We start from the raw sequence: 57,671 nt of genomic DNA on the forward strand, positions 1-57,671 counted from the left end.
AGCGTAGTTGGCGCCGATGGCGTAGTTCACGGCGGCGATCACGGCATACCAGGCCACGGAGAAGGTCATGATGCGCAGCACGGCCCCAGGGCGCGGGCGAACCTTCATGGCGGTGACGACGTAGATCGCTGTGATCGGCACTCCGGCGTGCATGATGAAAAACAAAAAGAAACGCGGGTCTGGAAACTCATAGATCAGGGCGGGGGTCAGCAGTCCCTGAAGGGTGCCTGCGATGCCAAAGAAATACACCACCTCACAAAAAAACGGACGGCGCGTCCATAGGGCGATGCCACCTGCCAGAGTGGCGACATCGCAGTACTGCAGGGGCAGCGCCGTGTACACACTGAGCGAGCCGTAAGTGGCGTGCACTGCCAGTCCCAGAGGATACAAGGCCAGCAGCATGGTACCAAGCACGCGCTGTGAAAGCAAGGCCCAGCGGGTGCGGGAAAGCAGCAGCATCACGATGAACAGTACCAGCGTGATGGCGAGCACCGCCTTGTGGGATGGGCCGTAAGGATGAAAGGCGGGAGGCATGGGCTCCATCATACGCGGAAGTTGCGGAAGTCAGTCGGTTTGTGGCATGTTGCGGGCATGTTACGCTCCAATCGTTCTGCGGCCCGCTCCACGAAACAGCTCACCGGAGGTTGTGCTGTGCTGTTTGGTCTGCCCTTCATCCTGGCCGGCTTAGCCGTCGGTGTGTTTCTCTATTTTCCGGCGATCAGTTCATGGTGGGCCTCGCGCAGCTGGGTGGAAGTGCCGTGCTGGATTGAGACTGCGGAACTCAAGACCTCGTCTGGTAACAAAGGTGGTACGACTTACCGTGTTGAGGCCAGTTATCGCTATGAGTTCGGCCGGCGCAGCTACCATGGCGATGAGGTGAGCTTCTTCGGTGGTTCCGACAACATGGGGGATTTTCAGAAGCAGGCGTTCCAGCAGCTTCAGTCGGCGAAGGGCAAAAAGCGGCCGTTTCGCTGCTTTGTGAATCCATCCAACCCGGAGCAGACCGTGCTGTTTCGCGATCTCCGCTGGGGACTGCTGCTCTTGATGTCGATTTTTCCGACGCTCTTCCCACTGGCAGGCTGCCTGGTTTCTATCGGTGGCTGGCGACAGTCGCGCAGGACGGCGCAGATTGCGCGGCTCAGAGAACAGTATCCCGGTGCTCCGTGGTGCTGGCGTCCCGAGTGGCTGAGGGAGAATATTTATCCAGAGCCGAACCCTCTGCCGTTTATTCTGGGAGTCGCCGGCTGGATTCTCCTAGTGCAGCTGCCGCTGGCCCTTGCGGTGATTCTGGGAGGGGAAATCGTCAAATCGGCGCTGGCGCTGCTGACGCTGATTCCCGTCGCGCTTGCTTTGATTCCGCTTCTCTTTGCCTGGAGACGGATCAAGTCACAGATGGTCTTTGGCCGCCCTGTGTTGCAGCTCAAGCAGGTTCCAGTTTCTCCAGGACATCCACTGGTGGGCGAGCTGCGGTTTTCCAAGGCGCTTTCTCCTCTCAGCACCCTTTCCGTGCGCGTGCTCTGCCAGAGGCACATCACGCGCAACAGTGGTGACTCCCACGCCACCGCGAAGGAAACCATCTGGGAGCACACCACAACGCTGTCTGCTGCGGAGGCGCGGCGGGATGTGGATGGCGTGGCGCTGCCGCTGCGCATTGACATTCCCCGCGGACTGCCATGTGCTGCCGTGAACGAGGCTTCCATCGTTTCGACAGAGGGAGAGCAACATGTATGGACGCTGGAAATCAGCTCCAGCCAGGGGGGCAGGCCGGTGGTGCTGCCGCTGCCGGTGTTTATTTCGGCGACTGCAGCCGCTGACGCTGAAGGTGAGGAGGGAGCCGCCTTCGCGCAGCCGGAGCCGGCTCCGCTGCTGAGCACGGATGATCTTCTCCTGCGCTTGAAGGCCAGAGGCATTGAGATGGAGATGGATGCCGGCGGCATGCCCACATTCATCGACTGTCCTGCAGGGCGGAATCTGTATGTGGGCCTGTTTTTGCTGCTGTTTGGCCTGATTTGGTCTGCGGGCTTTCTGTTCATGCAGGCGAAGGGGGCACCGCTGATCTTCCGGCTGTTCTGGGGTATCACCTCGCCGCTCATTCTCGTGGGCAGCGCATGGACGCTGCTGCACAGCCTCCGCCTGGAGATCAATGCACGCGAGCTGCGCATCTTGAACCGTATGGGGCCCTTTTATTCCTGGCAGGAGATTTTCGAGCCCCGCCACATCACCGGCTTCACCCACGACTCCAACACGCAGGCAGGCAACAAGTTCTACTACCGCGTGCGTGCGGAGACGATCTTCGGCAAAACCAAAACCCTTGTTGATGGCATCACCGAATCCGTTACTGCGGAGACGCTGGCGCGGCGGCTTGATGAATGGCGAAAGCAGAATGATCTTCCGCGCCGAGCCTAACCACCGTCCCGCAATGCCACGGCAGGGTCCACACGTGCTGCGAACCATGAAGGAACCAGCGCGGCCATGAGGCAGAGGGCGATGGCGGTGGCACAGATGGCAAGAATCTTCTCTGGATCGATGTGAGAGGGGATGCTGGAGAGGAAATAAATGTCCTGCGGAAAGATGTCGCGGCCGGTGATGTTGGAGATCTGATCGCGCAGCCAGTTGCGGATGCTGAGGAAGAAGAAGCCTCCTGCGAGCCCGGCCACCGCACCGACGAGTGCCACGATGCCCGCCTGGGCGACAAAGATGGCAATGATCTGCCACGCACGCGTGCCCAGAGCGGTGAGAATGCCGATCTCGCGGCGCTTTTTCACGGTGACGGTGATGGTGGTGTTCATCACGCATATGGCGGCCACGAGCATGATGAACAGCAGCAAAAACCACATCATCGTCTCCTGGTTTTTCACGGATTCCAGCATCATGCCGTGCTCCTGCTCCCAGGTGTGGTAATCCCAGTTTTCCGGCAGTGCGCCGGACTGGTACATCTTGATCATGACATGATCGGCGTTGTCCGGATCCTTCAGTTCCAGCTCGATGCCGCTGATGTCACTGTCGAGGTTGAAGAACTCCTGCGCGACATGCAGCGGCACGTAGCCACGCTTTCCAGCGGTATCTTCACGCAGCGTGGCGATGAGTTTGAGGTCCTTTGACAGGATGGTGACGTCGTCGAGAGCTGCGGCGCGCTTTTTCTTGTCTTCATTTTCGGGGATCTCGCGGTACTTTTGGATGAACTGGTTCACGCTTTCTGCGGCGTGCACAACGAGCGTATCACCCACCTTTGCACCGATCTCCTTCGCGAACTTGTCGCTGAGGACAATGGTGTCGTCCCTGAGATCGAATTTCCCCTGCCGGTACACGGCCTCACCTTTTTCGTTGATGGTTTTGGTGTCACCCAACGCGTCCGTCTTGATGTGCTTCTTGAGCTTTTGCAACAGCGCGTTGTCTTGGTCATCGGTCATGCCGATGACGCTGACACCTTGAAGATTGGCGTCATTTTCAACGACGAGTATGCCGAGGCGGCCCTCCTTTGTTCTGTCCGCCACCGGCACGGCAGAAACGACTTCAGGACGCTTGGCGAGGTTTTTCTGAAGCTCGCGCCAATCAACCGGTTTCGGGCCGCCAAGTTCACCTTCCATCGGACCCAAAGGCTCCACCATGGCATGCGGCTCAAAGCCGATGAGCATCTGCCGGTACTCAAGCTGCCAGCCGCTGAACACGGACATCACAAAGACCAGCACACCCACGCCGAGCATGACACCGAGCATCGAGATCACGGTGATGACCGAGATGAACGAGCGCGTGGGCCGCAGGTAGCGCAGGGCGAGGAAGATGGGGGCGCTGGTCATTGGGGGGCTTTAAATCGTGAAGGTTGAGGACAATTCCGATCAGTCCCGCAGCGCCACCGCAGGGTCCACGCGTGAGGCCAGCCAGGCGGGGGGCAAGGCGGCCAGCAGGCAGAATGTGATGGAACCGATGCAGGTGACCATAATGAACCACGGTTCGATCTGTGCCGGAATGGTGGCGAGGAACATGCCGGAGTCGGCGTTGGCGCTGCCACCGCTTAGGACTGCGATGCCCATGCGGATTTCATCACGGTACTGCAGCACGAGTCCGCTGAGTATGAGGCCCGCCAGCGTTCCGAGGATGCCGACGAAGGCGGCCTGCGAGACAAAGATGCCAATGATCTGGCTCTGCCGCGAACCGAGCGCGGTCAGCACGCCAATCTCGCGCCGCTTCTGGGTCGTGACGGTGATGGTCGTGTTCATGACCGAGAATGCCGCGACGACGGCGATGATCAGGAGGACGATCCACATCATCACGCGTTCGTTGCTCATCGCGGCCAGGCGCGCATCCCCAGCATCGGTCCAAAGTGAGGCGCCCCATGTGGCGGGAACGACTCCCGCAGCGGTGAAGCGTTTGATCACCTCCTTGACCTCGCCCGGCTGCTTCAGTTCGATGAGCACCCCGCTGACCTTCTCGCCAAAGCCAAAGATCTTCTGCGCCGTTTCCAGAGTGACGTAGCCGTAGGTGCCGGCGGATTCCATTCGCGTGGTGCCCAGCAGCTTGATCTCCATGGGATTCAGCTTGATCTCCTCATAGGCGGCGTGGCGTTTCGTCTCGTCCTGCTCATCCGAGGCGATGCGGAAACGCTTCACTGCGCTGGTGACATTTTTGGAAGCATAGACGCTGATGGCGTCTCCCGGATGGGCATTGAGTCCGCCCGCCACATAATCGGCACAGACCACACCGCCCGGAGTGAGCTCCAGCACGCCTTCGGCCTTGTGCTTGGCGACCTTGGCCATGTAAAACTTCGCGCCATCTTCCGGCAGGCCGAGAACATCCATTCCTGACTGCTGGCCATCGTGCTCGGCAAACATCGCGCTGCCGATGTAACTGCTGGCGGCGAGCACGTCCGGCTGCTGGCGCACTTTTGCGAGCACGTCGGCTGCTGACTTGGCATCCGTGGGCTTTTTGTCCTCCGGTTGCAGCAGGATGTGAGGCTCTGAACCGATGAGTGTTTTGCGGAACTCACCTTCAAACCCCTTCATGACCGAACTGACCACAATCATCATCAGCACACCGACCGCGACACCGAGGATCGAGATGACGGTGATGACCGAGACAAACGAACGCTTCGCACGCAGATAGCGGCGGGCGAGAAAGAAGGTGACGTTCGAGAGCATGTGGGGCGCAACAAAGCGATGCCCGCGCTACTTCGCAACTGCCGTGATGCCAAACAGAGGCAACGATTTCTGCACGGACTGATACACGCCCCAGCCGAGCGGCACGGCGATCCAGGTCCAGGCGAGAAGGAGAGTGAGAGCTTTCATGGCGAATCAGGCTTGAGCGTTTTCAGCAAGGTGGTGCTTGGGATCGACAGGGCGGACGAGCAGGTTGGAGATCAAACCGACGACGAGCAGTCCGACCATGAGGTGAAAGATCGAGTTGTAGGCCTGTTCGGGCGGCATGACTTTTTTGTTCACCACGGAAAGGCGGTCCATGAGCTGGGGGCCAAGAATCGCCGCAACCGACCAGGCGGTGATAAGACGGCCATGGATCGCGCCGACCTGATAGCTGCCAAAGAGATCGCGCAGGTAGGCCGGGATCGTGGCAAAACCACCGCCGTACATCGTGAGGATCAGCCCGGTGGCCACGACGAAGAGCGTCACGCTGCCCTGGCCCTGAATCCACGGTACGCTGGCATACAAGGCGGCCCCGAGAATGAAGTAGATGCAGTAGATGCCCTTTCGCCCAATCAGATCGGACATGGAGGACCAGAAAAACCGGCCGCCGAGATTGCAGAGCGATAGCAGGCCGACGTATCCGGCTGCAGCCGCAGGCGTGACTTTGAACATGTCCTGAATCATCGGCGAGGCCTGGCCGAGGATGCCAATGCCAGCGCTCACGTTCATGCAGAGCACCACCCAGAGCATCCAGAACTGCGGTGTCTTCCAGGCGGTGTCCACGGCGACGTTTGCCGTCGTGACCAGTTTTGACCCATGTTCCGTCGGCACCCAGCCAGCAGGCTTCCAGCCTTCCGGCGGCACTCGGACGATCAAAGCCCCAAATGACATCGAGATGGCATAAAGACCCGCCATCACCAGCAGCGTCTCTGCGGCCCCGACAGAGCTGGCCGTGGCAAAGCGCTTCATCAGTTCCTCCGCCAGCGGGCCGCCGATGAGCGCACCGCCGCCAAATCCCATGATTGCCATGCCGGTGGCCATGCCCGGACGGTCAGGGAACCATTTCATCAAGGTGGAAACCGGAGCAATGTACCCCAGTCCCAGTCCGATGCCGCCGACCAACCCATACCCTGCATACAGCAGCCAGAGCTGGTGCCACCGCACGGCAAGCGCCGTGAGAACCAGACCGCTGCAAAAGCAAAGCATGCTGGCGAGCATGGTTTTACGCGGACCGCTGCGCTCGACCCACTTGCCAAAGAACGCCGCAGACAGACCGAGCAGGGCAAGCGCGATCGAGTAAGCCACACCGACATCGGCTTCGCTCCAATCACCAGCGCTGGGAGCTGTGATGCCCAGTGCTTTGGCGAGCGGCTTCTTGAAAACGCTGAATCCATACACCTGCCCGATGCACATGTGAACAGCGATGGCGGCAGGCGGAACGAGCCAGCGGCTGAATCCAGGGCTGGCGACGGTGGCTTCACGGGAGAGGAAAGACATGGTTGTAGGTAGTAGGAGGCCGCAGGTGGTTTCCTGGCGGGTCGGACAAGGAAAGCTCAAAGATCGACAAGAAACGCCCGGTTTCATACGTTTCGAGCACTGGCCGGTCATTTCACCGGCCGCACCCATACCAACATACCTCGATGAAAACACTGCTCACCATCTGCGCCCTCTCCTTCACTTCGGTCGCCATGGCCGCCGACAAATGCCCCATCAGCGGCAAGCCTGCTGACTCCAGCATCACCAGCACCGGCAAAGACGGCAAAACCGTCGCCTTCTGCTGCGAAAAGTGCAAAGCCAAGTTCGACGCCAAGAACAAGTAGTCACTACGGCGCTGAGACGATCAGCGTTTGAAAGCGGAACCGGGAAACTGGTTCCGCTTTTTAATGCTTCAGCGGCGTCGCCCGTCTCGCTCACGCATCTTGCGTTCATAGCCGGCAAGAACGAAATCTTTGTCACGTGCGCGCAGAAGAGCATCATCGAGGGAAATGAAGCCATGGATGGCAAGATGGGTCACACTGTCATCAATGGTATGCATGCCGTCGTTGGCACCGATTTGAATCAGGCTGGGAAGCTGCTGGAGCCGGCGGGAGCGGATGCAGGAGGCGATGCCCGGATTGTTGACCATGATTTCAGAGGCCATCACCCGGCCGTCCTGATCAAGCCGTGGCATCAGGTTCTGACAGATCACGCCTTTCAGGCAGTTGGCCAGCTGCGATGCCACGAAATCCTGCTGGTCTTCCGGGAAGGCATCCATCACACGCATGACGGTCGAAGGGGCGTCCTGGGTGTGCAGGGTGCTGATGACGAGGTGACCGGTCTCGGCGGCGGTCAGGGCGGTGCTGATGGTCTCCAGATCGCGCAGCTCACTGATGACGATGACGTTCGCATCCTGACGCAGCGCGCTGCGCAGGGCCTGCGCAAAGGAGTGTGTGTCGCTGCCCAGCTGGCGCTGGCGTATGAGGCTGTGCGAATGTTTGAAAACGTACTCAATGGGGTCTTCGATGCTGACAATGTTGACCCGACGTGATCTTGAGATGTGCTGCGTCATTGAGCTCAGGGTCGTTGTCTTGCCGGCATTGCTGGTGCCGGTGACAAGGATCATGCCGCTGCTCAGGGTGCAGAAGCTCTCCACCGTTGGACCGTGACCCAGATCGCGCAGCTCAGGGATCACCTCGGGAATAAAGCGGAAGGAGGCTTCGATACGCCCAAGCACGTAGCAGGCATTGCCACGGAAACGTCCCAGATTCGCCACCTGAATGGCGAAATCCAGTTCCCAGTCTTGTTCTAGTTTAACACGCTGAGTTTCTTTCAAGACGCCAAAAACCAGGTCGCGAATGTCGCCGATGTCGAGGAGTTCATCCGTCAGTGGCTGGAGCTGGCCGCTGATGCGTCCTGTGGGCGCGGCACCCACGCTAAGGTGCAAATCCGAGCCGCCTTGGTCCGTGACCATGACAAGATATTCAATGAGATCGTGGGCGCGCATGGATGAGGGAAGAGTGGTCAGGAGATGCCGCGCGCGGCGCGGCGGAATTCAGCCTCGTTGCCTATGGAGGCGATGGCTTCAGATTCTGAGATGATGCCCCCCTGGTAGGCTGCAATAATGGACTGCAGGAAGGTACGCGTATTGGGATCGGTGCCGCGGCTCATGTAGTCTGTGATGTCCGCGACGCTTCGTTTCGCGATCCAGTCACGCACGGCTCCACCGTTTTCCAGGCATTCTGTCAGCATGGAGAGCTTGCCTTGGACGTTCGGGACGAGTTTCTGGCACAAGACTCCGATCAGCTGATGTGAAAGCAGGTGCAAACCGATGCCGACTTGATCCGGTGGGAACATGTTTACAAAACGCTCCATTGTGTCGGAGACGGTGGCGGAATGCATTGATGCGAGCACGAGATGGCCGGTTTCACAAGCCTGGAGCGCGGTGAAAGCTGTTTCGTGGTCGCGAATTTCTCCCACAAAAATCACATCCGGCGCCTGACGCATGGCACTGCGCAGGCCACGGGAAAACGTGGGTGTGTCGCGGCCTACCTCACGCTGGGTGAAGAGGCAGCGGTTGTTGGTAAAGATGTACTCCACTGGATCCTCGATCGTCACCACGTGACGGGCGATGTTTTCATTCATCCACTGCAGCAGCGCCGCCAGTGTGGTTGATTTCCCCTGACCCGTGGCACCGGTGACGAGTATCATGCCGTTTTTTTTCTGCGCCCAGCGCTGCAACAGCCATTCCGGCGCGCCCAGGGTTTGCATGGCAGGAATATCTGTGCGGATGCGGCGCAGTACGGCAGCCATGCGGCCCAGCACCTTGTGCAGGTTGACACGGAAGCGTGTGTGCGTGCGGGAGAGCAGTCCAGAGTCACGGTCTGTGTCATTCAGCGTGTCACCGCCACAGGCCTGCCAGAGCCCGGCCATCTGCGGCAGCAGCAGCGGATCATCGCCAAAAATCATGAGCTGTTCGGCGATCTTCATTCGCGGCACTTCGCCTTCCTGCAGGAAAATATCACTCGCCTGATGCTCTTCAGCGGCTTGGAGGATGTCGTCGATGGTAATTGCCATGGTTGTGATCAAGCTAGCGGGCGCCGCTCAGGTGCTCAACCTCGCTCTCAGGGTTTTGTTACAAGGAATCTGATGGGATGCCGTGTTCTTCGAGCAACTGCCCGCAGTACCACAGCATGCGCGGCAGATGGAACGGCCCCTTCCACATGCTGCCCTTCAGCTGGGAGGATGGGGAGCCATCCCGGTGCAGGTAGCCAAACCACTCACCGTAGGCCGCATCGGGAAAGTGCGCAAAACTCCAGTCATGCACCTGCTGGTGCCACTGTGCGTATTTGGCATCCCCAGTGATGTGCCAGGCCAGATGCGTGGCGATGATGGCCTCGTTGTGCGGCCACCAGAATTTCATGTCGTGCCAGTATTCCTGCACCGGTTTGCCCTTCACATCTCGGAAATGGAAAATGCCGCCGTGCTCCTCGTCCCAGCCGCGCTGCCACATGCAGTCGAGGATCTCCAGACCGAGCTTGATGTAGCTGTTCTCACCACGCTTACGGCCTTCATGCAGAATGAACCACGCACACTCCAGCGCATGGCCCGGGTTCAGCGTGCGGCCGTCGAAATGGTCGATGATCGATCCATCCGGTGAAACGATCTCCATCAATGCCCCGATGGCCGGTTTGAAGAAGAACTGCTGGATCTCCAAAATGAAGCGGTCCGCCCACTCGGAGCAGCTATGTCCTGAAATCTTCACATCACCCAGGTTGGCGCGAAGTTCCTGCGCTGTGGCGATGCCGATCATCAAGGCTCCGATGCTCATCATGGGCCGCGTGTTCGGCTCGATCTTCGGGTGCATCAGACCTTTCTCGAAGGAGAATTTCAAATAGGTCGCGAAATCCCTCTTGGCGCGCTCAGCATAGCTTTCATCGCCCGTGGCCTTTGCATAGGCTGCATGGGCAATCGACGCAAAGGCCTCGCTGAACACATAACGCCGCATGCGCAGCGGTTTGCCCTCACGTGTGACCGTGAAGAACAGTTTTCCATCCGTGGAATAGCCGTGCTTCTCCAGAAACGCCAGGCATGATCCCGCCGCCTCGATCCAGTCACTGCGCTTTTCCACATTGTTGTAAAGCGTTGAGAGCATCCAAGCTGCCCGCCCTTGGAACCAGATGCTCTTGTCCGTGTCCAGGATCGATCCATCGCGGTCCAGCGAGGTGATGATGCCGTCAAACTCACGATCCATGCCGTGCTTCATCCAGAAGGGCATCACGTCTTTGAGCAACGTGTCCCGGTAGAGCGCCTTCAGGTTCTGGCGATAAAGTGGGTCGGCAAGAGTGAGGTTCATTTCGCCCACTCTGGCGGCTCTGCCTCAAACGTCACGCGTTCCTTCGTCAAAGGATGCGTGAAGGTGATGCGCAGGGCGTGCAGGCAGAGCGGGGGATCTCCCACGGCCAGGGTCTGTGTCTCCCCGACTTCGCCATCGGCCAGATAGGCGGCATCACCGACGATCGGGAAGCCGAGATGCCAGAGATGGATGCGGATCTGATTCGTGCGTCCGGTGAGCGGGCGGGCCTCAAGGAGTGCCGTGCCACCGGCATCGCGCCGCAGCACGCGGAACTCGGTTCGGGCCTCCTGTCCTTCGGCATCGATGGAGCGTCCTCCCAGCTTGCCGGCTTCGCCACTGATGGGCGCATCGCAGACAAAGGCATCCTGCGGCGGGTGCCCTTTCACGCGGGCGAGATAAAGCTTCTCGACCTCTCCACGCTCAAACTGCGGCTGTACGAAGCTGGCAAAGTGGCGTGTCTTGCACAGCACGGTCACACCGGTCGTGTTGGCATCCAAGCGGTGGACGCTGCGCGGCTTCAACGGATGCCAGACAGTGTTGAGGATGTATTGCAGCGTGTTGCGATTGAACCTGCCGCCCACATGCACCGGCAGCGGCGCGGGTTTGTTGAGCACGATGATTGCCTCATCCTCAAACAGCACCCGGATGTCCGCATTCACATCCGGCTCACGCTGTGCAGGCTTCAGGTGCAGGTAGCGCTCTCCGGCACGCACGATATGATGTGCCGGCACGATCACCTGATCATCCGTCACGATGCGTCCTTCTTCACAGACCGCGAGCCATTGATCACGCGGGATGTGCGGCATCACGTGGCAGAGGCAGTCCAGAATGGTGGCGTGATCACAGGCCTCCGGCACATTCAGCGGCCGCGTTTGATCATAAGGCATGCTGCCCGGCAGCGGCGACACCGCCTGGAGGATCGCCGCATGTCGCTGCGCCAGATTTTCGCGCTGCTGTTCCTCGGAGGTTTTGAAGCAGTACGGGCAGGAGACATGCTCCACGTAGCGCGGATCGGCCTGTTCTTCTGCAGTGAGCGGAGTCTGGCAGGCGAAGCACTGCGAGGAGGCGGTCTCATGCAGGCCGGGATCGACCCCCACGCGTTGATCGAAGACGAAACACTCGCCGTCGTAATGCGCGCTGCCGCATTCTTCGAAGTACTTCAAAATGCCGCCCTCAAGCTGCCACACATGCTCAAAGCCCTCGCGCTCCATGAATGGGGCGGCTTTTTCGCAGCGGATGCCGCCGGTGCAGAAAGACACGATCTCCGCCTTCTTCATTTCTTGCGGCAGGCGGCGCACGGCCTCGGGGAATTCGCGGAAGGAATCGACCCCCGCCACGACGGCGCCTTTGAAAGTGCCGAGCTTCACTTCGTAGTCGTTGCGTGTGTCATACAGAATGACCGGGCGGCCTTCATCCAGCCACTGCTTCAGGACCTTGGGCTCCAGGCGTGGCGAGGTGTACTTCGCCGGTTCGATGCCCTCGACTCCGAAGGCGATGATCTCCTGCTTGATGCGCACCAGCATGCGGCGGAACGGCTGCTCCGCGCTCTCGCTGTATTTCGGCTTCAGTCCTGCCAGCCCAGGAATGGCGCGCAGTTCATCCACGAGTGCGTCCACATTCTCCCGCACGCCGGCCACGAACATGTTGATTCCTTCCGTGCTCAGCAAAATCGTGCCCTTCAGCCCCCAGCCTTTGCAACGTTCCAGCAACTGGGCGCGCATCTCCTTCAATCCGGAGAGTTCGGCGAATTGATAGCAGGAGATGTTGGTGATCGTGGCGGTGGCTGGCATGGGGCAGGTGAAAAAGCACAAGAACAGGCGGACGGCGAGTGCAAACCGCACTTGCCGCGCAGGAATGGAACAGTGGGGCGCAATCGAGATCAAGCTTGCCATTTCAGGCCGTTCCCGCTCCATTCCGGGGGTATGAAATCCACGCTCCTTTTCCTTCTTGCCGCCGCCACCCTGCAAGCCGCCGACTGGCCGATCTGGCGCGGGCCCAATCATGACGGCATTTCGAGTGAAAAACTGTCTGAAACGGCGGTCAAAAAGGTCTGGGAAGCGCAGATCGGCATCGGCTTTGCCTCCTTCACCGTGGCTGCCGGTCGTGTGTACACCACGGGGCATGCGGACGGCAAGGACACGGTCTTCTGCTTCGATGCCACGAGTGGCAAGGAAGTATGGAAGCACTCCTATGCCGCCGATCTCGGCGACAAGTATTACGAGGGGGGCACCTCGGCCACGCCGACAATTGAAGACAGCAAGGCATATCATCTGAGCCGCTGGGGCGATCTGTTTTGTTTCGATGCCGCCACGGGCAAGATCGTGTGGCAGAAAAACATCCAGAAGGAAACCGAGGCCGACATTCCGGACTGGGGTTTCGCAGGTTCGCCGCTGGTCGCTGGCAAGCTCCTCATTGTGAACGTTGGCAAAGCCGGTACTGCGGTTGAAAAAGCCACGGGGAAGACCGTGTGGACCAGCGACAAGGCCAACTCCGGCTACTGCACGCCGTATCCCATCACAGTGAATGGCAAGGGGCAGGTCGTGCTGAGTTCCGGCCGCGCCTACAAAGGTGTTGATCCAAGCAACGGCAGCGTGCTGTGGGAGCACACCTGGTCTACCAGCTACGGCGTGAACGCGGCGGATCCGATTCTCAGCGGCACCCAGCTCTTCATCTCCACCGGTTACAACAAAGGCTGCGCCTTGCTCGATCTCGCCTCCGCCGAACCCAAGGAGATCTGGCGCAGCCGGGTGATGAAAAATCAATTCAACTCCAGCGTGCTGATCGACGGCCATCTGTATGGTAGCGATGGCGATTCCGACAAATCCGCCAGCCTGAAGTGCATCGATTTCGCCACCGGCACGGAGAAATGGAGCGCGGCAGACGTCGGTTTCTGCTCTCTCGTGGCTGCCGATGGCAAGCTCATCGTCCTGACGGCCAAGGGTGAGCTGATCATCGCCAAAGCCAGCGCCGCCAAATTTGAGCCCATCTCCCGCACCCCGGTGCTCACCGGGCGCTGCTGGAGCGCTCCGGTGCTGGCCAACGGACATGTCTACGTGCGCAATGCCGCCGGTGACATGGTCTGCCTGAGCGTCCAGTAGGCCGGGTGCCGGGGGCATGCATTTTCTCAATACAAGCTCACAGACGGTCGATTGGCCAGAGTGAGCCGATGGTTGGATGCTCCCCTTGCATGAACATCAGTTCTCACCCCACCCAGGCCATCCCGCTCTGGCTCAAGCTCGCCTACACCGCCTTCATGGTGGTTTTGATTCCCGTTTACTGGTACCACTACGGCCCGACGAACTTTCTCTATTTTTGCGACATCGCCCTGCTGTTCGCGCTGGTCGGGATATGGCGGGAAAGCCCGCTGCTCCTGTCACTGCCGGCGGTGGGAATTCTGCTGCCGCAGGCATTGTGGTGCGTGGATTTTGCCGTGCAGCTCTGCGGCTTCAAGATGACAGGCATGACGGCCTACATGTTTGATGGCACCAAGCCGTTGTTTCTGCGCGGCTTGTCGTTCTTTCATGGCTGGCTGCCCTTCCTGCTGGCCTTTCTCGTGTTCAGACTGGGCTATGACAAGCGTGCGCTCAAAGGCTGGACGGTTTTGGCCTCGGCCTCCTGCCTCGTGGCCTATTTTTGGCTGCCGAAGGCCGGTGCTGTTCTTTCGGACCCCAATCTGCCGCGCAACGTGAACTACGTTTTCGGCATGGACGATGCGCATCCTCAGACTTGGATGAGCCCCGAACTTTATCTCGTCACATGGCTTGCGCTGCTCATCTTCGTGGTCTTTGTGCCGACGCATTTTGTGCTGAAGAAAATCTGCCCCACGCCCGAACAAGCCGCCGCCCAACGCGCATGAACGTTTCTTCCCCTCCAACTCCTGAATCCAAATGGCAGCGTGGCTTTTGGAACCTGATGGGCACGCAGTTTCAAGGCGCGTTCTCTGACAACGTGCTCAAGTGGCTGGTCATCTATCTGGTGATCGCGCAAAAGCTGCCCAAGGAGCAGCTCGACGCGCTGGTGTCGGACTCGGGAATGTATTTTGCCATTCCGTTTCTGCTGCTCTCCATGTTTGGCGGCTGGATGGCCGACCGCTTCAGCAAACGGCATGTGATGATCGGCGTGAAGGCAATGGAGATCGCCATCATGATCTTCGCCACCTATGCGCTGGCTTCCGGCAGGATGGGGCTGCAGCTCGTGAGCATCTGCCTCATGGGAGTGCACAGCGCGTTCTTTGCGGCATCCAAGTATGGCTCGCTGCCAGAAGTGGTGCCTCCTGCCAAGCTCTCATGGGCTAATGGCGTGATCGAGATGCTCACCTTTCTGGCCGCGATCTTCGGCACGCTGGCAGCCGCTTGGCTGGCGGAGAGCTTCGCGGGCAAGCCGGCGTGGTCGGGCGGCATTCTGCTGGCGCTGGCCATGATCGGCTGGTTCATGAGCCTTGGCATCACACGCGTGCCTGCCGCGAGCCCAGACAAGCCGCTGCGCCTCAACTTTCTCGGCGACCTGTGGCGCGAATTTAAATGGATGCGTACGGACCGTGACCTGTGGCGGGCCAATCTCGGCAACACGGGCTTCTTTTTCATCGCCGTGCTCATCCAGATGAACCTGGTGCTCTATGCGGAGCAGGTGCTGCACATCAAACCGATGGAAAACAGCGCCTTGCAGGTCGCCCTCGCCGTCGGCATGGCGGCGGGCAGTTTGCTTGCCGGAAAATTGAGCGGGGACCATGTGGAGTATGGCCTCATTCCGCTTGGGGCCTTCCTCATGGCCACCATGGGTTTCGCGCTCGGGCTGGCGGACATCTCCAGATCGGCATTCACCGTCTGCCTCACCCTGCTGGGCATCGGCGGTGGCATGTTCATCGTGCCGCTGGCGGCGGTGCTGCAGCATCGGCCGCCGGCAGATCGCAAAGGCTCGGTGCAGGGGGCCGCCTCGTGGCTCTCGTGGGTGGGTATCAGTGCCGCCGCCTTGCTGCAAAAGGAGCTGAACACCCGCCTGGGCTGGACTCCGGGAGACATCTTCTGGTTCTGCGGAGCCAGTGCGGTGATCGGTGGCATCTATGTGACGATGTCACGCCCGCAGGCCCTGCCTGCATTGCTCAAACGCTGGACGCATGGCTGAGATCCTTCTGCTTCCATTCGGCAGTGCCGGCGATGTGTTTCCCTTCATCTGGCTGGGGCGGCAGCTCATGGCGCGCGGGCATCGCGTGAGAATGATCACGGCATGCCTGTTTGAAGAGCAGGCGCGCAAAGCCGGGCTTGAATTCATTTCGCTGGGGGAAAGGGACGAATTCGAGGCCATGATCCGAGATCCCCGCATCTGGAAGTCGGGCATCGGCACGAAGGTGGTGTTTGAGTTCGCCGCCAAATCCGTCGAGCCCTATCTCGCGGCCATCGAAAGCTGTGGAAAGGTCGATCTTATGCTGGCTCCCGTCACCGCATTTGCCGGGCGTCTGGCCCGTGAAAAGCATGGCATCCCGCTGATCACCGTGCACCTGCAGCCGGCTGTGTTTTTGAGCGTGCATGAGACGCCGCTGCTGCATCCCATGATGCGCCTTTTCAACAAGCTGCCGGTGTGGTGCAAAAAGATGATCTTCTCACTGCCGAATCCTGTTGATCTCTTTGCGCTGCCCAAAGTGCGCCGCATCTGCGAAGCGAACGGCGTCAAACCACCGCGCAGTCTGTGGCGTGAGTGGTGGGACTCACCGGATGGCGTGCTCGCCTTGTTTCCCGCATGGTTTGCACCGCCACAGCCGGACTGGCCGGCCAATCTGCTGCAATGGACTTTTCCGCTCGAAGATCTGGCGACGGAGCAGACGCTGCAACCGGGGTTGCAGGCGTTTCTCGCAAATGGAGAGCGCCCGGTCATCTTCACCCCTGGCAGTGCGAATGTGCAGGCCTCACGCTTTTTTGCCGTCGCTGCGGAAGCCGTCAAGCGCATCGGCTGCCGAGCGGTCTTTGTCACGCGTGAGCCGAAACAGGTGCCGCCGAATCTGCCTGCGAGCATTCTCACGGTCGAATACGCCCCTTTTAGCACGCTGCTGAAGCATGCAGCAGTGTTTGTGCACCACGGGGGCATCGGCACCATGTCGCAGGGCTTTTCCGCCGGTGTGCCTCAGCTCATCATGGCAATGGCCCATGACCAGCCTGACAACGCCGACCGCCTGGAGCGCCTGGGTGCTGGCATCGGTCTCAGCGTGGGGCAGTTCACACCCGGGCGTGTGGTCGGCTGTTTGAAGAGGTTGCTTGAGGATGTGGCGATTCGACAGACTTCGCTGGCTTGTGCGACAAAGCTGCGGCAGGACAATGGTTCGGCAGCACTGCTGTCCTGGATTGAAACCCGAATTGCCCCCCTCTGATTCCTGCATGAGCCACGTCCTGCTGCTACCCTATGGCACCTCGGGCAGTACCTATCCTTTCATCTGGCTGGGCCGCCAGTTGATGGCGAGGGGACATCGCGTGACGCTGGTCACCGCGCCGAGGTATGAATCAATTGCCAGACAGGCAGGATTGAACTTTGTGGCCACGGACGGCGATGAGCTGGAGCAAATGCTCAAAGCCCCGAGTCTCTGGAAGCTGGGAATCGGGCTGGCCACTGCCTACAAGCATGGTGGTCGTGCAGCCAGGGATTACGTGGCGGCTGCAGAAGCGGCCATTGCGCAACACGGTCCCGCCGATCTGTTGATGGCACCGATGATCTGTTTCGGAGCACGAGTGCTGCGTGAGAAGCTGCGGATCCCTCTGGTGACAGTGCATCTCTACCCAATGATGATCATCAAGGCGCATCTGCCTCCCATCGTCATTCCGCCGTTCCTTTGGCTGCGTCAGCTTCCTCTGCTGCTACGCCGGTTCATTCTGTGGTTCCCGAATCCGCTGGACCTTTTTGCCTATCCGGCGGTGAGGCGCTGCTGCGCTGAACATGGTGTCACACCGCGCAGCTTGTGGAAGAAGTGGTGGGACTCGCCCGATGGCGTGCTGACCTTGTTTCCAGACTGGTTCGCGCCGCCGCAGCCGGACTGGCCGAAGAACCTGCTGCAGTGGGATTTCCCACTGGAGGACATGGCGGCAGAACGCCCCCTGGACGATGCGCTGGCCAAGTTTCTGGCCGAAGGAGAGAAGCCGGTGCTCTTCACCGCAGGGACCGGGCACTTTCATGCCGAGGCCTTTTTCGCGACGGCTGCAAAGCTGGTCCGTGAGCTGGGATGTCGTGCCATTTTCATCACGCCGAAGACAGACCAAGTCCCCAGCGGTCTGCCCGCAGGAGTGTTCGTCTCGGCTTATGCGCCGTTCAGTCAGCTCCTGCCACGAGCACGTGCGTTTGTTCATCACGGTGGCATCGGCACGACTTCGCAGTGCCTCGCGGCCGGACTGCCGCAGCTCGTGGTGCCTATGTCGCTGGACCAGCCGGACAACGCAGATCGCGTGAAGCGTTTCGGCGTGGGTTTGAGCATCAGCCAGGGCCGTTTCACCGTCGAACGTGCACTGCCGCTGCTGCGGCGCTGCCTGGAGGATGACACCCTTCGTGAGAAAGCCAGTGCCTATGCCATGCGAATGCGCGAGCGGCGGGCTCCGGACGTGCTGATGGAGTGGCTGGAAAAACGCATGCAAGCCCTATGAGCCGCATCGTTCTTATGCCGCACGGCACGACAGGTGATGTGCTGCCACTGATCTGGATCGGGCGGCAAATGCAGGCGCGTGGGCATAGCGTGCTGCTGGTCTGGCTGGAGACTTATCGAGAAGCCGCATTGCAGGCGGGATTGGAATTCGCGCCGCTGAAGAATGACGGCTACGAGGAGCTGGTGCGCAATCCTGCCTTCTGGCGGCCGCATCAGAGCCTGAAGCTGACTCATGCCTATGCCGGGCGCTGTGTTCCCAAATATGTGGAGGCCGTCATGGAGGACCTCAGCCGCAACGGCAGGCCGGATCTGATGCTGGCGCCGATCATGAACTTCGCCGCGCCACTGCTGCGGGCCAAGCTGGGCACACCGCTGATTTCCACGCATCTGAGCACGCTGCAGTTCGTCAGCGCGCATGCCGTGCCGCTGAGCGTGCCGTTCGCGCGACTGCTGCGACTGCTGCCAGTGCCACTGCGTCGATTCTTCCTCACGAATATCGCGCCTTACGATCATCACGCCTTTCCGCATGTGCGTCAGTGCTGCGCTGATCAAGGCGTCAAACCGCCACGGCGATTGCGTGACTGGTGGCACTCGCCGGATGGTTCCCTGGCCTTGTTTCCCGAATGGTTTGCCCCACCCCAGCCTGACTGGCCGCCGAACACCTTTCAATGGGACTTCCCATTGGAAGATCTGGCTGAGGCAAGGCCGCTGGAGCCGGATCTTTCCACGTTTCTCACTGCGGGAGACAAGCCCGTCGTCTTCACACTGGGCAGTCATCATCTGCATTCCCGCCGCTATTTTGAAATGGCGGCGGAAATCACGGCCCGTCTCGGCTGCCGGGCGGTGTTTGCCACGCGCGATGTCCATCAGGCTCCCACCGGCCTGCCCCAGTCTGTCTTCGTGACAAGCTACGCGCCATTCAGCGTCCTGCTGCCCCACGCGGCGGCGTTCGTGCATCACGGTGGGATGGGGACGCTCTCGCAGTGCTTCAAGGCGGGAATCCCACAACTCGTCACACCGATGGCGTATGATCAGCCAGACAACGCCGCCATCGTGGAGCGGCTCGGCGCAGGGCTGGCGCTGAGCCTGGACCAGTTCACCGTCGAACGTGCGCTGCCATTGTTGCGGCGCTGCCTGGAACAAGACTCCCTGCGCCATCAAGCCGGAGAATGTGCCCGCCGGATGCCTCAAGGGCCGCCTGTCACCACTCTCGCTTCCTGGCTGGAGGCCCGATGCGCTGAAGGCTTTCTTCATTCTCCATCCCCGCCATGAAAAAAATTCTAATCATGACTTACGGCAGTTGTGGCGACATCCTGCCTCTAAACTGGCTGGGCAAGCTGCTTCGTGCACGCGGCCACGACGTGACGTTGATCACCACGCCAGACTACGCCTCCTATGCCGCACAAAGTGGACTGAAGTTCGTGGCGACGAAAAATCTTTTGGGAAGGGAGATGGTCGAAAACCCGGACATGTCCAAAAAGCTCGAAGGTACACGGCTGGCTTACCACTACTCCGGACTGGCCGCTGGTGAGTTTGTCGAAGCCGTCGAGACTTGGATGTCCACGCATGGCAGGCCCGATCTCATGCTCGGCCTAAAGTCCTGCTATGGCGCACGATTGCTGCGTGAAAAACTCGGTTTGCCCTTGGTGACGGTGCATCATTATCCTCTGATGATGCAAAGCGCCTATGAGCCCTCCTTGCTCACGCCTGCATTTCGCTGGCTGCGCATGCTTCCTTTGTGGATGAGGAAGTTGATTTTTGCCGCGCCCAACCCTTTTGATCGCCACGCGCTGGCCGCTTTGAGACCCCTGTGCGCCACGCACGGTGTTGCCGTGCCGCGTGACTTGGAGCGCGAGTGGGGGCACTCTCAGGATGGCGTGCTGGCCCTGTTCCCCGACTGGTTTGCCAAACGCCAGCCCGACTGGCCGCAGAACCTGCTGCAATGGCACTTTTCCTTGGAAGACTTGGGCGATGTGCCTCTGGCGCCGGATCTCGTCTCGTTTTTGAAGTCGGGCGACAAGCCGGTGCTGTTCACTCCCGGCAGCGGGCCGATGCATGCCCATCGCTTTTTCGAGGTCGCGGTCAAGCTGGTTGAGAAACTGCAGTGCCGCGCGGTCTTCGTCACCCGTCATCTTCAGCAGCTGCCTTCGGCACTGCCTCCCTCCATTCACGCCGTCGAATACGCGCCTTTCAGCACGCTGCTGCCTCATGCCAAGGCCTTTGTGCATCACGGCGGCCAGGGCACGGTGGCCCAGTGCTTCGCCGCAGGCATTCCCCAGCTCATCATGCCGATGGCCCATGATCAGTTCGACAATGCTGACCGGGTGGAGCGTCTGGGCGCGGGGCTGACCATCAGTGTGGACCGTTTTGATGTGCCCCACGCCATGCCCCTGCTGAAGCGCTGTCTCACCGATGAGACCATCCGCCGCCGCGCCGCCCTCTGCGCTGAACGCATGCGCCAGCAGCCGCCTGCCGACCAACTCATCGCATGGCTGGAGGCCCGAATGAGCTCATGAAGAAGATTCTCCTGCTGCCCCACGGCACCTCGGGAGATGTCTTCCCCTTCATCTGGCTGGGCAGGCTCCTCAAGCAGCACAACCACAGAGTGACGCTCATCGCAGCGCGTGCCTTTGAACGCGCCAGCCTGCGGGCTGGGGTCGATTTCATGCCGCTGGCCCGGGATGACTTTGATGAAATGCTCGCCCATCCAGGCCTGTTCAAAATCATCGAAGGCACCCAAGTAGCACACGGTTATGCAGGACGCGCCACGGGTGACTACGCCGCCGCAATCGAGCTTTGGATGGCCCGCAATGGCCGGCCCGACCTCATGCTCGCGCCCATGACTTGCTTTGGAGCTCGCTTGATCCGCGAAAAACACGGCATTCCACTGGTGACCGTACACGCTTACCCTCTGCTGGTGAACAGCGCGCACGCACCGCCGCTGTTCATCCCCGCGTTTCGCTGGCTGCGCAGGCTGCCTCTGGCCCTGCGCAGGCTGGTGCTTTCAGGACCCAATCCGTTCGACCACTATGCGCATCAGCACGTCCGGAAAGCTTGCGATGATCACGGTGTTCCTGCCCCCCAAAGTTTGCGCTGGGAGTGGTGGGACTCCCCGGATGGCGTGCTGGCGCTTTTCCCCGACTGGTATGGTCCGCCGCAACCGGACTGGCCGCGCAACCTGCTGCAATGGGATTTCCCCCTCGAAGATTTATCCCATGAAGAGACGCTGTCTCCAGCATTGAAAACCTTCATGGAGGCCGGTGGCAAGCCCGTGCTCTTTACCGCAGGCACCGGGCACAGACATGCGCGAGACTTCTTCGAAACAGCACTGCGACTCGTCACGCAGATTCAATGCCGCGCTGTTTTTGTGACGCGTGACATCACCCAGCTTCCGGCCTCGTTGCCAGCATCGGTTCACGCCGTGGAGTACGCTCCTTTCAGCCAGTTGCTGCCTCATGCTGCCACGTTTGTGCATCACGGCGGCATGGGAACCGTCGCACAGTGCCTCGCCGCAGGCGTGCCACAGCTCATCGTGCCCATGGCGCACGATCAGTTCGACAATGCTGATCGTGTTGTGCGCCTTGGGGTCGGGCTGGCCCTTGGCACACGCGGATTCAACCTTAAGCGCGCCCTGCCGCTGTTAAGGAGATGCCTGGAGGACTCCGGAATACGTCAGCGTGCCGCAGCCTGTGCTAAGCGCATGCGCCAGCGTCCAGACACGGAAAAGCTCGAGCGCTGGCTCGCGCAAATATTCAAAGGCACACAAACTTAAAGCACTTCCACAAGGGAGTAGATTCAGATGATTCCACGCATCATTCACCAAACTTGGGGCCGGCAGGAGATGCCACGCGACCTGCGCGAGTTTCAGCATTCATGGCGCGTGCATCACCCTGGCTGGGAATACCGGCTGTGGAGTGATGCTGACAACCTTGACCTGGTTCGGCAGCACTACCCGGAGTTTGCAGACTTTTTCACCAAGCTGACCCCGAATATCTTGAAGGTGGACTTTGCACGCGTGGCATATATGCACCGCCACGGCGGCATCTATTCAGACCTGGATGTCGAGGTGCTCAAGCCCTTCGACCCGCTTTTGGAGGGTTCAAACATCCTGTCTGGTCGGGAGTTTCACGGCATTGGCCAGCGGATGCGTGGCAGCGACTTTATCTGCAATGCGCTGATCGCCTCGCCCGCAGGTCATCCGGTTTGGCTGGAAATCATGCATCTGATGGCATCCCGCTACCGCTTTAAGAGAAGACTGGAGCCTTATTCTGACTATGTGATCGAAATGGCAATGAGGGTGCTCAGTGAAAAACTGGAGGAACGCAGCCAGTCCGTCGGGGACGTCACCATTCATTCTCACGAGTTGTTTTTTCCGGCCCCGCCGACAGAGCGTCTTGTGGAGAACCGCCGCAGGCAGGCTGCGAAGCTGGGTTCCTATGCCATCCATCATTACGAGGGCAGCTGGATTTCTCCCTGGGCCAGGCTGATCTATGCGGTGATCCGTCTGCGTCAGCATTGGGAATCTCGCCGCGCGCTTGGTGGTGATCCCACAACGATCAAATAACGGCTTGATTTGAGACCCAGTTGTCGACGTATTCCCAGCATGAGCCGAATCCTCGCCTGCCTGCTGCTGTTCACCGCCTTCCTTCATGCCGATGAGTTTGACCCTAAGGACAACACGATTGTCCTCGGTAAGCGCGTGGGCTTGATCAAGCCCGGCATGTCCGCTGCCGACATCGAGCGTGCCTATGGGAAGGACAACCTCAAGCTGCAGAAGATACCCGGTGCAGAGGGGGAGGAAATCGATGGCGCGAAGTTGTTTGCGGACACGGATCGCGAGTTGGAGATCGTCTGGGATCCCGACAACGAGAAGAAGAAGGTCGTGTTCGACATCCGCGTCATGGGCAAGGCCTGGAAATTTGAAAACGGTCTCAAGTCGGGAATGACCGTGGAAGAGGTTGAAAAGATCAACGGCAAGCCTTTCAAGATCGCCGGGTTTGAATGGGACTACGGTGGTTACGCCAACTTTGAAGGCGGCAAGCTGGAGGGGAAGGTGAGCATTCGCTTCAGCCCCACCACAGAAAACATTCCGGAGTATCTCAGCGGCGACAAGCAGCTCTCCTCCGCCGACAAAAAGCTCCGCGCCGCCAAGCCTCTCGTTGACGAAGGCATCTCGGTGTTCATGCGGTGAGCGTGCATATCTCATGCCTCCAGCCTGGCTTCAGCAAGTGAGCAGGGCGTGTGATGCCCCTGACCGCAATAAATCCCGCGTGGTTCTTGGGTGAAAAGCAAGCAACGTTCGGCGGGAAAGAATGCGAGCGAACCGGGCTCTTCGAGCTGGGATTCTGCGGAGATTCGATGACGTAAATGTGACTCGTTCAGTCTCAAGCAGGGCCTGCCGTTGTTAAAACGATGCTGGGATGCGGCAGCGTCTGCTGAGCAAACGCGCCAGCTTTCTAATACAGGAAAACTCGAGATCTGGCTGGCACAAAAATGCAAAAACCCGCAATCTCACGCCGCATCAGCAATATAGTAGATCCTAATGATCCCGCGCATCATTCACCAAACTTGGAACACACCGGAGATACCGCTCCACCTGCTCGATTTTCAGCACTCATGGCGCACGCATCACCCTGGCTGGAAATACCAGTTGTGGACACATGAAGACAATCACCGGCTGGTTCGTGAACAGTATCCCGAATTTGCTGAATTCTACGAACGTCTGCCCGCGCCGCTCAAGATGGACTTCATTCGCGTTGTTTACATGCACAGCCAGGGCGGCATTTATGCGGACATGGACTTTGAGGTGCTGCGCCCGCTTGATCCGCTGCTGCAAGGATCATCCATCATGGCCGGAAGGGAAATCAACGGCATCGGCCAGCGGATGCGTGGAGTGGATTTTATTTGCAGCGCTTTGCTGGCCTCGCCCGCCGGACACCCGGTTTGGTTGCAGATCATGCGGCTGATGGCCTCTGAATTTCGCCCCAGGCGGTGGGCTGAAGACTATTCCGCTTATGTGATCAAAAATGGCATGGCGCTGTGTGATCAAGCCCTCGTGGCCCTGCAAATGAGCGGTGGGGACATCACCATTCATTCGCACGAGCTGTTTTTTCCGGCCGCGCCGACGGAGCGTCTCATTGAGAACCGTCGCAGGCTGGCTGCTGAACTCGGCTCCTACGCCATTCATCATTACGAGGCCTCCTGGATTTCTCCATGGGCCAAGCTGATCTATGCAGTGATTCGTCTGCATCAGCGCTGGGAACCACGCCGTGCGCTTGGCGGCCCTCCCATGACAATCAAATAACGGCTTGATTTGAGACCATGTTGTCGAAAGGCGGCAAACTGGAGGGGAAGGTGAGCATTCGCTTCAGCCCCACCACGGAAAACATTCCGGAGTATCTCAGCGGCGACAAGCAGCTCTCCTCCGCCGACAAGAAACTGCGCGCCGCCAAGCCTCTCGTTGACGAAGGCATCTCGGTGTTCATGCGGTGAGGGGATAGACCGCCACATCAACACCCGACGAGCCAATGATGTGATCCGGCGGGCGTTGCGGGTCCGTGAATCCGGCCTGTAGGAGAGCATTCACATCCCATGCCTCCAGACTGGCTTCTGCAAGCGGGTAAGGCATATGGTGAACCTGCCCGCATCGGATGCCACGTGGCGTCTGGGAGAAAAGCAGGTAGCGCTCGGCGAGAAAAAAGGCGAGCGAGCCGGGTTCTGCGACCTGCGATTTTGCGGCAATTCGATAGCGAAAATGTGACTCGTTCAGTGCACCACTTCGCTGACAGCGGTAGTCGATGCAGCCATCGCTCAATTGCGCACTCATGCGGGCGTTTTGATAGGGCAGATGGAAGAAGGTGCGCGCCGTCCAGACCGCGAGCCGCTGGTTGCAATCCAGCGAGTAAAACCACACTCCGGGCCGGCCCCGCTCATCGTGCACGTAAGTCCGCACGTTGAGTTCGAGGAAATCGCTGATGCCGGGCACCGGCGGGCAGAAGCGCGGACGTATGCCCCGCATGTAAAACGGCACAATGGCGAGCCATGCATCGCCTTGAAACGTGTCCACGTACAAACCGGGCGGCAGAGTGCGCTGAATCTCCGCCGCATCCCAGAGCCAGTGCAGGAAAAGCAGACTCTCCCAGCGCTGATGCATCATGCGCGCGCGCGTCGGACGATCACGGAAGGCGAGGCGGGATTCGTGCGTGGGGATGGCTGGCATGCCGGGATGATACGCTTGAATTCGCACCCAGGCGTCGCCCGGATTCGTTCACCAAGCATGCGCTATCGTTCATCGACCCTCGGCTTCCTGTTGCTCTCGCTGCTCGGCCTCATCTCCTGCTCCTCCATGAAACCCGCTCCCTTGCAAACAGTTCCCCACGTCGATCTTAAACGCTATGTGGGTGACTGGTACGTTTTTGCAAACATCCCGTACTCTCTGGAAAACGGCAAAGTGGGCACGCTGGATCGCTACGCGCTGCGTCCCGATGGCAAAATGGACAACATCTTCCTGTTCCGCCGCGGCAGCCTCGACGCGCCGCTGGAGCAGTGGAAGGGGGTGGCCTGGGTTCACAACAAGACCACCAATGCCGAGTGGCGCGTGCAGTTCATCTGGCCGCTGCGGGTGCCTTATCTCATCATCGACCTCGATGCCGACTACCAGTGGAGCGTGATTGGCTATCCCAACCGCAAACTGGCCTGGGTGCTAAGCCGGAAGCCGGTGCTGGATGACGCCACTTATCGCGGCATTCTGGAGCGCATGGCAAAGCAGGGCTATGACACACGCTTGCTGGCCAAGGTGCCGCAGAAGTCAGAGTAAACAAAAAAGAGGCAGAGCTTTCGCCCTGCCTCTTTGATTGCGATTAGATCAAGCAAACAGCTTCGTCACCGGCTTGGCCTTCACCAGTTCACGCGGCTGGTTGAGATGATTGTAAACAATCGTCTCGGGATCAATGCCGACGGCGTGGTAAATGGTGGCGAGGAGTTCGGTCGGATGCACGGCGTCTTCGACGGGGGCGGAGCCCGTGGCGTCCGATTTGCCGTGAACGTAGCCGCGCTTGATGCCGGCACCACCGACGATGGCGGTGTAGCAGTAAGGCCAGTGGTCACGACCGTCGGCGCTGTTGCTGTTGCCGCTGGTGGACACGCCTTTTTCCGGGCTGCGTCCGAATTCGCCGAGGGCCACGACGATGGTTTCATCGAGCAGGCCGCTGGCATCCAGATCATCAAACAAAGCGCTGAGGCCCTGGTCCAGCATGGGGCCGGATTTGTTCTTCATGCGCTCGGTGAGGCCCGCATGGTGGTCCCAGGAATGGTTGTCGGAATTCGCAACTTTGGGCCAGATGACTTCGACGACACGCGTGCCAGCTTCGAGCAGACGACGGGCGAGCAGGCAGCTCTGACCGAAGGTGTTGCGGCCGTAGCGGTCACGCAGTTTCTCAGGCTCACGGTCGAGGGCAAAGGCATCGCGCGCACGGCCGCTGGAGATGAGGTTCAGGGCCTGGCTGTAGTAGCTGTCCAGGCTCATGTCCTTCACCGCAGCTTCGATCTGCGGCATCTGGTCATTGATGGCGTCACGCAGCTTGGCACGGCGCTCAAGGCGCACGCTGAAGAGGTCAGGGCGCAGCTGGAGGTCGTCGATCTTGATGCGGTCCATCTTGCCCATGTCGAGGTCATCGCCATCGGGGAAGAGCGTGTAGGGCTCGTAGGCTTTGCCGAGGAAGCCTGCGCCGCCGCCTTTTCCGACGACGTTGGATTCCTGCAACGGACGTGGCAGCTGCACGAAGGGGAGCATCGGCTCCTGCAGCGGCTTGAGGCGCACGATGTTGCTGCCGAAGTTCGGGAAGTCTTTCGCGTTTGGCGGCTCAAGCTGGCCGGAGGGGCTGACCTTGTCGGTCGTGTAGCCGGTCATGATCTGATAAATCGCCGCCGTGTGGTTGAAGAGACCATTCGGCGTGTAGCTCATCGAATTGATCATCGTGAACTTGTCGTTCACCTTCGCGAGGCCCGGAAGGATCTCGGTGAAGTGCTTGCCGGGAACCTTCGTCGGGATCGTTTTGAAGGCGCTGCGCACGTTGTCCGGCACGTTTGCCTTCGGGTCCCACAGGTCGAGATGTGATGGGCCGCCCTGCAGGTAGATCATGAGCACATGCTTGGCCTTGCCCCAGCCTGCGCGTCCTGCGTTCGGAGAATTCGCCGCCATGGCCTGGCCACGGAGCACGTTGTTGAGCGTGAGGCCCATCATGGATCCGCCGCCCACGCGCAGAATGTCACGCCGCGAGAAGCCGAGGTTTTTGTCGCAAAGGTCTTTACCGGGAACGCCTGGGATGCGGAACATGGTGTGCTAGGGGTTGAGATGGAAGGTCAATATCGGGGGCATGTACGACAAGGAAGGGCCGATCTTGCCATTTTGGGGGAAGTTCGTCGAGGCTGGGCAGGAAACTCCATGCCCCGGGCGGGGATCATGCTGAACGATGACCGGCGGCTCTCATGGCTTTAAATTCACCTCACTGGGGGTCTGGGTGAGGAATGATGGGCTCATTTCCCGTCCTGAACGTATATCGCCTTGGCGGGAGAATCCCCGTGCCAAGAATTTGATCTACCAATGAAGATGCGCCTGTGTCACTGCGGCTGCCCGTCGGCAACGGGCGATCGCCGACTGCTGCAGGCTTGCCACCGGATGAGGCATTCGCTAAGCCTGAGTACTGCGGGGCGATTGAACCGGCGGCATAAGCAGGCTGATCGTTCGGCAAGGACGTTGGAGCAAATCCCGCCGCTCCAGAGATTGGGCTGCGGCCACGAGCAAGCGACTGTTGCTGTGGTGTTGTAGGTGAAGGTGTGGTTGGCTGTCCCGGTTGCTGCTGCATGATTTGCTGCCTAAGTTGCAGGGTGGCAGAGTCTGTTCGGGCACCTGCGGAGGCGGCAAGCTGCATCAAGTAACCGTTGTCATAGCGCACCTCACAGAGTTCGGCACCCATCGCGATACGAATGACCGTATCTTTGCGACCAAGTCCGACGCTTGCTTCTTTAAGCTCGATTCCTTGGGCGTTTGGCTGTCCAGCTTTGAGAAGGAACCGCTCATGAGTCTTGACGTTGACGACGGAGACCGTCAGATCACGCCTGTCTCCGTAGATGGAGGCGATAGCCAGATCCTTGGCATAAGAAGCCTGCGGTACCAAAACAGGAGCTGTCTTGAGGGTGAATGGATTTTTGTTCCACCCTGTCTCATAGCGCTCGACTGCGTAGCCTTTCGGGGGCCGGAATGCTGCGTGCTCCTGTGCCCAGGCCAGGCTGCCTGCAAGAGTAAAAACAAGCGGGAGAAACTTGAAAAAGCAATGAGCACCCATGGCACCGGCACGCATGCCGAAGCAATGCGGTTCACGGCTTGATGTCATGACCTGTGGAATCATCCGGGCGATCAGATGCCGCGAAGTTGCTGCTGCTTTGTTGCGCGGATAACTTGTACTCACTGACAGTAGGTCAATTTAACTGGACCGATTGGCAAGTGACACAAAGTTAACAATAATATGTCATGCCTTATAAGAAATGAGTTGCCTTAACTTGGAGTACTCTAAGTCGAATAGCATGCGTGTTACACCAGTGTCGAAGACTAAATTGAAAAGATTTTGTATCTTCAACGAAAGCGTTGAATTAGCTCGTTTGAGACGACAGCAGATGGATGCTCGATTCGTGACTCATGAACTTGAAGTCGCTATCGTTTGTTGTGCCAGTGATCCTCCTGACCGGATTGGGGTTGCTCATGCTGGCTGGCAAAGACGCTGCGGCGGTGGCGCACAACCGTGATTCGGACGCCGCTGCTTCAGCGGATGCGTCTCCTGTCGTGCCGTATGAAGACTCTTCGAGTGTCGCCTTGAAGTTTGAAGAGATTTTTGTGATGCCCGCAGGACCGAAAGGGCTGGAATACACCGCCAAAGCCAGGGCGCTTACTGGCAAACGAGTGGCTCTCACGGGGTTCATGCTGCGCAACGACAACATCGACCCTGCCATTTTTTTCTTCTGTGAAACACAGCACGCTTATGATGAACGCGAAGAAGGACTTGCGGACAGTCTGCCGCCCAGCCTGATCCAGGTCATCCTGCCGGTGAAAAAGAACTGCGCACCTGCATGGCGGCAGGAGAAATTGACTCTTTACGGCACGCTGGAGCTCGGACCAAGGCAGGAGCAGAGTGGACGCGTCTCCCACATACGCCTTCAATGCCATGCGGTCACGGATGCCGCCACGGGGGTTCCGCTAGAGCTTCGAAAACCAGTCGCGCTGCAGCTCGGCAGGGCCATTCCGATCCCGAGCGATCTCGGCGCACTGCCACCCTCGACCACCCCACCCCCTTTCTTCAACCCACGAAGAAACAGAAACAGCACCACCCACCATCCCGACAAACTATGAAGTTACAAAACTCAGGCAAATTCATTGCCGCCATCACCGGGCTTTTCGCCCTTGGCAACGCCTTCGCTGCCCCCACCGTGACACGCCTCAATCCCCCCAGCGCGCTGTTCACCTACGCCGATGCCACCCCTCCCTACATCTCGCGTTTTCTTCCCGCGCAGCGTTTTGACCTCCAGGCCACCATCCAGGCGGATGCAGGCAAGACGATCACCAGTGTCGTTTTCAAGGTCAACGGCTCCCCTGTCACAGCAGCCAGCGGTGCGTCCGCCATCACCTCCATCGGTGGTGACAGGTTTAGCGCCACGATTCGTGGATACTCCAACTCAACAGCTGGTGTGAAAACACTCGTCGTCGAGGCCACTCAGAGCGATAGCTTGGTCGCAACCGGCACGGGCAACTTCGAAATCGCCAGCATCACGCTCAATGCTGGTCGCAAGGCGAAGAACATCATCTGGCTCATCGGTGACGGCACGGGCATCGCCCACCGCACGGCGGCCCGCATCGTCTCCAAGGGTGCCTCTCTTGGCAAGTCGAACGACCCTCTCGCCATCGACACGCTGCCGGTCACCGGCATCGTGGTCACCCACTCCCTGAACTCCATCGTGACGGACTCCGCACCTGGCGCTCATTGCTATTCCACGGGCAACAAGGCCAACAATGGCCAGGAAGGCGTGTTTCCTGATGACACCAATGACAAGTGGGACAATCCTCGCATCGAGCACATGGGCAGCTACCTCGCCCGCACTCAGGGCAAATGGCTCGGCATCGTGACCACGGCTGACGTGGAAGACGCCACACCAGCCGCCTTCGCGGTGTCCACTCAGGACCGCGGCGCTGGCACCGGCATCTGTGACATGTATCTCGACGAAGCCGCCCTCAATCACAACCTCCACGTCCTGATGGGCGGTGGCCGCAAGTGGTTCCTGCCTCTCGATGGCAGCGCAGGCGCCGGCAGCGGCCGTGTGAACAGCTCCACTTCAAGCGGTGGTGATTATGTCGTTCCTTCGGACGTGCAGGCAGGCTGGAGCGTCCCCGCCGGTTCCGTGGATCCTAATCGCAACCTGATCGCCGACTTCCAGACCGCAGGCTTCTACTACGCCCCTGACCTTGCAGGCCTCAACGCCATGACCGGCAGCGAAACCAAGCTCCTCGGCCTCTTCAACTCCGGCCACATGGACGTCAGTTACGACAAAATCGCGCATCGCCGCAATGCTGCCACCATCGCTCCCGGCAGTCTCATCGCCACCTATCCTGATCAGCCCCTGTTGGAAGAAATGACCGACAAGGCCCTCACGGTGCTCAGCAAAAACGCCAACGGCTTCGTCATGATGATCGAAGGTGCCTCCATCGACAAACAGGCCCACAACATGGACACTGAGCGCTGGGTGCATGACGCCATTGAGTTCGACAAGGCCGTTGCTAAGTGCATCGCCTTCCAGGTGGCCAATCCGGACACGCTTATCATCGTCACCGCTGACCATGAGTGCGCTGGTATTGCCATCAGTGGCGGCAGCACTGTCACCGACGCCGCTCTGCAGAGCACCGCCGTGGGCAGCCTCAAAGGCATCGTCGGCACTTACGACAATGCCAAGTTTCCCGCCTACACGATTGCTGGCGATGGCTACCCGACCACGATGGACGTGGACTACCGCATGATCATCGGCTACGCTGGAAACTCCGACCGTTACGAAACCTGGCGCTCCAACCCCAGCTACAACGTGTCTCCCCAGGCACGTAACACCACCACCGGCTACTTGGTTACCGGCCAGCAACCCGGCACCGGCGTGCAAAGCGCCGTCCACACCGCTTCCGACATCCCGCTCTCCGCAGGTGGTCGCGGCGCGGCAGCATTCACCGGTGTGTTCGACAACACGGACGCCTTCTTCAAGGCCATGCAGGCCGCGATTGGCGGCGCGAAGTAATTCACAGTCCATCTTCGTTTCCCATGAAGAAATTACTTCCATTCCTGGCTGTTGCCGCCATGTGCGCCAGCTCGCAGGCCGCCACGGTGCTGACCTTCCCCTTCAGCAGCAGTGCCACGCCTTCCATCACGGGCGATCCGCTCGTCGGTTCGCTCTCAGCGGACTATGCTTACATCGAGACAGTGGATGGCAATGGCGATCCGTTGCCCGTTCCGAGCTATCGTGCTGATCTGACCGCTCCGGCCCTTGCCTTCGGAGACCCTTCAGCACGCGGCTATGGCGCTGCCATCTCCGGCAATGCGCTGGACGCGGTGGATCAGGCTGTGCTGTTCAGTTTCACGACTCCGCAGGACATCTCGTCCTTCGCCGTGACGCTGGACAACAGCACGCTTGGCACGCCTTTTGGCACCAATGTGGAGTTCTACGACTCCTTGGACGCTCTCTTGTACAGCATCTCGGTGGATCAGACAGTGTCCGGTTTCTCAGTAAACCAGGCGCTTTCGCTCACAGGTGTCAGCAAGGTGGTGCTGCCATCAGGCGCGTTCTATGACAATGCCAGCATGACTGTGTCGGCCGTTCCAGAGCCCTCGCGGGCTCTGCTGCTGGGGCTGTTCGCAGGTGTGGCGGTGTTCCGCCGCCGCCGGGCTTGATTGTTTAGCTGATTCGGAATGGCCCGGCGGAGTTCGCTTCGCCGGGCCGTTTCATGCCCAGGCGGGTCAAGGTGACAATAATTTCGCATCTTCCCGCAGGCCGCCTGCCGATTTTTTCACGAGAGAAGACACATGTCCCAGACGAGCCGGCGCAAAAGGAGATTTCCTGACGAACTTGTCGCCAGGCCGTCTAAACCGTGGCTGACTTGGATTCTGTTTGCAGCATTTGTCCTGCTGTTCGCGGCCTGGCTTGGGGGCAGCACGGTGATGCGTCATTGGCGTTCGTGGCAGGCGGCCGGCAGCTTGCGGATCGCAGAGGAACTGATGAGCCGGGGCATGTGGTCGGAGTCCGCGCGTGTTCTCAGTGAAGCCTCCCTCAAGGCACCGAATGATCCGGATGTGATTCGTGCGATTGCGCTGTTTCAAATGCGAGTTCAAACCTCACCTGAGGATGCCATCCAGTCATTCAAGCGGCTTGTCGCCCAAGGAGCGGCGGACAAGGACGATCTGCTCAACCTGGCCCGAAGTGAGTTGAAACGCGGTGATCTGGACGCAGCCCACGAAGCGCTCAATCTCCTGCCGCCAGCGGAACGTGCCGGACCTGAAGCCGCGATGCTGGACGCCATCATGCTCAAACAGGCAGGCGAGCATGGAAAGGCAGCGACGAAGATACGAACCGCGCTTTCGGAAGTCTCGCCGGATGCGGAGTCCCGTTTCAAGACGGCGCTGCTCGATTACACGCAGCCTTACGCCGCAGTTCACCTGCGTGGGCGTCAGCAGATGTGGGATCTGGCCCGCGACACCCATGGGGCCATCAAAAGCAGGGCCGTGATTTTGCTGGCGGCTGATCCTGCGCTGACCACGCGCGAAGCGGCCGAACTGGAGCGCCTGACCCGTGACTCACCTGGTCCGGAGCGTTTCGCCGCATTGGGGGCGTGGCTCAAAGGGGCTCCTGCCGAACGCGAGTCTGTCCTGGACCGCGAAACGACACGTGCCGCGTCCGCCGGGAATGACGCGAAGATCCTTTTGGCGGAGTGGCTCGCCGAGTTGAATGAACACGAGCGTCTGCTGAAGTTCATTCCTGCAGAGAATGAGGTCACGGCGGCAGAGCTGGCTCCGCCGCTGCTGAAGCTCAAGCTCGACGCCCTGGCGCAAACACACCGCTGGGATGAATTGCGCCGTTTGCTGGGGCCCGCGATGGAAAGGACTCTTGGCGGCGTGGTATTCAATCTGTGGCATGCGCGTCTCGCAGTGGAGCAGGCTGCTGGAGAGGTTGCGGCCCGTCAGCACCTTGAACTGGCCCTGAAAAGCGCCAAGGGTGCAAAAGACGGGCTGGAAGATGTCATAGGTGCGGCTGCTTTTTCCGATCAGCACGACTTCAAGCATCTCGCGGCGGAATTTTATCAGGCGGCGGCCTCGCTCGCGACGGCCCCGATGGTGCGACTCGCCATGATGGAGAAGGCTTTGACCATGCATTCCAGGCTTGGCGACACCTCCGCCATGCTTGGCCTTGCGGCGGAGATCGCCAGGCTCACACCCGGCAATGATTGGAATGCCTTTCGGGCCGACTATCTGGCGCTCCTTGCCGGAAAGTCGATGGAAGTCATCGCAGCCAGGATCGTGGAGATCCGCATGGAGCCTGGCTCGGAAGCCGAAGGGCGGCTCCTGCTGCTCAGGGCTCTGTCCGCCTACCGTTTGCGCCAGCCCCCGTCGTTGCACGCGGCACTGCGTGGAATCAAGGCTGGAGCGTGGCCGCCGGGACTTCGTGCGGTGCTTGCCGCCATGATAGCCGTCGGCGGAGATCAGGCCGCCGCGTTTCAAATTGCCGAGCGCATTCCCGAATCTCTCCTGCTGCCGGAGGAAACACGACTGCTGGCCCTCGCCAAGTGACCGGGGGGCTCAATCCTCAAACATGAACTCGTTGCTCATCAGCAGCACTTGCGCGAGCTGGCTGAGGGCGCTTTGCGGGCGGGCGCGGCCGATGGGCCAGCGGCTGGCGTCGCAGAAGTCGGCTTTGGAATGGGTGAGCACTTCGCCGTTGTCGGCGCGGCTGATGGTGGGCTGCCAGTCGAAGCTGTCGCTGTCGGTGCCGCCTTCGTTGTGAACGATGAAGCAGAGGGTGTCGCCGCGTTTCACGTCGGTGGTGAGCTGGACGGGCATCTTTTTGTTCTGCGGGTTGCAAAGCTGTTCGGCCAGGATGCCGGTGCGCTCATTGTAAACCCAGGCGCGGACGCCATCGCCACGGTCGCTGCTGCGGCTCAGGACGCTGTCGATGGAGATTTTCATGTCAGTCGGCACATGCCAGCGTGCGGTGACGCTGTATTCGCTTGGAGCGGCGTGGGCACCGTAGTTGGCCCAGAAGACGTGACCCCATTTAGGATCGGGGATTTTGGGGCCGGGGCTCCAGACTTTCTGACCGCCACCGCCACGATCCGTCAGTTGCGTGAAGGCCTGGAACTCGGTGAAGGACGGCTTGCCTTCGGGAGTGCGCGCAAACTTCATCGTGCCGTAGCTCCAGCGGAAGGGCTTCTCGGCATTGAGCGCGGTGGCATCAGCGGCGAAGCGCTGGGCCAGTTCGACTTCATCGGGCTTCGGATCGCGGGCGAGCACGCGGCGGTACATCGCGCGGATGGCTTCAGAGTCGAGCGTGGTTCCTGCCTGCGGCGTGGCTTTGGCGATGGCATCGGCTCGGGCGCGCATGAAGGGGCTGTTCATCAGAAACAGCGCCTGCTGCGGCACGGTGGTGTTGAAACGCTGTGGGCTGTGGCCGTCTGGATTGGCGAAGTCAAACATCGCCGGCACGCTTGCCTGATCATAGCGGTCCACTTTGAGGTAAACGGTGCGCAGGGTGTCGGCATCCTTCGCGTTCAGCTCCACGGCGCGTCCACCGTGCTTGCTGGTGTTGAGTTCGCCGGTGGCGGACAGGATCGCATCACGCATGGTTTCATAGTCCAGGCGCTGTCGGTTGAAGCGGCTGAGCAGATCGTTCTCAGCATCCTTGGTGGTTTTTTCCGGCGTGGCATGGCTGCTCTGCTGGAAGGTGCGGGAGGTGAGGATCAGCGTGTGCAGCTTCTTCAAGCTCCAGCCGTTTTCCATGAAGGTGGCGGCAAGGTAGTCGAGCAGATCTGCCTGCACAGGCTTCGCGGTCTGCACACCGAAGTCACTGGTCTGGGAGACGAGAGGCTTGCCGAAATGCTGCAGCCACACGCGGTTCACAATGACGCGCGCCGTGAGCGGATTGTCCTTGCTGGCGATGTGTTTCGCCAGATCCAGACGTCCGCTGCCGTCGGTAAATTTTTCACCGCCGAACATCGTAAGCCACGCGCGCGGTGCCGGATCGCCCTGACGCGCCGGATTGCCGCGGATATAGACGCGCACATCCTGCGGCTTCGGTTTGTCCACCATCACCATGGCGCGTGGCGGTGCACCGGGGTGCGTGCTGTCGAGTTTGGTGCGCTCGTTGGTGAGGCGCACCACGGTCTCGCTGTCCTTGCGGGTGAAGAACGTGTTTGCCCCTTCCACTGGCACTGACATGGGCGAAAGCTTGTCCTGCATGAGTTGACGCATCGGCTCCACCTTGCTGTCGAGAATGATGCGTGCGTAGGCCAGGGCGACGTCCTTCATGGACTTCGGCGGTGTCTGCGTAAAGGCGGCGGCGATCTCCGGCGTGCAGCCGCTTTCCGGCTTGGCCAGTTCTTGCGCAATGGCGCCTGATTTCGCAGCAAACTCCGCCTCAGGAAGTTTGGCGAAGCGATTCCAGGCAATCATCGTCGAGTGCGGCTTTGCACTCAGAGCGTAGCGATTCAGGAAGTCGCGCCATTGGCTGGCCACGCGGTCACGCAGCTTGACCTGGCCGGCCTTGCCTTTGAATACGGTGGTGTCTTTGATGTCCACCGAGTCCTGGGCGAAAGCGAGGTATTCAGCCAGACGCTCCGGCTTCCTGAACTCGTCATAAACGGTGCGTTTGAAGTCGAGCTCCTTCTTCGCGATCTCAGCCACCTTGGCATCGTAGTCCTGCTGATCTTTTTCATTGGCCGCCTTGCCGATGATGGGCATTGCCGTGTCATCCGGTTCGTCGCTGCTGTTCAGGATGCTGTACATCGCATAGTAGTCGCGGCTCGGGATCGGATCGAATTTGTGATCATGGCAGCGTGCGCATGCAACTGTGAGTCCGAGGAGGCCACGACCGATGACATCGATGCGGTCATCGGCGATGAGCAGACGGTCATTGATGAAACGCTCGCCAACGTTGTAGAAGCCCAGCGCCGCGAGATTCGGCGAATTCGGCGTGCCTGCGGTCATGCGATCCGCCGCGAGCTGGTAGCTCACAAACTGGTCATAAGGCATGTCATCGTTCAGGGCTTTCACGATCCAGTCGCGATACGTGTAGGCGAAAGGGTAGTAATTGCTGCGGCCAGCCACCTGATAGCCGTTCGTGTCCGCATAGCGCACCACATCGAGCCAGAAGCGCGCCCAGCGCTCGCCATAGGCAGGCTGGCTGAGGAGTTGAGGGATCAGCGTCTGAGGTGAATGATTCTTCTGCAACTCGTCGAAAGTCGGCGGCAATCCGGTGAGCGTGAGGTGGATGCGGCGCGTCAGCGTGGCCGGATCGGCAGGCGCGGCGAAATCGAGTCCGGCTGCCTTGAGTTTGGCACCGACGAAGGCGTCGATGGGATTGCCGGTAAAACCAGCGGGCAGGGCGGGCTTTTGCACCGGCTTGTAGGCCCAGTGCTGCATCGGGTCGGCTTTGGCATGCTCCGCCACAGCAGCCTCTGCAGGCCACGGCAGGCCCATGCTGATCCATTTTTCGATCGCCGCGACCTGGGGCGCAGGCAGCTTGTCGCCCTTCTTGGGCATGGCCTCGACACCTGCCACATGGTTGATGGCTTTGATCAGCTTGCTGGCGCTCGGATTGCCGGGTTCCACAACCTTGCCGTAATCGCTGCCGTGAATGATCGCCGCCCGCGAGTCAAGACGCAGGCCGTTTTGATGCTTGTGCGCGCCATGGCAATCGTAGCAGCGCTCCGCGAGCACGGGACGGATGGTTTTCTCGAAGAACTCGATCTGGTCAGGCGGAAAGGACTCGGCAGCCGAGGCAAGGGAACTTGCGACGGCAAGGCCGCCCAAAACGAGAGAGGGAAACTGGAAACGCAGGGTCATGTGGGGGTTCGACTGGGGGATTCTACATCACTTCCCGTCAAAAACCAAACGCGCAGCGAACGTGCCACCTTGCAGGTAGTAAAATGCGGTTTTTGTCACTTTTCAGACCTGATTTGCCTTCAGCACCCGCAGCATGTTGCCGCCGATGACCTGCCGGATGGTCTCGTCGCTGTGGCCGCGCATGATCATGCCGAGGGTGAAAAGCGGCCAGTTGGACCAGGCGACGCTCTGCTCTGCCTCGATGCTCGTCACGTAGTCGTCCTTCGGCCAGAGATGCTCCCATTTGTCCGCGCTGCCGCCGGGGGCTTTGAGCAGTTTGGCCCGCTCCTCTTTGTCAAAACGCGAGGTGTAGGCCACATCGCAGCCGATGGCGGCGTGCTTGGCCCCGAATTTCTTGATGAGATGGTCGAGGTGATCGAGCAGCGCGGTGATGTCGCCTTTGCCGCCGAGGAAGCGCGGGATGCAGCAGATGCCCACCAAGCCGTCGGTGTCGCAAATGGCCTTGATGGTGTCGTCCGGCTTGCCGCGAAAGTGCTCGTAAACGCCGCAGCAAGTCGTGTGGCTGGCCACCATGGGGCGTGTGCTGGCTTTGGCCGCGTCGTAAGCCGTCTTCCAGCCGCTGTGCGCCACATCGGCGATGACACCGATCTTGTTCATCTCCGCTACAGCCGCATGGCCGAAATCACTCAGGCCGCCGTCGTGCGGTTCCCCGGCTCCATCGCCCAGCGGATTGCGCCGGTTGTAGGTCACGTGCATCATGCGGGTGCCCAGCTCATGGAAGATGCGTATGAAGCGCAGCTCATCCCTCACGCTCTCCCAGTCCTGCATCAGCGGCACACCGTTCGTTGTGAAGCAGAGGCCGACGTTCCCGGACTTTTTCAGCGCCACTATTTCCTCGGACGTGACCACTTTGGAAAGCGTGGGTTTCAGCAGATCCGTCGCTTTAGTGAAATGCGCGAGGCGTTTGATCAGCCGCAGCGGGTCGCTGCCTTCTTCGCCGGTGTTTTGAAAAATGCAGGTCACGCCGGCGGCGTGGAAGGCATCGAGGAATTCTTTGCGCTCTCGTTCATTCGTCGCGTTGCGGTTCATGGACATGGATTCGCGCAGGTCGTTGATTTCTGCGGCGCTCATGCCGGATTTGATCGCCTCGTTCATGGCCTCCGCATCGACGGCACAGCGGGGTGCAAAGCCGTAGCTTTCAAAGACGACGGAGCCGAAATGCAGCTCCCATGCGTGGTCAATCTGCGCTTGCGTGGGCTTCAGCAGGCCGAGGGCGATTTCACGCGGCTTGTCGATGGCCGGATTGCCGGTGATCCATGATTTCTTGGCCTCCTGCGAACGGGCGAGGATGTTGAAACTGCCCGCGCAGGCAGCAAGGGGCAGCGATTGAAGCAGGCGACGGCGTGTGAAAGGAGCGTTCATGCGGGTGAACAAACGCGCCTGGGCTGCAGTTTTAGAGCAGCAAATGCACAGTCTAGCGGCGGAGCTTCTTCTTCAGGCGCATCCAAGTCGGGACGTCGAGGTCCTCACCTTGCACGATCGAAGGTTCGGTGTCCTTGAAACGACCGCGGTCTTCTTCACCGAGGCTGAAGGTCTGCTGGCTTTCAGCCGTGGCAGTGGCCTTGCGGGTGAGGACGGCGGTGGCGCTGATGGTGGTCGATTCAGGCTCTGGTTCGTCGAATGAAATGAGGTCGTCCTGCGCAGCAGAGACTTCGGTCTGCAAGGTGACGCTGCGGGCCACGACGGCGGCGAGGGTGGATTCCTTGGTGCTACGGGCGGCATCGGCAAGTTCCTTCGCGGCAGGGGTGCGCACTGGAATGCGTGCCGTTTCGGGAGTGGAAGCGATCATGGGTGGAGGAGCGAGATCCTCAAAGGGCTCGAAACCGTCAAAGGCAGGCGGCTCTTCCACATGGGCCACTGGCAGCTCCACGGGCTGCACTTTGGCGGCTTCAGCCTGGAGGCTGCTCAAAGGAAAGGCTTCACCGACGGCAGGAACGGAGGCGAACTCTTCGGACTTGAAGAGCAAATCTGGGGGAGACTCCACGGGCGGCGCATACGGGGATGGGGCCTTCTTGGCATGGATCTCGCGTTTGGGAGCCGGGGCAGGGGTTATGACAGGAGCAGGGGCCGGAGCCGGGGCTGCGACAGGGGCGGGCAGCTCAGCGCGGGGCTGGAGCATTTCCGAAGGTGGTGCTGCGGTGGCGTGAGCGTTGAGCTGATTGAGTCCCAGCGAACTGATGAGAGTGACGGCGACGGCGTCTCCCAGTTTCGCATCGACTCCGAGGCCGAAGAGAATGTGGGTTTGATCCGGCACATGACGTCCCAGCTGCTTCATGACACCCTCGACTTCGACCAAGGTAAGCGATTCGCCGCCAGCGACGTGGACCAGCAGGTTCTTTGTCTGGTGCAGGAGACGGCCGGAGTCGATGAGCGGGCTCTTGAGCGCCTTCTTGAGCGCCTCGGCTCCACGGTTCTGGCCGCGGGCTTCGCCGAAGCCAAAGAGGCAGCGGCCGTTGGCATTGGCCAGCGCGGAGGTGAGGTCGTCCAGGCCGAGCTTCACCAGACCAGGCGTGGTGGTGATGGTGGAGATGGCGCGCAGGCTCTGGGCAATGAGCTGGTCCGCCTGATTGAAGGCTTTCTGAATGCCATCCTTCGGCAGGATGAGCTCGCCCATGCGGTTGTTTTCAAACAGCACGAGGGCATCCGCACGCTTTTGCAGCAGTTCCAGCGCCTCCTCGGCCTGGGCCAGACGCCGGCGACCTTCGAAGCTGAACGGCATGGTGGCGACGACGAGCACCAGAGCACCGGTGTTCTTCGCGATTTCAGCGATGACAGGGGCCGCGCCGCTGCCGGTGCCGCCGCCGAGTCCGGCGCTGATGAAGATGATGTCGTGATTCTCAATGGCCTGACGAATCTGCTCGCGGGAGAACAGCGCCGCCTCACGTCCGAGATCTGGATCGCCGCCTGCACCGATGCCCTTCATGAGCTCGGCCCCCAGCTGAATTTTCACCGGCGCCATGGAATGACCGAGCACCCGCACATCCGTATGCGCGCAGACCAGCGTGGCATCCACGATGCGGTCCAGGGTGATGCGATCGACAACGTTGGAACCCGCGCCGCCGACACCGACGATGCAGATGCGCGGTGCCGCCGTACTGGCACCTTCAGGTGATTGGGAGCGGTCGTATTCTACCATAATCGTGGGTGGTTAAGGTTGGGCTGCTGTTATTAAATTAAAGTGTGACGGATGAGAGGAGCTCCTGCATGCGTCGGCCAAGGCGCTTCAAGGGGGAGAGAAAAGGCTTCTCGCTGTCAAGAATCTGCGCATAACGAATGAGGCCGATCGGAGCGGAGTATTGGGGATTCTCGAAAGTGGCGGTGATGCCGCTGACGGGAGCCGAACCTGCGCGCGTGACTTTGATCCCAAACACTTCGCGGGCCACCACGTCAACGCCTTTCATCATGCTGACACCGCCCGTGAGGTAAATGCCTGCGCCGAGACGACCGAGGTGATCCTCCACACGCACCTTCACCTGAATAAGTATTTCTTTAGTACGGAGGTTCATGACCTCATTCAAAAACGCACGTTCGATCTCGCCGAGGATCAAGCCAGTGTCGTCCTCGATGCTGAGCATTTCGCCTTCCGGTACCTCGTCATAGAGCACGCTGCCTTCCTCCACCTTGAGGCGTTCGGCGCGTCCGTTCGGGATCTGCAGCGCCATCGAGACATCATTGGTGATGTGGTCACCGCCAAGGGGGACGCACCCGGAGGCGGTGATCATGCCGTCTTCATACAAGACGTAGTCACAAGTGCCGGCACCGAAGTCGATCATGAGCGCACCCTGCATTTTCGCCTCACGAGTCAGCACGACCTGTGCAGCAGCAACCGGATTGAAGACAACGTCCTCCACTTCGAGCGGAATTTCACGCACACAGCGGATGGCATTCTGCACCCGGCCACGGACGCCGTGGATGATGTGGTAGTCCGCCTCCAGCACACGGCCCTCGCGGCCGATGGGCTGGCGCACGGCCTCCTGCCCGTCCACAATGTACTGCCGTGTGACGCTGTGCAGAAAGACATTGGACTGGGGAATGGACACACTGCGAGCGATTTCCTTCGCTTCTTCCACATCGTCCTCGCTGATTTCAGTTTGATCGTCCGGCAGGCGGTGACGGCCACGATTGTTCAAGCTTTCGATGTGCGCCCCGGTGACGCCGAGGAAGACATTGCGGATCATCACATCGCTGCGGTCTTCCGCACGCACGAGCGCATCGTTCACACAGGTCTGGACCTTTTCGAAATCCACGATCTCGCCTTTGCGCACGCCACGGGAAGGAGCCTGGCCGACACCGAGAATCTTGATGGCTCCGTCACGCTTGGCTTCACCCACGACGACGCAGATCTTGTGAGTTCCGATTTCAAGACCTGCGTAAATAGTGCTTTTGGCCATGAGTTTCAGCGTGCGGGTGGAGTGGAGGCGGTGTCCGCCAGATTCAGCCCGGTGACATCCGGCGTTTCATGAAAAGTGGCGGGGGTGTTGGTGGTGGCGATCAAGTTCAGCGTGGCGAGGCGCCATTTGCGTGCGCGCGCCTCATGCATGACGCGGTCAAAGCGCGCCAGCTGCGGGTCCATGTCATCAACGCCAAAGGTGATTTTGGTGTCACCGTTGAAATGGGCGACGAGCGACCATGGATTCGGAATTTCGATCATTTCCAGCGCCGGATGGTCATCCTGCTGGCGCTTTTGGAGCTTCTCCATCAGGCGAAGCGCGGCGTGCACCTGCATGTCTGGAGATGGCTTGCCGGGAGTGGCTTCGCTGAGGTTCGGGAACTGGATGCGAGGCATCGCGAGATAGTCCCGGGTGATGACGTTGCAGGGCACCAGCGCACCTTCCGCGTCAATCAGGCAGCCTTTGCCGGTCAGCGGTCCCATGAGCTTGTGCTTGGGGCATTCCATCCAGGCCACTGGCAGGCGCTGCACGACATCGAGCGTAAGCTTGCCGTGGTAGTCACGATGGATCACCGCCGACTTCACCTGGGGCAGGCGTTCAATCTTCGCGCGCACTTCGCGCAGGTTCATGGTGAGCAGGTTGGTGGCTTCGGTGAGGCCGGTGGCGGCCACGAGCTGCTGCCGCGTGAGGGTGCCCTCCGTGTTCACCTCCACGGTCTTCAGCATGAACTGCGAATTCTTTTCCAAAGCTTCGTGCCACGTCACCCAGCCGATGCCGACCACGATCATCGCCGTGATCAGCCACATGGCAGTACGGAAGCCGCGGCGGCGGCGCTCCACGGCCTCATGCTCGCGAATGACCGGAGATTCCGGCTGATAGTCGATTACGTGGGTGCCCGTTCCCTTGCGCTTGCGGGAAGGGCGCTTGGCTGATTTTTTCGAGCCATTCTTGGCAGCAGACATGAGCGGGCGTACAAAAAGGCCAGTTCCGAACACAGGCGGAATTGGTAGTTAATGGGCCTTAAATAATAGATTCCCAGTCCGATTGCCATAATTATTCGCGAAAAAATGCGACCCCCGTATTCCTAGGGGCTTGGGTTATTCACATTTTTGCGGCGCAATTCGTCCGTTATCCTGCGGCAGATGCGATGTCAGCGTTACTTTTTCACCACCCAGATATTGCGGTAGCGGACCGGATTTCCATGGTTCTGGAGGTAAACCGGACCCGGGCTGGGGGCCTCTTTGTTAGGAGCTGAGGTCGTCGCGCCGGGCAGTTCCTGATTCTCGTGAATCACCACGCCGTTGTGTTTGACGGTGATCTTCGCATTCGCGGTCTTCTGGTCGCCGGCATCGTATTTGGCAGCGGTGAAATCAACATCATAGGTCTGCCAGGTCAGCGGCGGCAGGCACATGTTCACCTTGGGAGCGGCGATCTTGTACAACCCGCCACACTCGTTGTCCTTTCCTTCGAGGGCAAAGCTGTCGAGCATCTGCACCTCGTAGCGGCCTTGCAGGTAGAGGCCGCTGTTGCCCCGGCCTTGGCCCCGCGCATCGGGCATGTAGGGCAGGAGGAACTCCACATGCAGGCTGCAGTCGCCAAAGGTGTCCTCGCTGGTGATCCCCTCCATCAGAGCGCCGATTTTCTCATCCACACGCGAATGGGGGAAACGGTTCACCCCCTTTCCATCAAACAGCACCGTCGCATTCTCCGGCGGCGGGGCACCCAGGGTGGGGGATTCGCGATTGGTGCGGTTGAGCTCCATGATTTTCAGGCCGTCAGCATTGTTCACCAGGATACTCGCGCCGTTCACCTCCGCTTTGATGGTGCCGTCTGATGCTGTAAACGAGGCGGTCTTTTCGCCTGCCGCCCGTGTGCCGACGACCCGGGTGATCGTGCTCCGGTCCCCATCCCAACCCGCACCCGGCAGGCCGCCGAGATGGCTCACCGCTTCGAATTTCCCGCCGCCCTGCGCCCAGATTTGCACGCCGTAGCTTTTGCCGTCGATTTCACCCACATACTCGCCTTGAATCGCAAAATCCTCGTCCGTCTGTGCTGGATCGGTGAAGGCCTTCGGTTTCGGTGCCGCAGGCTGCTGGGCATGAACGACTGTGGCAAACAGAAGGGCGGTGAGGAGGAGGCGCATGGTCAGGGAATGTGACGAGCGTAACAACTTACGCCAGTTCAAGGAGAGATGCTGCGAACGCGTCAGCGTCGTACCGATCCCCCTCCGTCGGTAGGCTCTGGGGCCAAGGGCCACGAGGGCCAAACTGGCACCAAACCCTACTCCTTCGATGGGATTTGACACTCGCCGTTGGTGTCTTTTCCCTCTGCCCTCACCCGCCGGGCGGAAACTCTTGGAAGGTGCAGGCGAGAAGGAGGGCGGCTGCATACAAGTGCATTTGGAGGTGTCGCCGTACTGCTGCGAGGGCATCCATGGTGACTGAGCCCTGGGTCGGCTACCCCGCCTTCACCAGCGTCACCAGCTCCTGCAAGGACGCCTTGGCATCGCCAAAAAGCATGCGGCAGTTGTCGCGGAGGAAGAGGGCGTTTTCGATGCCGGCGAAACCTTTGCCCATGCTGCGCTTCATGACGATCACGGTCCCTGCCTTTTCGGCTTCGATGATGGGCATGCCGTAGATGGGGCTGGTCTTGTCTTCGTGCGCGGCGGGATTCACCACGTCGTTGGCGCCAATGACGAGACAGACGTCCACACGGTCCATCTCGGGGTTGATCGTCTCCATTTCAATCAGCTGGTCGTAGGGCACATCGGCCTCGGCCAGCAGGACGTTCATGTGACCGGGCATGCGTCCGGCGACGGGATGGATGGCAAAGCTGACTTCGACGCCTTTTTTGGCGAGTTCATCCGACAGCTGCCGCACCTGATGCTGCGCCTGTGCCACGGCGAGACCGTAGCCGGGCACGATGACCACCCGTCCTGCCATGCCGAGCAGCAGGGCGGCCTCATCCGCCTGCACGGATTTCACACTGCCCGTGGCAGCGACTGCTGCGCTGGCGGCGGCATCCACTTTGCCAAAGGCGCTGAAGAGCACATTCGTCACGGGGCGGTTCATGGCCTGGCACATGGCCAGAGTCAGGATGGTGCCGGAGGAGCCGACGAGCGTGCCGGCGATGATCATGGCGACGTTGTCGATGGCAAAGCCGTCCGCCGCGACGGCGAGGCCGGTGAAGGAATTTAGCAGAGAGATGACCACCGGCATGTCCGCGCCGCCGATGGGCATGACCATGAGGACGCCCAGTGCGAGCGCGATCACCAGGAACAAACCCATGAGCACCATGCTGTGCGAGCCTGCGGCCATCGCGAGCGCCAACAGCAGGCTAACCACGAAGAGCAGGCCGTTCAGCAACTGCTGCGCGGGATAGGTCACCGGTTTGTCGAAATGGCCTTCGAGCTTGAAGAAGGCGATGATGCTGCCGGACAGCGATACCGCGCCGATCATCGCTGCGCACAGCATCGACACCACAAACTTCAGGCTCGAATCTGAAGTGAGATGCGCAAACTCGATGGCCGCCACCAAGGCTGCCGCACCACCTCCGGCACCATTGAAGAGCGCCACCATCTGCGGCATGGCGGTCATCTTCACCTTGTAGGCGCCTGCAGCACCCACGACCAGACCCAGCAGAATCCCAACGAAGATCAGCAGCCACTTCCACAGTGACACGCCTTCACCGTGAGGGCCATGCATCTGCGGCAGCACCGCCAGCAGAGCGAGCACCATGCCCAGACCGGCGATGAGATTTCCCCGCCGCGCGGTTTTGGGGGAGGCCAGCAGTTTGATGCCGAGGATGAACAGAACAGAAGCGAGCAGAAAGGCAAAGGAGGTGATCATGGGGGCGGTTGACTTCGTCTATCTCCACTTTGTTCCGGTTGTCTCACTTCTTGCGTTTGAACATTTGCAGCATGCGGTCGGTGACCATGAAGCCGCCGAACACATTGGCGGAACCCAGCACGACGGCGGCAAATCCGGCGGCGGATTGCAGGAAGCCCTCGGCCTCGGCCAGCGCCAGCATGCCGCCGAGCAGGATGATGCCGTGGATCGCGTTCGTGCCGGACATCAGCGGCGTGTGCAGCATGGACGGCACCTTGGAGATGAGCTCGAAGCCGAGAAAGACCGACAGCACGAAGATGACAAAGATGAGCATTTCCACGGTCATGGCAGGTCAGGTGGCGGTGGCGAGTTTGTCGTTCACGATGCGTCCGCCGTGGGTGACGACGCAGCTTTTGAGAATGTCATCGTCCAGGTTCAGCTTCAGCGCCTGCGTCTCCTTGTCCCAGAACTCCGTGAGCAGTGCGGTGACATTGGACGAGTACATCTGGCTGGCATGCACCGGCACGCGGCCCGGAAGGCTGGCGATGCCGACGATCTTCACACCCTTGCGATCGATGATCTGATCTGCCACCACGCCTTCGACGTTGCCGCCGCTCTCGACGGCGAGATCCACCACGACGCTGCCGGGTTTCATCGCATCCAGCATCTCGCTGGTGAGCAGCACTGGAGCACGCCTGCCAAAAACCTGCGCCGCCGTGATGACGATGTCCGACTCTGCGCACACGCGCGCCATGCCTTCGCGCTGGAGTTTGAGCTGGTCATCGGTCAGCGCCTTGGCATAACCGCCTTCTGTCTGCCCGGTCTCACCCACGTCGATTTTCACGAACTTCGCGCCGAGTGATTTTACCTGCTCTTCAACGACGGGGCGCGTATCGAAGGCCTCCACCTTGGCGCCGAGACGTTTGGCCGTGGCGATGGCCTGCAGCCCTGCCACGCCTGCACCGATGATGAAAACCTTCACCGGCTTGATCGTGCCTGCAGGCGTCATCATCATCGGGAAAATCTTCCCTGACTGCCCTGCGGCCACGATCACGGCGGCATAGCCCGCCAGACTCGCCTGAGAGGAGAGCACATCCATCTTCTGCGCCCGTGTGCTGCGCGGCACAAGCTCCATGCTGATGGCGCTCACATTGCGGGCCGCCAGCGCACGGATCAATTCGGGTGATTGAAACGGATCGAGCAGCGCGATGAACACTGCGCCTTCACGCAGGGCGCTCACTTCATCGAGCGTTGGCTTGCGCACTTGGAGGATGACATCTGCTGCTGCAAGCAGCGCAGTGAGATCTGTCCGCACTGCTGCGCCGGCTCTCGTGTAATCCATGTCACTGTGACCGCAGAAAAGGCCGAGTCCGGATTCCACTTCAATCTGAGCCCCCAGGGCCACAAGCTTGGCCACGTGCTCAGGCACCAAGGCGGTGCGCGTTTCTCCCGCATGGGTTTCTTTGGGAACAGCGACAGTCATCTGGATGGGAGGACACGAACGATGACAAAGCCTGACACCTGGCCCGCATCATGTAAAGAATGAAAGGAGAGTGCGTGGATAGGCTACGGCCCTAGCGGGCAGAGCTGAACGCTCAGGTTCAGATAAGCTCTCGCAACGGCGCGCCCTGATCCACGATGAAGTTGGGCCTGCCCTGGTGATCCGTGTAAATCGTATCCAGCGGGACGCCCATGTGGTGGTAGATGGTGGCGGCGAGATCGCCGGGAGTGACGGGGCGTTCATCAATCAGCCCGCCGTCTTTGTCAGAGGCACCGATGACCTGGCCATGACGGAAGCCGCCACCGGCGAGAGACATGGACATGACGTAGGGCCAGTGGTTGCGGCCATCCGTGCTGCCCTGTGTGCCGAGTGTGGGCGTGCGGCCAAACTCGCCCATGGTGATGACGAGCGTGTTTTCGAGCAGGCCGCGCTCGGCGAGGTCGCTGACCAGCGTGGTGATGACGTGGTCGAACACTGGCAGCAGCGGGCGCAGGCCGTTCCAGATGCCGCCGTAGGGCGGGATGTTGTCGCCGTGATTGTCCCAGGTGCCGGAGGCGCCATGATTGCTGAGATCAATGGTGACGAAGGATGAGCCGCGCTCCACGAGACGGCGTGCGAGCAGCGCCTGCTTGGCCCAATCGTGCTCGCCGTAGCGGTCGCGCACTTTTTGCGGTTCCTTGCTCAGATCAAAAGCCTCCTGCGCCCGGCCACCGGCGACGATGTCGAAGGCGGTCTGCGAAAAGCTGTCCATGGCGCTCATCATGCCGCTGGCATCGATGTCGGCACGCAGGCCGTCCATTTGTTTGCTCAGCGTCTGGCGCGCTTGCAGGCGGTCCATGCTGAGGCCGGAGGGAAGCTGGAAGAGCTTGGTGGCGCTGCTGCCATCGAAGGGATCATACTGCGTGCCGAGGTAGCCGCCCCACGCGACGTGCGAGCGCGATTTCATGTTCAGCACGACATACGGCGGCATGGCCGGATGATTGGCCCCGCGATGCTTGGCCACGATGCTGCCGAACGAGGGATAGTACTTCGCCTTTGGATTCGTGCGCGGCTCGTTGGCGAGGTTCGCCGTCTGCATGACCATGTTGGGCTCATGGTTGCTGAAGCGGCAGTTCACCGAGCGGATGAGCGTGAACTTGTCCAGCATGGCGGCCTGCTTGGGCAGATACTCGCAGATATGCGTGCCGGGCAGTTTGGTGGGGATCGTTTTGAACGGGCCGCGAATCTCACGCGGGCGGTCAGGCTTTGGGTCCCAGGTGTCGATCTGCGAGGGGCCGCCGGTCATCCAGAGCAGGATCACCGCTTTGCCGCTCTTGGTGGTCTTGCCCTCCGCACGCAGCTTCGTCAGCGCAGGCAGGGTGAGGCCGCCCAGGCCTGCGAGGCTCGTTTTCAAAACCGAGCGCCTGCTATGGACGACCACGCCATCCCGCAGACGCGGGTTCATGAACGTGAATGCATGCGGGGCACTGTGGCCGGAGCAGGGATGATCGGGAGATGACATCGGAGTTCAATACGCGGAGCCAGGAGCAACTCTAACCGCGCACTTCAAATCCTGCGCGCATTCACTTCACCACCTTCAAATACGCAATCAGATCTGCCAGCGACTGTGGCGTGAGCGCGGCTTCGAGGCCCTCTGGCATCAGGGAGGTGCCCGTGCTCTGCAAACTCGCGATCTCGCTGCGCAGCACGGACTTCGTCAGATTTCCTGCCATCTTCAGCGTGAGGCTCGCGCTCGTTTCCGTGGCGATCACTCCATAGAGCTGCTCGCCATTTTTGAGCGTGCAATGGTAGGCCATGAAGCCCGGCTCAATGATTGCGCTCGGGTCGAGGATGGAGTTCATGAGCTTCTCCGCATCATGCTGCACCACACTGCGCAGATCCGGGCCCAGCTCGATGCCCACGCCGTCCAGCTTGTGGCAGCTGATGCACACCTGGGCGAACATCGTCTTTCCCTTCGCCGCGTCGCCGGTCAGTTTCAGGGCTGGTTTGAACTTCTCCACCACTGCTGCGCGCGTGGCGCTCGTGGCATCCGCAAACACGGCCGCTGCCAGCTTCGCGATTTCCTTTTTCGGATGTTTCGTCAGCCGTGCCCGCAGCGCCGCATCACAGGCTTTGGCCTCCGGCCGCTGCAGCAGCGCCAGGGTCCAGGCATCGCTGGAGAGCAGCGTCTCGATGATCTGCACCCGCACTGCCGGTGTCCGTTCATTCCAGCCTGCCAGCAGGAATTCGGGTCCGTCCTTCGGCTGTAGCTTTGCCACCAAACGCAGCACCTCGGTGTTCGCAGACTTCTTCCAGAGTTCCGGCAGCAGGGCTTTCACCATCTCGCGATGCTCACGGTCTGATGCCAGCAGCGCCACGGCATCCATGGGCGGAGCCTCCTGGGCCGCTTTGATTTCCTTGGCCGCCATGTGAAGCAGGTCTGCCATTTTCTTCAATCCCTGCTGCGCTTCCGTTGAAGTCACCTGCTGCGTGAAGGCGGACAGCGAGAGCCCCTTTTCATCAAGGACGGCAAGCAGCTCGGTGGCATGTTTTTGAGATCCTTCGTGGGACAGGAGCGTGGCGATGGCCCGCTCATTTTTCACTGCCAAAGCGCAGCGAAACAGCATGCCAATGACCTGGTTGTTTTCCGGTGACGCACTTTCAGGAAAGCGTGTGCAAACACCTTCCAAATGCGGCATCACGGAACTTAGTGCCGCGCCTTGAAGCGAAGAGCCTGACGGGGTCTCGCGCAGCAATTGCGCCAGCAGATCCGCCGCCCAGTCGCCTTTCAGTTCACCGAGGGTGCAGGCCAGTTGCAGCTGCACTTTCGTGTCCTTGTCGTTCACGAGTTTCGTCAGCGTCTTTTGGAGTGACGATGTTTCGTTGTCTTTCCATTCCACCTTCTCTGCCATCTGCAATGCCTGCTCACGCACATGTGGCGATGCATCTACCAGCAGTTCCAAGCATGCGGCGGTGCTGAGCTTCTTCATGGCCAGCAATGTCCACGCCGCCTGTGCCCGCGTTTGGGGCTGCTTGGATTTGAGGAGGCCATCGATGGCTGCCTTCTCACCGCTCCATGCCAGTTTCATCTGCGCCTTGTCACGCTGCCAGCCGTTCGAGGAGGCCAAGTCTTGTATTGTAGTCCCGCCTTTAGGCGGTTCTGGAGTGCGCGTGATTTTCCAAATCCTGCCCTTGTCGTCTCCCTCGCGGTAATGCGGCAGCAGTTCATCCTTGCCGTTCTGCGGCAGCCATTGCGGATGCTCGATCATGTAGCGGTACATGTCTGCCACCCAGAGCGCGCCATCGGGCCCGGTGCGGACCATGACGGGGCGGCACCAGCGGTCTTCGCTGGCGAGGAAGTCCATCTTTGACTCGGCGGGATCGCGAACGGCTTTGAAGGTGACGCCGTCATCTTCGAGGATGTGATGCTGCACGACGTTGTGAAAAGGCTCGCAGGTGAAGGCGTGGGTTTTGCCATCATCAAACAGCACACGGTCGCGATACACCTCAATGCCGCAGGCGCTGGTGAAGCGGCCGGCTTGATCAAAGCTGTGAAAACGCTTCTCCATGCTGCTGGCGGGATAGACCGACGGATTGCGCGGGAAGAGCTGGTGAATCGGGTCAGGCGGAATGACGTGTGGATTCCGGCGCAGGTAGTGATCCTGCAGCACGTAGTGCCACAGCGGAAAGCTGTTCTGCACGCCGAACCAGTGGCCCCAGTCATCTTTGGCACGACCGAACTGCGAAGGGCCGCTTTGCGGATCAAACTCGCCAGTGTCCGGCTTGAAGCGGAAGTCGCGGCTGCCGAGGTCGATCTTCTCGCCGGTGAGCTTGGATTCAATCTGCGTGCCTTTGTTGTAGCCGCCGTGATGAGCGCCTGCCGCACAGTACACCCAGCCGTCCATGCCCCAGCGCAGGCCGTTTACACGAAGCTGCTGATTGCCCGTGCTGAAGCCGGTGAAGAGCACCTGTTTTTCGCCGTTTGGCTTGATGAGGAAAATGTCCGGTGCTGCGGTCACGATGACGCCATCGCGCCAGGTCAGGATGCCGGTGGGATAGCTCAGGTCGTTGACGATGACTGTGCGCTTGTCATAGCGGCCGTCGGCGTTTGCGTCTTCGAGCATCACCACGCGCCCACCCGCCTTGCCGTTGCCATCCATGCCGAGGGGGTAATCGGCCATCTCGATGACCCACAGCCGGCCTTTTGAATCCCAGTCAAAGGCCACGGGGTCAAGCACCACGGGTTCTGCCGCGACGAGTTCGATGCGGTAGCCTTCGCGCACATGCCACTTTTTCGCTGATTCCTCGGGGGAGAGCGGCTGCGAGGCGAGCTCCACCTTCGGCGCATGCTTGGCAGCAGCCGGCTTTTCCAAGCCAGTCACCACCACATCCGAGAATTCTCCTTCCAGTGGAGCGAGGTCGTCACAGCGCTTGCCAAAGAACAACTCGGTCGCCCCGGGTGCGGTGACAGGAAGCTCGGCATCGATCTCGACTTTGCCATTGAGCATGACCTTCACGCGTGAACCCGTGCGTTCCAGCGACACGTTGTTCCATGAACCGGGGGCGATGATCGTCTGCCCGCGCACGATTTGATTCGCTGCATTCCCATTGAAGACAAACAGCCTGCCGGGCTGCGAGTCTTTGTAGCTGCCGCCGATGCCCAGGTGATCTCCCGGTGCCTGAGTGTCGCCCTTAGGCCCGCGGGAAATGAGGTAAGCCGTCACAGGGCTCACATCGTTTGCCTTGGTGTTGCGGAAACGTAGTGAGGCTGACCAGTTCTGATGCTCTTTAACTGACGTGGACCTCTGTTTCCGCGTGACTGCATGCCGCGCGTTGTCATCAGCCACCTTCGAAATGTCCCACAGCTGTGCGACCAATGAAGGTTCGACTGCCCTGTTCCAAATCGTGATTTCATCCAGCCTGCCTTCAAGTCCTCGGCCAAAGAGCAGGGAATCGTTCGCTTTGTCGGCTTTGCCTTCCAGTGAAGGCTCTTTCGCGCCGTCGATGTGCACGCGCACGCGGTCACCATCACGCACGAGCACCACCCAATGCCAGTCGTCGGCAAACAGCTCCGCCTTTGATTCCTCGCCGCCCAGCGTGAGCCGCACGCGATGATTTGCATCCTGATGCGCCTTCAAGCTGACACCGAGCGCGTTGATCAACTCGCCGGTGCGATCACTTGCGCCGCTTTCGTGGCCGAGCCAGAACCAGACAGCCGCGCTGGCCTGTGTTCCAAGTTTGAGGTTGGACGTTTCAAGATGCCCGCCCGCGAGGTGTATGGAGCGGTTGATCTTGTCGCGTGGCACCTGGACCTGTTGAGGCTTGAGGGCTGATTCATCCCCATATCCCCGCCCTGCATTAAAGCCGGGTAGCCAGAGTGCATGGCCGCCTTTCACGACCGTTTTGGCACCTGTATGCACTGCACAAAGATCTCGCATGCCCGATTGAAAATCGATGAACAAATCGACATGGGAGTCGATAATTGCCGAGGTGTAAGGAGGGCTGTCTTCGCTCATGCCCCTGCCGGGAGCCAGGTCAAGCTCGCCCACCATATTGCGCAAGGCGGTGCGAATCTTTTCCTCCGCCCCCATCTCAAGTCCCGCCGTGCGGGCCGGCCATGTGGTATAGCCACCCAGCGCATGCTGCTCACGCGGGGGGATGTAGCCTTCCGCACCATTCGCCAGCTCGATGTTGAAGTGGTTGTGAAAAGGGGACGTCCATTTGAGCAGCAGACCAGTGAGCGCATAAACTTCATTGGGCAGCGTGGTAATGCCCAGTTCACCCATGCCAGGATTCCCGATGCGGATGGCCTGCAGCTTCACGCTCGTCTTCTGCCGCTCGTGCAGGATCAGCGCTTCACGGGCATAGACTTCCTCCTTGTTCTTCGGCACGTCATTCTCGATCTTTGCAGCGATGGGGCGTGCCCAGGCGAGGCGCTTTTCATCCGGGACGCGGTAGCTGAGTTCCAGCGTTTTCTCCACCATGCCCAGTGGTGCATATTCGAGATGCTCCACCTGTTGCAGCGCCTTCATGGCGCTGACAGCGACGGCGCTGGCGTAGGCGTCGAGGGTGATGTTCTTTTTCTCCGCGCCGTAGTCCATCCACATCTGGTCACCGCTGGTGCCCTGGCTCATCGCACAGACGAATGTGCCATTGCCTTCGCCGGGCTGGCCCAGCTTGTCGGCCAGGTGTTTGCAGAACAGGCCGTAATAATCCGATGAGATCGGACCGCTGCCGAAGTAGTGCTGCGAGTAGTTCGCCAGGACACCCATTGGTTTGCCATCTGCAGTTTGCAGCGAAATCACCGAGAGCTGGGGATCGACCGGACCGCTGGGGCCGACGACATCTTTGCTGAGATAACCGGGGTGCATGTTTGCACGGCCCGTGGGTTCGCCAAAAGGATCAACGACTTCCTTGCCGGGCAGGCGAATCCAGCGGCGGTTGTGCGTGTGCTCCCAGTCATCAAAGCTGCCCCAGCCGATGCGTGCGGGCTGCAGCGCCTTGTCTGCCGCCACGATGGCTTCGGCAATTTTGGGCGTGAGGAACTTGCCATACTCCGTGTCCTTGCGCGTGCCGAGGCAGCCCATGGCCGCCGGTGCGGAGTGCGTGTGCGTGGCGCTGACCATCATGCGGTCCATCGGAATGCCGCACTGTTTTGATGCGAGCGCCTTGGCCTCATCAATGAGCGACTGCTCCATCATGCAGGTGTCCACGATGGCGAAGGCGATCTTCATCTTCCCGTCATCCAGCACAAAGCTGCGCACATGCAGCCGGTCAGTGATCTTATCACCACGTCCTTCGAGAAAGCCGCCCGCGATGATCCTTGGGAACGTCGTGGGCGTGATGTCGATGGCGGAGACGCCTGCGCGGAAGGCCGGTTGGGCCTGTGCGGTGATAGCAGCGAGGCCGAGAAGAAACAGGAGGGACTTCATGAGATTGGCTCAAACCAACGCTCATGAAGGTCACTTGCTTGCCTTCGATCAGGCGATCAACGGGCCAATCGCGGGTTCGGCGAGCAGCTTCTGCACTTCTTCGACCAGACCTGCCACCGGCACAGCGCTCTGCGAACGGGCCAGAAGGTTCTTGATCACCACCTCGGGGTATTCAGCACCAAAGACGATCGCAAAGCGGGCTTTGCGATCTTCGGCGGCCTGAAACTGCTTGCCGACTTTTTGCGCGCCAAAGCTGTAGTCGATGCGGATGCCTGCGGCACGCAGGGCCTGCACGGCGGCGAGCGCGTGCGGACGCTGGGCCTCATCCACCACGACGACGTAGGCATCGATGCTGCTCGCAGCAAGCAAGGCGCTGGTGAGCTTCATTTGCGCTCTGGCTGTTTTCTCGAGAAGCAGTTTGAGCACCACGTCGCCCATCGCAAAACCTGCGGCGGGCATGTCCACCTTGCCATCGCTCATCAGGGAGCAGAGCTTGTCATAGCGTCCGCCGCCGGCCACGGCACGGAGACCGTGCTTGCGGTCAAACACTTCAAACACGGTGCCCGTGTAATAGGCCAGGCCGCGCACGATGGTGGCATCAATGCGGACGTGCTGCCAGATGCCGCGTGCGTTGAGGTTTTCGCGCAGTGCCGCGAAGGCCGGGTGATTCTCATCTGCGGAGGCCATGAACGCGCGCACATCCGCCAGCGTGAGGCCGATGCCATTGAGTTTCTTCTCCGTCTCTTCGGACCGGGCACGCTCGATCTTGTCGATGATCTGCAGGAAAGTGGCAGTGTGTTCGGCGGTGATGTTGAACTGGGCCAGGAAGCCGTTCCAGATTTCGCGGTTGCTCAGGCGGATCTCGAAGTCCTCAGAACTCACGCCAAACTCGCGCATCACGTCAATCGCCATCGCGATCAGCTCTGCATCGGTTGCAGGGGAGGCATCGCCAAGGATGTCTGCATTGAACTGCACAAACTCGCGCGTGCGCCCTGCCTGCGGCGCCTCATATCGGAAGCAGGAGCCGATTTGAAACCACTTGATGGGCTTCTTGAACTCACGCTGACGTGCGGTGGCCATGCGGGCCAGGGAAGGGGTCACTTCCGGGCGCAGGGAGACATCATCCTTCCCCTGGGTGGTGAAACAAAAAAGCTGGCTGGTGATCTCGTCACCGCTCTTCTTGCGAAACAGGTCAGTGTTCTCAAGCACCGGTCCTTCATACTCCATGAAGCCATAGCGGCGTGCGACGGAGCGCCAGGTGTCGAAAATGTAATTACGCACGGCGCATTCTTCAGGGAAGAAGTCACGAAAGCCTTTGACTGTTTGGATCGGTTCCATAGAGGGGCGGGATTCATCTTCATGCCACTCAGGTACGCAACCGGAAATGCGGCGGGTGACGTAACCTCCTGATTGCATGCTCTCCGACCTGTTTGTGCGCGATTTCCGCTGCTTCGCCGAGGCGAGGCTGGAATTGCATCCCGATGTGACGCTGCTGGTGGGCAGGAATGCCCAGGGGAAAACATCCCTCATCGAAGCCGCGTGCGTGCTGCTGCGCCTGCAATCACCCCGAACATCCAACCGTGCCGAGATGGTGCGCTTTGGTGCTGCCACCTGCCTGGTGGAAGCGCACTGGCGTGGCAAACGGCTGCGTTATGCACAGTCAGCCACGACTCGGCGCCTAGCAGTCGATGGCGCCACCTGCGGCAGATCTGCGGATTATCTGGCCGCCTCGGGTGTGGTGGTGTGGATGGATCACCGCGACATGAATCTGCTGCGTGGTGGTGCGGAGCATCGGCGCAGGTTTCTCGACTTCGCTGCGAGCCAGATGTTTCCCGATTATCTGCACGCGCTGCGTGGTTATGAGCGCGCACTGCGTGGGCGCAATCATGTGTTGAAGCGGGATGCCAGCATCGCGTGGAAGCAGGCGGACGCCTTTGCACGCGTCATGGACGGCTTTGCCCAAACACTCTGGCAGCGGCGTGCAGAACTGTGCGCCGCCCTGGGCCCGGAGGTGTCACTAGCGCATGCGAAGCTGAGTGATGGCGTGGAGAATGTGTGCATCACCTATCAGCGCACGAGTGATGCGGCACTGGGCTTGTTTGAGGCGCTGCTGACGATGCGGGATGAAGAAGCTCGCAGCCGTTCGACCGCATTCGGGCCGCACCGTGATGACATTGGAATGCGTTTGAATGATCTGGACGCGACCACCTTTGCCTCGGAAGGCCAGCAACGGTCGTTTGCGCTGGCGATGAAACTCGCCCAGGCGCAGGTGCTGGAGCACGCCTGCGGTTCGCCCCCCCTGATGCTGATGGATGACGTTTTCGGTGAACTGGATGCCCACCGCCGCCGGGCCCTGCTGTCCTGTTTGCCACCGGGAACGCAGAAGATCATCACGACCACGAATCTGGACTGGGTGGACGCCGACCACCTGGCGGGACGGGTTTTTGGAGTCGAACAGGCCAAATTCAGCCGAATCCGGGGATGAAAAGGGTGGCGTTTGGCCGGAAATGGCCTGAATTTACCAATCCTAAGCTTCTCAGAAACATCCCTTGACGCATTTTCAGGCAGTTTTAGCTTTAAGGTGGGTTAGATTGCCTTGCGCGCGTGGCTTTTCGTGATTCTCAAAACAGTTGGAATTCTCCGTCGCGCATCTGGATTCTGACGCCTGCTCGCTTCAACACTTTTCCCATTTATTCTCAATGTTCGGCAAACTTTTCGGCTTCGTCGCCCAAGACATCGGCATCGATCTCGGCACGGCAAACACTCTCGTCTATGTAAAAGATCACGGCATCGTCCTCAGAGAACCCTCCGTTGTGGCGGTTAAAACCGGCACCAACGAAGTCGTCGCTGTGGGTGACGATGCCAAGCGCATGCTCGGACGAACTCCGGGCGGCATCACGGCCATCCGCCCGTTGAAGGACGGCGTGATCGCCGACTTTCGTGTGACTGAGGCCATGCTGCGCCATTTCATCAAGAAGGTGCAGGGCGGGGGCCGCAAGATGCGCGGACCGCGCGTGGTCATCGCCGTGCCCTCCGGCATCACGGAAGTTGAGAAGCGTGCGGTGAAAGAAAGCGCGGAGCAGGCTGGCGCGCGTGAAGTTTACCTGATCGAAGAACCGATGGCTGCGGCCATCGGTGTGGGTCTGCCAGTGCAGGAAGCTGCGGGCAACATGATCGTTGATATCGGCGGCGGCACCACCGAGGTGGCGATCATTTCGCTCTCCGGCATCGTTTACAGCCGCAGCGTGCGCGTGGCCGGCGATGAACTCGACGAAGCGATCATCAATTACATGAAGCGTGCCTACAATCTCATGATTGGCGAGCGCACTGCGGAAGAAATCAAGCTGCGCATCGGCTCCGCCTTCCCGCTGGGCAAGGAGACGACCATGGAAGTCAAAGGACGCGACATGGTGGCCGGCCTGCCAAAGACCATCACCATCACGAGCCAGGAAGTCCGCGAAGCCATGCTGGAGCCGCTCAATGCGATCATCGACGCCGTGCGCACCACTTTGGAACGCTGCCCGCCGGAACTCTCCGCCGACTTGGTGGACCGCGGCATCATGCTTGCCGGTGGCGGCGCACTGCTGCGCGGCCTCGACAAATTGCTTCAGGAAGAAACAGCGCTCCCGGTGCATGTGGCGGAAGATCCGCTCAGCGCCGTCGGCGAAGGCACCGGACGGGTGCTCAGTGAGCTTGAGTTCCTGCGCAAAGTGAGCACGACCGAAGTCTGATGACCATTTCGCGCTGCCCTGTGTTCGCTTGAAAG

45 protein-coding genes (1 of these 45 only partly in view) are annotated in these 57,671 nt (G+C 60.1%); 21 read left to right on the forward strand and 24 right to left on the reverse strand.

Annotated elements, in window-relative coordinates; genetic code table 11:
• Positions 1 to 534 carry the 5' portion of a TIGR02206 family membrane protein gene (locus WAW39_RS26740; RefSeq protein ID WP_422322217.1) on the reverse strand. 144 nt of this gene lie to the left of the window's left edge, so 534 of the gene's 678 nt are visible here — the first part of the coding sequence; it begins with the start codon at positions 532 to 534; the stop codon falls past the left edge of the window.
• 57 nt (positions 535 to 591) lie between these two features.
• Between WAW39_RS26740 and WAW39_RS26745 the strand changes: the two genes are divergently transcribed.
• The gene (locus WAW39_RS26745; protein ID WP_422322218.1) at positions 592 to 2,406 is read left to right on the forward strand and encodes a DUF3592 domain-containing protein; all 1,815 of its coding nucleotides are present in this window, start codon (positions 592 to 594) and stop codon (positions 2,404 to 2,406) included.
• On the opposite strand, the gene WAW39_RS26750 is transcribed toward WAW39_RS26745, so the two are convergent.
• From WAW39_RS26750 to WAW39_RS26765, 4 genes are read right to left on the reverse strand one after another with little or no spacing between them, the layout of a single operon-like run.
• The gene (locus WAW39_RS26750) at positions 2,403 to 3,797 is read right to left on the reverse strand and encodes an FtsX-like permease family protein (protein WP_422322219.1); all 1,395 of its coding nucleotides are present in this window, start codon (positions 3,795 to 3,797) and stop codon (positions 2,403 to 2,405) included. The genes WAW39_RS26745 and WAW39_RS26750 overlap by 4 nt on opposite strands.
• 39 nt (positions 3,798 to 3,836) lie before the next feature.
• Complete coding sequence (locus WAW39_RS26755; RefSeq protein ID WP_422322220.1) at positions 3,837 to 5,135, reverse strand: FtsX-like permease family protein; 1,299 nt, start codon at positions 5,133 to 5,135, stop codon at positions 3,837 to 3,839.
• A 27-nt stretch (positions 5,136 to 5,162) separates the two neighbouring features.
• Positions 5,163 to 5,282, reverse strand: coding sequence for an MFS transporter small subunit (locus WAW39_RS26760; RefSeq protein WP_422322221.1), 120 nt, complete (start codon positions 5,280 to 5,282; stop codon positions 5,163 to 5,165).
• 6 nt (positions 5,283 to 5,288) lie between these two features.
• The gene (locus WAW39_RS26765; RefSeq protein WP_422322222.1) at positions 5,289 to 6,632 is read right to left on the reverse strand and encodes an L-lactate MFS transporter; all 1,344 of its coding nucleotides are present in this window, start codon (positions 6,630 to 6,632) and stop codon (positions 5,289 to 5,291) included.
• A 143-nt stretch (positions 6,633 to 6,775) separates the two neighbouring features.
• Here WAW39_RS26765 and WAW39_RS26770 point away from each other — a divergent pair, with 143 nt between their 5' ends.
• Positions 6,776 to 6,955: a hypothetical protein gene (locus WAW39_RS26770; RefSeq protein WP_395730891.1), complete on the forward strand. Its 180-nt coding sequence runs from the start codon at positions 6,776 to 6,778 to the stop codon at positions 6,953 to 6,955.
• A 68-nt stretch (positions 6,956 to 7,023) separates the two neighbouring features.
• Here WAW39_RS26770 and WAW39_RS26775 read toward each other — a convergent pair whose 3' ends face one another.
• The 4 genes from WAW39_RS26775 to WAW39_RS26790 are packed head-to-tail and all read right to left on the reverse strand — an operon-like array spanning position 7,024 to position 12,257.
• Positions 7,024 to 8,118 (reverse strand): type IV pilus twitching motility protein PilT, encoded by a 1,095-nt coding sequence (locus tag WAW39_RS26775; protein ID WP_422322223.1) that lies wholly within the window; start codon positions 8,116 to 8,118, stop codon positions 7,024 to 7,026.
• Between the two features lie 17 nt (positions 8,119 to 8,135).
• The gene (locus WAW39_RS26780) at positions 8,136 to 9,188 is read right to left on the reverse strand and encodes a type IV pilus twitching motility protein PilT (protein WP_422322224.1); all 1,053 of its coding nucleotides are present in this window, start codon (positions 9,186 to 9,188) and stop codon (positions 8,136 to 8,138) included.
• A 58-nt stretch (positions 9,189 to 9,246) separates the two neighbouring features.
• The gene (locus WAW39_RS26785) at positions 9,247 to 10,467 is read right to left on the reverse strand and encodes an AGE family epimerase/isomerase (RefSeq protein WP_422322225.1); all 1,221 of its coding nucleotides are present in this window, start codon (positions 10,465 to 10,467) and stop codon (positions 9,247 to 9,249) included.
• Positions 10,464 to 12,257 carry a sulfurtransferase gene (locus tag WAW39_RS26790; protein ID WP_422322226.1) on the reverse strand — a complete coding sequence of 598 codons (1,794 nt, stop codon included), beginning with the start codon at positions 12,255 to 12,257 and terminating at the stop codon, positions 10,464 to 10,466. The genes WAW39_RS26785 and WAW39_RS26790 overlap by 4 nt, the downstream gene beginning before the upstream one ends.
• Positions 12,258 to 12,389: 132 nt before the next feature.
• Here WAW39_RS26790 and WAW39_RS26795 point away from each other — a divergent pair, with 132 nt between their 5' ends.
• The 12 genes from WAW39_RS26795 (at position 12,390) to WAW39_RS26850 (ending at position 24,574) form a co-directional block, all read left to right on the forward strand.
• Complete coding sequence (locus tag WAW39_RS26795; protein WP_422322227.1) at positions 12,390 to 13,565, forward strand: PQQ-binding-like beta-propeller repeat protein; 1,176 nt, start codon at positions 12,390 to 12,392, stop codon at positions 13,563 to 13,565.
• Positions 13,566 to 13,654: 89 nt separating this feature from the next.
• A complete protein-coding gene (locus WAW39_RS26800; protein ID WP_422322228.1) occupies positions 13,655 to 14,323 on the forward strand; it encodes a hypothetical protein in 669 nt (222 codons plus the stop codon).
• Positions 14,320 to 15,588, forward strand: coding sequence for an MFS transporter (locus WAW39_RS26805; protein ID WP_422322229.1), 1,269 nt, complete (start codon positions 14,320 to 14,322; stop codon positions 15,586 to 15,588). Before WAW39_RS26800 ends, WAW39_RS26805 begins: the two co-directional genes overlap by 4 nt.
• The gene (locus WAW39_RS26810; RefSeq protein ID WP_422322230.1) at positions 15,581 to 16,825 is read left to right on the forward strand and encodes a glycosyltransferase; all 1,245 of its coding nucleotides are present in this window, start codon (positions 15,581 to 15,583) and stop codon (positions 16,823 to 16,825) included. Before WAW39_RS26805 ends, WAW39_RS26810 begins: the two co-directional genes overlap by 8 nt.
• Before the next feature lie 7 nt (positions 16,826 to 16,832).
• On the forward strand, positions 16,833 to 18,083 hold the full coding sequence (locus tag WAW39_RS26815; protein WP_422322231.1) for a glycosyltransferase: 1,251 nt from the start codon (positions 16,833 to 16,835) through the stop codon (positions 18,081 to 18,083).
• Positions 18,080 to 19,354 (forward strand): glycosyltransferase, encoded by a 1,275-nt coding sequence (locus tag WAW39_RS26820; protein WP_422322232.1) that lies wholly within the window; start codon positions 18,080 to 18,082, stop codon positions 19,352 to 19,354. Before WAW39_RS26815 ends, WAW39_RS26820 begins: the two co-directional genes overlap by 4 nt.
• On the forward strand, positions 19,351 to 20,598 hold the full coding sequence (locus WAW39_RS26825) for a glycosyltransferase (RefSeq protein ID WP_422322233.1): 1,248 nt from the start codon (positions 19,351 to 19,353) through the stop codon (positions 20,596 to 20,598). Before WAW39_RS26820 ends, WAW39_RS26825 begins: the two co-directional genes overlap by 4 nt.
• Positions 20,595 to 21,854, forward strand: coding sequence for a glycosyltransferase (locus WAW39_RS26830; RefSeq protein WP_422322234.1), 1,260 nt, complete (start codon positions 20,595 to 20,597; stop codon positions 21,852 to 21,854). The genes WAW39_RS26825 and WAW39_RS26830 overlap by 4 nt, the downstream gene beginning before the upstream one ends.
• Before the next feature lie 69 nt (positions 21,855 to 21,923).
• Entirely contained in the window at positions 21,924 to 22,646 is a 723-nt protein-coding gene (locus WAW39_RS26835) for a glycosyltransferase family 32 protein (RefSeq protein ID WP_422322289.1), read from the forward strand.
• 39 nt (positions 22,647 to 22,685) lie between these two features.
• Positions 22,686 to 23,273, forward strand: coding sequence for a hypothetical protein (locus WAW39_RS26840; protein WP_422322235.1), 588 nt, complete (start codon positions 22,686 to 22,688; stop codon positions 23,271 to 23,273).
• Positions 23,274 to 23,624: 351 nt separating this feature from the next.
• Complete coding sequence (locus WAW39_RS26845; RefSeq protein WP_422322236.1) at positions 23,625 to 24,386, forward strand: glycosyltransferase family 32 protein; 762 nt, start codon at positions 23,625 to 23,627, stop codon at positions 24,384 to 24,386.
• 17 nt (positions 24,387 to 24,403) lie between these two features.
• Positions 24,404 to 24,574, forward strand: coding sequence for a hypothetical protein (locus tag WAW39_RS26850; protein ID WP_422322237.1), 171 nt, complete (start codon positions 24,404 to 24,406; stop codon positions 24,572 to 24,574).
• Here WAW39_RS26850 and WAW39_RS26855 read toward each other — a convergent pair.
• Positions 24,564 to 25,301, reverse strand: coding sequence for a YqjF family protein (locus WAW39_RS26855; RefSeq protein WP_422322238.1), 738 nt, complete (start codon positions 25,299 to 25,301; stop codon positions 24,564 to 24,566). The two genes, WAW39_RS26850 and WAW39_RS26855, sit on opposite strands and share 11 nt — an antisense overlap.
• 57 nt (positions 25,302 to 25,358) lie before the next feature.
• Here WAW39_RS26855 and WAW39_RS26860 point away from each other — a divergent pair, with 57 nt between their 5' ends.
• Positions 25,359 to 25,898 carry a lipocalin family protein gene (locus tag WAW39_RS26860; RefSeq protein WP_422322239.1) on the forward strand — a complete coding sequence of 180 codons (540 nt, stop codon included), beginning with the start codon at positions 25,359 to 25,361 and terminating at the stop codon, positions 25,896 to 25,898.
• Positions 25,899 to 25,946: 48 nt separating this feature from the next.
• Here the strand turns inward: WAW39_RS26860 and WAW39_RS26865 are convergent, their stop codons facing one another.
• Together WAW39_RS26865 and WAW39_RS26870 are read right to left on the reverse strand one after the other, a co-directional pair.
• Positions 25,947 to 27,416 carry a DUF1501 domain-containing protein gene (locus WAW39_RS26865; protein WP_422322240.1) on the reverse strand — a complete coding sequence of 490 codons (1,470 nt, stop codon included), beginning with the start codon at positions 27,414 to 27,416 and terminating at the stop codon, positions 25,947 to 25,949.
• Between the two features lie 169 nt (positions 27,417 to 27,585).
• Positions 27,586 to 28,488, reverse strand: a complete 903-nt coding sequence (locus WAW39_RS26870; RefSeq protein ID WP_422322241.1) for a hypothetical protein — start codon at positions 28,486 to 28,488, stop codon at positions 27,586 to 27,588.
• A gap of 287 nt (positions 28,489 to 28,775) precedes the next feature.
• Between WAW39_RS26870 and WAW39_RS26875 the strand changes: the two genes are divergently transcribed.
• The 4 genes from WAW39_RS26875 (at position 28,776) to WAW39_RS26890 (ending at position 33,945) form a co-directional block, all read left to right on the forward strand.
• The gene (locus WAW39_RS26875; protein ID WP_422322242.1) at positions 28,776 to 29,483 is read left to right on the forward strand and encodes a hypothetical protein; all 708 of its coding nucleotides are present in this window, start codon (positions 28,776 to 28,778) and stop codon (positions 29,481 to 29,483) included.
• On the forward strand, positions 29,480 to 31,405 hold the full coding sequence (locus WAW39_RS26880) for an alkaline phosphatase (protein WP_422322244.1): 1,926 nt from the start codon (positions 29,480 to 29,482) through the stop codon (positions 31,403 to 31,405). Before WAW39_RS26875 ends, WAW39_RS26880 begins: the two co-directional genes overlap by 4 nt.
• Before the next feature lie 23 nt (positions 31,406 to 31,428).
• Complete coding sequence (locus tag WAW39_RS26885; RefSeq protein ID WP_422322246.1) at positions 31,429 to 32,055, forward strand: PEP-CTERM sorting domain-containing protein; 627 nt, start codon at positions 31,429 to 31,431, stop codon at positions 32,053 to 32,055.
• A gap of 132 nt (positions 32,056 to 32,187) precedes the next feature.
• On the forward strand, positions 32,188 to 33,945 hold the full coding sequence (locus WAW39_RS26890) for a hypothetical protein (RefSeq protein ID WP_422322248.1): 1,758 nt from the start codon (positions 32,188 to 32,190) through the stop codon (positions 33,943 to 33,945).
• A gap of 9 nt (positions 33,946 to 33,954) precedes the next feature.
• On the opposite strand, the gene WAW39_RS26895 is transcribed toward WAW39_RS26890, so the two are convergent.
• From WAW39_RS26895 to hisS, 12 genes are all read right to left on the reverse strand, one after another.
• Complete coding sequence (locus WAW39_RS26895; protein WP_422322250.1) at positions 33,955 to 37,215, reverse strand: PSD1 and planctomycete cytochrome C domain-containing protein; 3,261 nt, start codon at positions 37,213 to 37,215, stop codon at positions 33,955 to 33,957.
• A 102-nt stretch (positions 37,216 to 37,317) separates the two neighbouring features.
• Entirely contained in the window at positions 37,318 to 38,637 is a 1,320-nt protein-coding gene (locus WAW39_RS26900) for a dipeptidase (protein WP_422322252.1), read from the reverse strand.
• 52 nt (positions 38,638 to 38,689) lie between these two features.
• The gene (locus WAW39_RS26905; protein WP_422322254.1) at positions 38,690 to 40,411 is read right to left on the reverse strand and encodes a hypothetical protein; all 1,722 of its coding nucleotides are present in this window, start codon (positions 40,409 to 40,411) and stop codon (positions 38,690 to 38,692) included.
• A 37-nt stretch (positions 40,412 to 40,448) separates the two neighbouring features.
• Positions 40,449 to 41,666 (reverse strand): cell division protein FtsA, encoded by a 1,218-nt coding sequence (gene ftsA / locus WAW39_RS26910; RefSeq protein ID WP_422322256.1) that lies wholly within the window; start codon positions 41,664 to 41,666, stop codon positions 40,449 to 40,451.
• Between the two features lie 5 nt (positions 41,667 to 41,671).
• Positions 41,672 to 42,628: a cell division protein FtsQ/DivIB gene (locus WAW39_RS26915; protein ID WP_422322258.1), complete on the reverse strand. Its 957-nt coding sequence runs from the start codon at positions 42,626 to 42,628 to the stop codon at positions 41,672 to 41,674.
• A 194-nt stretch (positions 42,629 to 42,822) separates the two neighbouring features.
• The gene (locus WAW39_RS26920) at positions 42,823 to 43,809 is read right to left on the reverse strand and encodes a 3-keto-disaccharide hydrolase (protein ID WP_422322260.1); all 987 of its coding nucleotides are present in this window, start codon (positions 43,807 to 43,809) and stop codon (positions 42,823 to 42,825) included.
• A gap of 313 nt (positions 43,810 to 44,122) precedes the next feature.
• Positions 44,123 to 45,514, reverse strand: coding sequence for an NAD(P)(+) transhydrogenase (Re/Si-specific) subunit beta (locus WAW39_RS26925; RefSeq protein ID WP_422322262.1), 1,392 nt, complete (start codon positions 45,512 to 45,514; stop codon positions 44,123 to 44,125).
• A gap of 43 nt (positions 45,515 to 45,557) precedes the next feature.
• Complete coding sequence (locus WAW39_RS26930; RefSeq protein ID WP_422322264.1) at positions 45,558 to 45,839, reverse strand: NAD(P) transhydrogenase subunit alpha; 282 nt, start codon at positions 45,837 to 45,839, stop codon at positions 45,558 to 45,560.
• Between the two features lie 6 nt (positions 45,840 to 45,845).
• Positions 45,846 to 46,976: a Re/Si-specific NAD(P)(+) transhydrogenase subunit alpha gene (locus tag WAW39_RS26935; RefSeq protein ID WP_422322266.1), complete on the reverse strand. Its 1,131-nt coding sequence runs from the start codon at positions 46,974 to 46,976 to the stop codon at positions 45,846 to 45,848.
• A gap of 118 nt (positions 46,977 to 47,094) precedes the next feature.
• A complete protein-coding gene (locus WAW39_RS26940; RefSeq protein ID WP_422322268.1) occupies positions 47,095 to 48,438 on the reverse strand; it encodes a DUF1501 domain-containing protein in 1,344 nt (447 codons plus the stop codon).
• A gap of 118 nt (positions 48,439 to 48,556) precedes the next feature.
• Complete coding sequence (locus WAW39_RS26945; protein WP_422322270.1) at positions 48,557 to 53,905, reverse strand: neutral/alkaline non-lysosomal ceramidase N-terminal domain-containing protein; 5,349 nt, start codon at positions 53,903 to 53,905, stop codon at positions 48,557 to 48,559.
• A gap of 48 nt (positions 53,906 to 53,953) precedes the next feature.
• The gene (gene hisS, locus WAW39_RS26950) at positions 53,954 to 55,243 is read right to left on the reverse strand and encodes a histidine--tRNA ligase (RefSeq protein ID WP_422322272.1); all 1,290 of its coding nucleotides are present in this window, start codon (positions 55,241 to 55,243) and stop codon (positions 53,954 to 53,956) included.
• 76 nt (positions 55,244 to 55,319) lie between these two features.
• On the opposite strand from hisS, the gene recF reads away from it, so the two are divergent.
• Positions 55,320 to 56,390 (forward strand): DNA replication/repair protein RecF, encoded by a 1,071-nt coding sequence (gene recF, locus WAW39_RS26955; protein ID WP_422322274.1) that lies wholly within the window; start codon positions 55,320 to 55,322, stop codon positions 56,388 to 56,390.
• A 214-nt stretch (positions 56,391 to 56,604) separates the two neighbouring features.
• Positions 56,605 to 57,636 (forward strand): rod shape-determining protein, encoded by a 1,032-nt coding sequence (locus WAW39_RS26960; protein WP_377169129.1) that lies wholly within the window; start codon positions 56,605 to 56,607, stop codon positions 57,634 to 57,636.
• Positions 57,637 to 57,671: the final 35 nt, after the last annotated feature.

It is taken from the genome of Prosthecobacter sp. (assembly GCF_049294395.1).
GTDB lineage: Bacteria > Verrucomicrobiota > Verrucomicrobiia > Verrucomicrobiales > Verrucomicrobiaceae > Prosthecobacter.

Coding starts and splice junctions, on each gene's coding strand:
- WAW39_RS26800 (WP_422322228.1), top strand. CDS start 13,655: ATGAACATCAGTTCTCACCCCACCCAGGCCATCCCGCTCTGGCTCAAG.
- WAW39_RS26940 (WP_422322268.1), bottom strand. CDS start 48,438: ATGAACCCGCGTCTGCGGGATGGCGTGGTCGTCCATAGCAGGCGCTCG.
- WAW39_RS26745 (WP_422322218.1), top strand. CDS start 592: ATGTTACGCTCCAATCGTTCTGCGGCCCGCTCCACGAAACAGCTCACC.
- WAW39_RS26860 (WP_422322239.1), top strand. CDS start 25,359: ATGCGCTATCGTTCATCGACCCTCGGCTTCCTGTTGCTCTCGCTGCTC.
- WAW39_RS26930 (WP_422322264.1), bottom strand. CDS start 45,839: ATGACCGTGGAAATGCTCATCTTTGTCATCTTCGTGCTGTCGGTCTTT.
- WAW39_RS26925 (WP_422322262.1), bottom strand. CDS start 45,514: ATGATCACCTCCTTTGCCTTTCTGCTCGCTTCTGTTCTGTTCATCCTC.
- WAW39_RS26765 (WP_422322222.1), bottom strand. CDS start 6,632: ATGTCTTTCCTCTCCCGTGAAGCCACCGTCGCCAGCCCTGGATTCAGC.
- WAW39_RS26915 (WP_422322258.1), bottom strand. CDS start 42,628: ATGTCTGCTGCCAAGAATGGCTCGAAAAAATCAGCCAAGCGCCCTTCC.
- WAW39_RS26855 (WP_422322238.1), bottom strand. CDS start 25,301: ATGCCAGCCATCCCCACGCACGAATCCCGCCTCGCCTTCCGTGATCGT.
- WAW39_RS26880 (WP_422322244.1), top strand. CDS start 29,480: ATGAAGTTACAAAACTCAGGCAAATTCATTGCCGCCATCACCGGGCTT.
- hisS (WP_422322272.1), bottom strand. CDS start 55,243: ATGGAACCGATCCAAACAGTCAAAGGCTTTCGTGACTTCTTCCCTGAA.
- WAW39_RS26790 (WP_422322226.1), bottom strand. CDS start 12,257: ATGCCAGCCACCGCCACGATCACCAACATCTCCTGCTATCAATTCGCC.
- WAW39_RS26870 (WP_422322241.1), bottom strand. CDS start 28,488: ATGATTCCACAGGTCATGACATCAAGCCGTGAACCGCATTGCTTCGGC.
- WAW39_RS26945 (WP_422322270.1), bottom strand. CDS start 53,905: ATGAAGTCCCTCCTGTTTCTTCTCGGCCTCGCTGCTATCACCGCACAG.
- ftsA (WP_422322256.1), bottom strand. CDS start 41,666: ATGGCCAAAAGCACTATTTACGCAGGTCTTGAAATCGGAACTCACAAG.
- WAW39_RS26845 (WP_422322236.1), top strand. CDS start 23,625: ATGATCCCGCGCATCATTCACCAAACTTGGAACACACCGGAGATACCG.
- WAW39_RS26760 (WP_422322221.1), bottom strand. CDS start 5,282: ATGAAAGCTCTCACTCTCCTTCTCGCCTGGACCTGGATCGCCGTGCCG.
- WAW39_RS26815 (WP_422322231.1), top strand. CDS start 16,833: ATGAGCCACGTCCTGCTGCTACCCTATGGCACCTCGGGCAGTACCTAT.
- WAW39_RS26775 (WP_422322223.1), bottom strand. CDS start 8,118: ATGCGCGCCCACGATCTCATTGAATATCTTGTCATGGTCACGGACCAA.
- WAW39_RS26885 (WP_422322246.1), top strand. CDS start 31,429: ATGAAGAAATTACTTCCATTCCTGGCTGTTGCCGCCATGTGCGCCAGC.
- WAW39_RS26960 (WP_377169129.1), top strand. CDS start 56,605: ATGTTCGGCAAACTTTTCGGCTTCGTCGCCCAAGACATCGGCATCGAT.
- WAW39_RS26780 (WP_422322224.1), bottom strand. CDS start 9,188: ATGGCAATTACCATCGACGACATCCTCCAAGCCGCTGAAGAGCATCAG.
- WAW39_RS26900 (WP_422322252.1), bottom strand. CDS start 38,637: ATGAACGCTCCTTTCACACGCCGTCGCCTGCTTCAATCGCTGCCCCTT.
- WAW39_RS26770 (WP_395730891.1), top strand. CDS start 6,776: ATGAAAACACTGCTCACCATCTGCGCCCTCTCCTTCACTTCGGTCGCC.
- WAW39_RS26835 (WP_422322289.1), top strand. CDS start 21,924: ATGCCACGCGACCTGCGCGAGTTTCAGCATTCATGGCGCGTGCATCAC.
- WAW39_RS26825 (WP_422322233.1), top strand. CDS start 19,351: ATGAAAAAAATTCTAATCATGACTTACGGCAGTTGTGGCGACATCCTG.
- WAW39_RS26805 (WP_422322229.1), top strand. CDS start 14,320: ATGAACGTTTCTTCCCCTCCAACTCCTGAATCCAAATGGCAGCGTGGC.
- WAW39_RS26840 (WP_422322235.1), top strand. CDS start 22,686: ATGAGCCGAATCCTCGCCTGCCTGCTGCTGTTCACCGCCTTCCTTCAT.
- WAW39_RS26750 (WP_422322219.1), bottom strand. CDS start 3,797: ATGACCAGCGCCCCCATCTTCCTCGCCCTGCGCTACCTGCGGCCCACG.
- WAW39_RS26865 (WP_422322240.1), bottom strand. CDS start 27,416: ATGTTCCGCATCCCAGGCGTTCCCGGTAAAGACCTTTGCGACAAAAAC.
- WAW39_RS26920 (WP_422322260.1), bottom strand. CDS start 43,809: ATGCGCCTCCTCCTCACCGCCCTTCTGTTTGCCACAGTCGTTCATGCC.
- WAW39_RS26895 (WP_422322250.1), bottom strand. CDS start 37,215: ATGACCCTGCGTTTCCAGTTTCCCTCTCTCGTTTTGGGCGGCCTTGCC.
- WAW39_RS26935 (WP_422322266.1), bottom strand. CDS start 46,976: ATGACTGTCGCTGTTCCCAAAGAAACCCATGCGGGAGAAACGCGCACC.
- WAW39_RS26850 (WP_422322237.1), top strand. CDS start 24,404: ATGTTGTCGAAAGGCGGCAAACTGGAGGGGAAGGTGAGCATTCGCTTC.
- WAW39_RS26905 (WP_422322254.1), bottom strand. CDS start 40,411: ATGGTAGAATACGACCGCTCCCAATCACCTGAAGGTGCCAGTACGGCG.
- WAW39_RS26875 (WP_422322242.1), top strand. CDS start 28,776: ATGAACTTGAAGTCGCTATCGTTTGTTGTGCCAGTGATCCTCCTGACC.
- recF (WP_422322274.1), top strand. CDS start 55,320: ATGCTCTCCGACCTGTTTGTGCGCGATTTCCGCTGCTTCGCCGAGGCG.
- WAW39_RS26890 (WP_422322248.1), top strand. CDS start 32,188: ATGTCCCAGACGAGCCGGCGCAAAAGGAGATTTCCTGACGAACTTGTC.
- WAW39_RS26785 (WP_422322225.1), bottom strand. CDS start 10,467: ATGAACCTCACTCTTGCCGACCCACTTTATCGCCAGAACCTGAAGGCG.
- WAW39_RS26810 (WP_422322230.1), top strand. CDS start 15,581: ATGGCTGAGATCCTTCTGCTTCCATTCGGCAGTGCCGGCGATGTGTTT.
- WAW39_RS26820 (WP_422322232.1), top strand. CDS start 18,080: ATGAGCCGCATCGTTCTTATGCCGCACGGCACGACAGGTGATGTGCTG.
- WAW39_RS26795 (WP_422322227.1), top strand. CDS start 12,390: ATGAAATCCACGCTCCTTTTCCTTCTTGCCGCCGCCACCCTGCAAGCC.
- WAW39_RS26755 (WP_422322220.1), bottom strand. CDS start 5,135: ATGCTCTCGAACGTCACCTTCTTTCTCGCCCGCCGCTATCTGCGTGCG.
- WAW39_RS26830 (WP_422322234.1), top strand. CDS start 20,595: ATGAAGAAGATTCTCCTGCTGCCCCACGGCACCTCGGGAGATGTCTTC.